This is a genomic window from Pseudomonas sp. 11/12A (assembly GCF_000800055.1).
Classification (GTDB): domain Bacteria; phylum Pseudomonadota; class Gammaproteobacteria; order Pseudomonadales; family Pseudomonadaceae; genus Aquipseudomonas; species Aquipseudomonas mohnii.
This window is the reverse complement of sequence record NZ_JUGV01000001.1, coordinates 5,941,450-5,999,120: the sequence shown is the minus strand read 5'-3', so window position 1 is coordinate 5,999,120 and position 57,671 is coordinate 5,941,450. Positions and strand designations below refer to the sequence as shown.

Genomic DNA, 57,671 nt, shown 5'->3' with positions numbered 1-57,671 from the left:
GATACCCCTCGCTCAAACCGTTGGCCGTGCTCAGGGTCACCCCGAAGCCTTTCTCCAGCTTCAGCCGCTCGGCCAGGCTGGCCGGGATCGACACGTCGGTCGCCCCGGTATCGAGCATGAAATCCACCGGCTGACCGTTGATATGGCCGCTGGCGACGAAATGCCCCTGGCCATTGCTGACCAGTTTCACTTCGATAAAACCTTCGCCCTGCTCCGAGCTCACCGCCACGTTCGGGTTTTGCTGGCGCTCTTCCCACTGGCCAAAAAACCGCGTCGCCAGAAACAGCGCGGCGCACCAGGCCAGCACCATCAACACCCGGCCGGCGCGCTTGCCCGGTGGTTGCTGACTCATGGCTTGGCACTCCAGCCACCTTCAGGCGCGGCAAAGCGCCAGACGATCGGCCGTAACTCGCCATCGGCGCGGGCACCGAAATTGTTGTCGACACCCATCCACGCGCCGTCAGCGTCCACGATCAATGCCTCTTCGAGGCCATAGTTCTGTGGATAGCGACGGCTTTCCTGCAACAACTCGTCAGCATAAGACCAGCAGCGCTCCACTTTGGCCGTTTGCGGGTCCCGGCGACAGATCTGATAGGCATTGCGCTCCAGGGTGAACAGCTTGCCGTTGAACAATGACAGATCGGAAAAATCCCGTGAAACCGCCTTGACCTTGGGAAACTGCGGCGGCTGCATTTCCATGCCCGATTCGCTCAACAGCACACAGCCACCGTCGCAATCCCACACGGTCTGCTTGCGCTTGATCAGTACCAATCCGCGGCTTTGGCGCTCGGCGGCGAGCCACAACTGGTCCCCCGTCGAATTGATCGCTAACCCTTCGAACAATGCATTGAATTTCAACAGCATGCCGCTGGCCCGCGCTTCGCGCACCATCATCGGCGAGATTTTCAGCCAGGACGCTGGCCCCGTTGGCGGCACTTGCAGGACGGCCGCATGGCCTTCGCTGACGATGTAGCGATTGCCGGCGCTGTCGCAGGTGATGCCTTCGAAATCCAGATCACCGCCACGCACGAACGAAGCCGCCCAGGTCCGTGAACGCAATCCCCAGGGCAAACCGCTGTCAGGCACCGGCGGAACGCCGATGCCCACTGCTTGCGCGTGCCAGACGCCAGCCTGGGTATCGAGCCGGTAGATCTGATCGTCGTCGCGATCGGAGACCGCCCACAAGTCCTTGCCGCACAGGGCCAGCCCGGACAGGTTGCCCCCGCGCATGCCTTCGATGGCATGCTCGGACACCAGACGCAACGACGGTGCCGGCTCGGCAGACACCGTGATCGAGGTCAGCAGCAATGCACACGCCAGGGCAAAGCCCAGACGCATCAGCCCAGAACCTCGGCCAGGTTGCCTTTGGATTCCAGCCAGGTCTTGCGGTCGCCGGCGCGTTTTTTGGCGAGCAGCATGTCCATCATTTCCGACGTCGCTTCGAAATCATCCAGCGTCAGTTGCACCAAGCGCCGGGTGTTCGGATCCATGGTGGTTTCGCGCAGCTGCGGCGGGTTCATTTCACCCAGGCCTTTGAATCGGGTGACCTGCGGCTTGCCACGTTTCTTCTCCGCCACCAGGCGATCGAGAATGCCATCGCGCTCGGCTTCGTCCAGGGCGTAGTAAATCTCTTTGCCCAGGTCGATCCGGTACAGCGGCGGCATGGCGACATAGACGTGGCCGGCATCGACCAGCGCACGGAAGTGCTGGACGAACAATGCACAGAGCAGGGTCGCGATGTGCAGACCGTCGGAGTCGGCGTCGGCGAGGATGCAGATCTTGCCGTAGCGCAGCTGGCTCATGTCCGCCGCGCCAGGATCGACGCCGATGGCCACGGCAATGTTGTGCACTTCCTGGCTGGCGAGTACTTCGCTGCCGTCCACTTCCCAGGTGTTGAGGATCTTGCCGCGCAACGGCAGGATCGCCTGGAACTCTTTGTCCCGCGCCTGCTTGGCCGAACCGCCGGCGGAATCACCTTCCACCAGGAACAGCTCGGAACGCATCGGGTCCTGCCCGGCGCAGTCGGCGAGTTTGCCCGGCAGGGCCGGCCCCTGGGTGATGCGCTTGCGCTCGACTTTCTTGCTGGCCTTCAGGCGGCGGCCGGCGTTGTTGATCGCCAGTTCCGCCAGGAGCATGCCGGTTTCCGGGTTGGCGTTGAGCCACAGGCTGAACGCATCCTTGACCACTCCGGAAACGAACGCCGCTGCTTCACGGGACGACAGACGCTCCTTGGTCTGACCGGAGAATTGCGGCTCTTGCATCTTCATCGACAGCACGAACGCAATGCGTTCCCAGACGTCTTCCGGCGCCAGCTTTACGCCACGCGGCAACAGGCTGCGGAATTCGCAGAACTCGCGCATCGCGTCGAGCAGGCCCTGGCGCAGGCCGTTGACGTGGGTACCGCCCTGGGCGGTCGGGATCAGGTTGACGTAGCTTTCCTGCACCGCGTCGCCACCTTCCGGCAGCCACAGCAACGCCCAGTCCACGGCCTCTTTGTTACCGGCCAGGCTGCCGCAGAACGGCTCGTCCGGCAGGCGTTCGAACTCGCTGACCGCGTCGACCAGATAGGAGCGCAGGCCATCTTCGTAATGCCATTCGACTTTCTCGCCGCTGGCCTTGTCTTCAAAACTGACCAGCAGCCCCGGGCACAGCACGGCCTTGGCCTTGAGCACGTGCTTGAGGCGACTGATGGAAAATTTCGGTGAATCGAAGTATTTCGGGTCCGGGGCGAAGAACACGCTGGTGCCGGTGTTGCGCTTGCCAACGGTGCCGATCACTTCCAGCTCGGTTTTCTTGTAACCGTCGGCGAAGGTCATCTGGTATTCGTTGCCGTCACGCTTTACGCGGACCCGGACTTCGGTCGACAAGGCGTTGACCACCGAAATACCGACCCCGTGCAGACCGCCGGAGAACTGGTAGTTCTTGTTGGAAAACTTGCCGCCCGCATGGAGTTTGGTGAGGATCAGCTCGACGCCGGAAACGCCTTCTTCCGGGTGAATGTCCACTGGCATGCCGCGACCGTCATCACTGACTTCCAGCGAGTGATCGGCGTGCAGGATGACCTGCACCGATTTGGCATGCCCGGCCAAGGCTTCGTCGACGCTGTTGTCGATGACTTCCTGGGCGAGGTGGTTTGGCCGAGTGGTGTCGGTGTACATGCCGGGGCGCTTGCGCACCGGGTCGAGGCCCGAGAGGACTTCGATGGCGTCTGCGTTATAAGAGCTAGCGCTGGGAGTGGCCATAGGGTCTCGTCGTCAGTGATTCAATGAAAAAGGGGCAACGGTTCACAGTGCGCTGAAATCAATCGCCTGATACAAATCTGCGCCTATGCCGGCAAAACTCAGCATGGCTGGAAGTTGCTCGGCAAACCCTTGGTAACCATGGTCGCCGCCGGCCTGAATACGCAAGGCACAAGCCCGGTAATACTGCTGGGCGAGGCGATAGTCCAGCGTTTCGTCGCCGGTCTGCAACCACACCTGATAGCGCTGCGGGTCCTGCGGTGCCGGCACTTCCAGTTCGGCCAAGGCCGTCACATGGTCATGGGTCAGTTCCCAGGTCTCATCGGTATACAGGTTTTTCTGCGTCCCCAGAAACCCGTCGAACATCCGGTGCGGACTGACGGCAGGGTTGATCAACAGGGCTTTGAGGCCATGGCGTTCGGCCAAGTGAGTCGCATAGTAGCCGCCGAGTGAGCTGCCGACCAGCAGTGGCCGTCCGAGCGCCTCAATCGCTTGCTCCAGCTGACCGATGGCTTCGCGGGGATGGTGATGCAAGGCCGGCACGCGCAATCGATCGCTCAAGCCCAGACGCTCCATCACTTCGCTCAACTGAGTGGCCTTTTTCGACGCAGGCGCGCTGTTGAACCCGTGGATATAAAGGATCGAGCCGGACATTTGAACTCCCTGTGCGTCGGATAAAGAGGCGGAGTTTACAGGGTGTCGGGGGAATCGGGGATACCCGTGAAATCGGGTCGCCCGGGCGGACGCCTTCGCGAGCGAGCTCGCTTGCACAATGGATCTGCACCGTTCACGAAGCCCAGCTCGCGAAGGCCGCAATGCGATCTTGGGGAATGATTAATAGCCGTTGGAGCTGTAATCGATCTGGAAGTCGAAACCGCTGACGCGCTCCACTCCGGTTTCGAGCTGGCCATCCGGCAACAGCCGCAGCCAGCGATACCCCGGCGCTTGCTCCCCGACCATGAAATCATCGCTGCCCGGTTCGAACTGAATGCAGGTCGAAGGCGAAGCGATCAAACGCACATCATTACGCCATTGATCGACTTCCTGATGCACGTGCCCCCAAAGTACGGCGCGCACCTGTGGAAAACGGTCCAGCACAGCAAACAACGCCTCGGGATTACGCAGCCCGATCGGCTCCATCCAGGCACAATCGATCGACACTGGATGGTGGTGGAAGCACACCAGGTGATGACGCTCCGGCGTTTCACTCAACGAGCTCGCCAGCAGTTGCAACTGTTCGTCCTGCAAATACCCCGGCACCGAGCCCGGCACGGCCGAATCAAGCAGCGTGATCCGCCAATTGCCGATGTCGACCACCGATTCCAGCAACGCGCTCTGCACCGCCGCCTCGGCCATGATCAATGGCTCGTCGTGGTTACCGGGAATCCAGCGGGCTGGGGCACCGAGTTGCCCGGTCAGGTCGCGAAACCGCTGGTAAGACTCCAGCGTGCCGTCCTGCGACAGATCACCCGTGGCCAGGATCAGGTCGATCTGCGGCTGTTGCTGGCGTACCAGCTCGATGACTCTTTGCAGGCTGTCGCAGGTATTCATGCCCAGCAGCGTGCCATCCGCCTCGGCGAACAGATGGCTGTCGGAAATTTGCACCAGAAACGCCGGATCGGCGGCACTCAATGTGGATACGCTCGGCAAGGTGTTCTCCCAGGGCGTGATCACGGGAATGGATGAATGGCGCAATTATGCTGGGGGACGACCTAAAGGGGAAACCTGTGAACCTGACGCAGTTCACAACTGCGGCTCACAATTAACGTACGACTTCGTACTCGTGCCCCAACGCCAGGCAATGGCTCAACCATTCGCCCAGAAACATGTTCAGTTGGGCTTTTTCATCCGGCTGGTGCATCGAGGCGTTCGGGTAAGGATAGATGCCACGAAAGCGCCGCGCATGTTCGGCGCTGACCACTTCGGCCATGCAGGCGTCGTGGTAGACCTGTACTTCCAGTTGCGGCACCGGCAGCCACGGCAGGCTGTGTTCCTGGCGCACTTGCAGGGTCGTGGTGTACGGACAGACTTGCAGCACTTCCAGCGCCAGCACCCCGAGCATCTGATCGCCATGGGTCACGGCGATGCGCCGCGCGGCCGGCTCGCTGCGCATGTCCGGCAGCAGTCGCATCAGTCGCGCGTAGTTCGCCTCGCAGGACGCTTGCAGCCCCACCAGATCTACCCGATAGCGATCGCGCAGCTTGTTTACGACCATAACCCCCTCACTTCAACGCGATTCAAAGCCAGCCATTGCAAGGCAATGATGCTTGGTGCGTTGGCAATACGTCCGTCGCGTACGGCCTGCAGGGCATCTTCAAAGGCCCAGACCGAGACGCGGATATCTTCTGCTTCTTCCTCCAGCCCATGCAGGCCGCCGACCCCGGTTGTCTCGCAACGCCCCAGGTACAAATGCACGAATTCATTGCTGCCGCCCGGCGATGGAAAATATTGGGTGATCGGCCACAGCGCCCCGAAAACAAGCCCAGCTTCCTCCTGCCCTTCGCGGCGAGCAACTTCTTCCGGTACTTCTTCCTTGTCGATCAGACCAGCGACCAGTTCGATCAACCAGGGATTGTCGGTCTTGCCCATGGCGCCGACGCGGAACTGCTCGATCAGCACCACTTCATCGCGCTGCGGATCGTAAGGCAGCACGCACACTGCATCATGGCGCACGAACACTTCACGATTGATCTCGCGACTCATGCCACCGGCGAACAATTCGTGGCGCAAGTGCACGCGATCAAGCTTGTAGAAGCCCTGGTAGCACTGTTCGCGCCGAACGATATCAACGGCGGTCGGAGTGGCGGTGGCAAAATCAGTCATGACAATCCTCGTTACTGCTAATCCTGTACGAGGCTCCCACCTCGACTTCGCGCCATCCTAACGCGCCGGAGACCTTTGATGCAGCCCCTTTCCCGTCAGCGGGATAGACGGTGAGGGCGAAACCCACTCTAATTAGCTTAGTGGCGAACTGACTGCTTCGTTGACAGTCGAAGCGGGTAACTTTTCGCCTTTCCCAGTTTTATGAAGGACAACCATGTCGCTTTTTAAAATCGCCTCCGTGGCCGCCATCGCCCTGACCCTGGGTGCCTGCCAGAGTCTGTTCCAGCCCAACTATCGGGCGCCGCTGGAAACCACTCGCGACGCCTCCGAACAGCTCAAGCCTGGCTGCAAGGATCAGGATTGCCCGCTGGTGAATATTGATATCGTGCACTTCCCGGCCGAACCTACGCTTGACGGCATCATCGAAAAACGCCTGCTGCAAATGACCCGCACCTCGCCCGATGCCCCCGTGGCGCCGACACTGGCCGCGTATCGCGAACAGTTTTTGCGCACCGCCGGCCCGCGCAACAGCAGTTATTTGCAATCGAAAGTACGCGAGCAGCATGACGGCTTGGTGATTGTCGAACTGTCCAGCTACCTGGACAACGGCGGCGCCCATGGGATTCCGGGCCGCGGCTTCATCAACTACTCACGTCAACAACATAAGGTGCTGACGCTGTCGGACATGCTGGTGCCGGGACAGGAAGACGCGTTCTGGAAAGCCGCGCAGGTGGCGCACAACAGCTGGCTGATCAGCACCAAGCTCGACCAGGAACCGGAGTTCGTGAAGAGCTGGCCGTTCCAGAAAACCCAGAACGTGGCGCTGACTTATGGCGGGGTGATCCTCAAGTACGAAACCAGCAGCATCGCGCCTTACGCGCTGGGCCATGTCGAACTGAAGATCCCCTACCCTCGTCTTAACGGCATCATCAAGCCCGAGCTGTTTCCCGGCCGTAACTGAAGGCCCGGCCCAGAACGAGTTGCAGCAGCCCTGCCAGCACCAGCGCCGGCAGGGTTGCGCCGATGTCCGGATACAGATTGGCCAGCAGATGGTAGGTGCTGATCCCGCCCAGCCAGGCCAGCAGCGCCGGCCAGCGCAATGCGGCTGACGCGACCTGGCCACTGCGTTTGCGCAGGATGAAGTGGTCCACCAGCACCACCCCGAACAGCGGTGCAAACACTGAACCGATCAACAGCAGGAAGTTCTGGTACTGAGCCAAGGGTGCCAGCAAGGCGATCAAGGTGCAGACCACCCCGATGGCCAACGCCAGGTGCTCGACCTTCCAGCGCAACAGAATCCCGCTGGACACCGCCGCCGAGTGAATGTCGGCAAAGGCGTTCTCTGATTCATCCAGCAAAATCAGCAGCAACGGAATCCCCAGGCCTGCACCGGCCAGAGCCAGCAGCAAGGCATTGACTTCACCGCTCGGCGCGAACGCCAGGGTGTAGGCCACGCCCAGGCTCATCAGCCAGAAGTTGCCGATAAAGAAACCGATCGCGGTGCCACCGAATACGTTTTTCGCCCGCTTGCCGAAACGCGAGTAGTCGGCGATCAGCGGCAGCCACGACAGCGGCATGGCAATCGCGATGTCGAAGCCCACGGCGAACGGCATCGAGCCATCACCGGCCTGCGCCCACAAGCCCGCCAGATCAGCCTTGGCGAACAGGTTCCAGGTCAGCCAGGTGCACGCGGCCAACAGCAGCCAGATGCCCCATTTGCGCAGGATCTGGCGCACGAACGTCAACGGACCACTGACCGCCAGCAAGGTCGCCAAAGCGCCGAAGAACAGCGTCCACAGCATCGGATGGGACAGCAGGCTGCCTTCGCTGAAGGCCCGCGCGCCCAACAGGCTGGCGGCATCGCGCATGACGATGATTTCGAACGAGCCCCAACCGATCAGTTGCAGCAGGTTCAACACCGCCGGCAGGCTGGCGCCTTTGGCGCCGAGGCTGAGTTTGAGCGCGGCCATCGACGACAGGCCGGTATCGCTGCCGATCACGCCAACCGCGGCCAGCAGCAGAACACCGACCAGCGTGCCTAGAAAAATCGCCAGCAACGAGCCGGACAGCCCCAAACCTGGCGCCAACAGCGCACCGGTCTGCAGCACCATCAGGCCGATGCCGAGGGAGAACCACAGGGAAAACAGATCACGGCCGCCGAACACACGCCTGTCAGACGGCACCGCGAAATCGGGGGAGTAAGTGCTGGGTTGAATGCTCAAGGGTGTTATCTCAGAGGGACATTTGGTGTTGTGTTAACCGCTATCGCCAGCAGGCTGGCTCCCACAAGGGACTTGTGGCGTTCACAAATCCAGTGTGGGAGCCAGCCTGCTGGCGATGGGGCCTGTAGGCCCCACCCTTTCAGGTCAGGTCAAACTTTCTGGTACAGCTGACTGCCTTCTTTCTTGAAGCGCTCGGCCTGCTCGGCCATGCCTTGGGCGACGTCCACGTCCAATGCTTCGATCCGCTGGTTGGCCGCGTACTCGCGCACTTCCTGGGTGATTTTCATCGAGCAGAACTTTGGCCCGCACATCGAGCAGAAATGCGCGACCTTGGCCGAATCCTTCGGCAGGGTTTCATCGTGATACGAGCGAGCGGTGTCCGGATCGAGGCCGAGGTTGAACTGATCTTCCCAACGGAATTCGAAACGCGCCTTGCTCAAGGCATTGTCACGAATCTGCGCGCCTGGATGCCCCTTCGCAAGGTCGGCGGCATGAGCGGCGATCTTGTAGGTGATGATCCCGGTCTTCACGTCATCCTTGTTCGGCAGACCCAAATGCTCCTTCGGCGTCACGTAGCAGAGCATGGCGCAACCGAACCAGCCGATCATCGCCGCACCAATACCCGAGGTGATGTGGTCGTAGCCTGGCGCGATGTCGGTGGTCAGCGGGCCAAGCGTGTAGAACGGCGCCTCGTCGCAGCACTCGAGCTGCTTGTCCATGTTCTCTTTGATCAACTGCATCGGCACGTGGCCCGGGCCTTCGATCATGCATTGCACGTCGTGCTTCCAGGCGATCTTGGTCAGCTCACCGAGGGTCTCCAGCTCGCCGAACTGCGCTTCGTCGTTGGCGTCGGCAATCGAACCCGGACGCAGACCATCGCCCAGCGAGAAGCTGACGTCGTAGGCCTTCATGATTTCGCAGATTTCGTCGAAATGGGTGTAGAGGAAGTTTTCCTTGTGGTGCGCCAGGCACCACTTGGCCATGATCGAGCCGCCACGGGAAACAATGCCGGTCACCCGCTTGGCGGTCATCGGCACATAGCGCAACAGCACGCCGGCGTGGATGGTGAAGTAGTCGACGCCCTGCTCGGCCTGCTCGATCAGCGTGTCGCGGAACAGCTCCCAGGTCAGGTCTTCAGCGACCCCATTGACCTTCTCCAGTGCCTGGTAGATCGGCACGGTACCGATCGGCACCGGCGAGTTGCGGATGATCCACTCGCGGGTTTCATGGATGTGCTTGCCGGTGGACAGGTCCATGACCGTGTCCGAACCCCAGCGAATACCCCAAGTCAGTTTCGCCACTTCTTCTTCGATGGACGAACCCAGGGCGCTGTTGCCGATGTTGCCGTTGATCTTCACCAGGAAGTTACGGCCGATGATCATCGGTTCCAGTTCGGTGTGGTTGATGTTGGCGGGAATGATTGCGCGACCACGGGCGATTTCTTCGCGGACAAACTCCGGCGTGATTTCCTTCGGGATGCTGGCGCCGAAGCTGTGACCGGCGTGCTGCTGTTTCATCAGGCCGGCAGCGCGGGCCTCTTGCAGCTTCATGTTTTCGCGGATGGCGACGTATTCCATCTCGGCGGTGATGATGCCTTTGCGCGCGTAGTGCATCTGGCTGACGTTGGCCCCCGCCTTGGCGCGGCGCGGGTTGTTGACGTGAGCGAAGCGCAGCTTGGTCAGTTCCGGATCGGCCAGGCGCTCCTGGCCGAAGTGCGAGCTCAGGCCAGGCAAGCGCTCGGTATCACCCCGGTCGTCGATCCAGGCCGAGCGCACATCGCCCAAGCCCTTGCGCACGTCGATGATGACGTTGGGGTCGGTGTACGGGCCTGAAGTGTCATAGACAGTGACCGGGGCATTGATTTCGCCACCGAAATCGGTGGGGGTCACGTCCAGGCTGATTTCGCGCATCGGCACGCGAATGTCCGGGCGAGAGCCCTGCACATAAATTTTTTGCGAGCGGGTAAAAGGCTGAACCGACTGCTCGTCGACCTTGGCCGATTCGCTCAGGTGGGTGTCGTTTTTTGCTTTTGTCGTCATCACGGGCTCTCCAGACAGCATCCAGGCAGTGGATTTTTGTCGGAGCGAACCTGTAAACGAATGGACGCACGGGCGCTGGGAATTCCAGCAGTGCTGTGCTCAGTGCTCGAGGGGTGTTCGATTGTCGAACAACATCCCGGACGAAGCACAAGAGGACTCGCCGGGTGACGAGAAATCTTGTTCCCTACGCAGGCGCTAACCTGATCAGGTTCAACGGGATCCGAAATTATTCGATCTCAGCCTCATAGCAAGGCACCCCGACAAGAACCCGGCCAGTCTAGACACAACTGGCAAAGAACGCCAACTCTGCGGCAAATACCATGATGAATGGCGCAATTGCAGGATTGTTGGCGCCCCGATGCACCACTACACTCGCTACGCCGTCGCGCGCATTGACGTTGCACGTGTCGCGCCTTAGCCTTGGCGCTCAAATTACTTGTGTAATATTAATTTTAGGGAACGCCTATGCTGCGCAAACTCTCACTGGCCCTGGCCGTGTCTTGTGCGTCCAATGGAATGGCCTGGGCAGAAGCGCCCTTATCCAACAAAACCGATCTGGTCAGCGTCTATCAGGAAGCGGTGAACAACAACGCCGACCTCGCCGCCGCCATGGCCCAATACGGCGCCCAGAAGGAAGTCGTGCCCCAGGCCCGCGCCGGCCTGCTGCCTAATCTCTCGGGTGGCGCGCAAGTGTCCAGCGCGCGCACCTCGCTCGATCAGCCGTCGACCACCGCCAACCGCAATGCTCATTCATACCAGGCCACGCTGGCGCAGCCGTTGTTCCGTGCCGATCGCTGGTTCCAGTTCCAGGCCGCCAAGGACGTCAATGAGCAGGCCGCGCTGCAACTCTCGGCAACCGAGCAGAACCTGATCCTGCAAACCGCCAACAGTTACTTCAACGTACTGCGCAGCCAGGACAACCTGGCCTCGACCAAGGCCGAGGAAGCCGCGTTCAAACGCCAGCTCGATCAGTCCAATGAGCGCTTCGATGTCGGTCTCTCGGACAAGACCGACGTGCTCAACTCACAAGCCAGCTACGACACCGCACGCGCCAACCGTATCGTCGCGCAGCGCCAGGTGGATGATGCATTTGAAGCGCTGATCACCCTGACCAACCGTCAGTACAACTCGATCCAGGGCATCAGCCACAACCTGCCGATCCTGCCGCCAGCGCCGAACGATGCCAAGGCCTGGGTCGAAACGGCGGCCAAACAGAACCTCAATCTGTTGGCCAGCAACTACGCCGTCAGCGCTGCCGAGCAAACGCTCAAGCAGCGCAAGGCCGGCCACGCGCCGACCATTGACGCCGTGGCGAAATACGAAAAAGGCGATAACGACGCCCTGGGCTTCAGCAATCCGAACGGCTTTCCCCAACCGTACGGGGGCAACGTCGAGCAAACCTCGGTGGGCCTGCAGCTGAACATCCCGATCTACAGCGGCGGCCTGATCAACTCCCAGGTGCGCCAATCCTATGCACAACTGGATCAGATCGAGCAGCAACGCGAATCCCTGCGCCGGCAAATCGTCGAAAACACCCGCGACCTGCACCGCGCAGTGAATACCGACGTCGAACAGGTACAGGCGCGCAAGCAGTCGATCATTTCCAACCAGAGTGCGGTGGAAGCGACCGAAATCGGTTATCAGGTGGGTACACGAAACATCGTTGACGTGCTGGATGCGCAGCGCCAGCTGTACACCTCGGTGCGCAACTACAACAACACCCGCTACGACTACATCCTCGACAACCTGCGCCTCAAGCAACAGGCCGGCACGTTGAACCCCGGGGATTTGCAGGACCTGGCGCGGTGGCTCAAGCCTGACTACAACCCGGACAAGGACTTCCTGCCGCCGGATCTGGCCAAGGCGGCGGCTGACCAGTTGAATGCAAGACCGGGTCAGTAACAAATAAGTCCTGGCGAAAGACTTTTGTGGCGAGCGAGCCTGCTCCCTCGCCACAATGGGTCAGGAATGGATTCAAGCCCGCTCGATCAACCGCCCCAACCCATCCAGCAACCGCTGCAATGCGCCTTGATTGGTGCGCATCACCTTCAACCCCGCCTCCGCCATCCGCTGCGCATCCCTGGGCAATTCGAACAGACGCTGCACCGCCAGTGCCAACCCTTCGGCATCCTCCACTTCCTGCAACGCCCCGGCACTGCGCAACTGCGCGGCGATTTCGAGGAAGTTGAACAGATGTGGACCGCTCAACACTGGCTTGGCCAGCGCCGCCGGTTCCAGCAGGTTGTGCCCGCCATTGGGCACCAGGCTGCCACCGACGAAGGCACTGTCGGCCAAGGCATAGAGAAACAGCAATTCGCCCATGGTGTCGCCCAGCAACACTGACGTCGCAGCAGTGACCGGCTCGCCCGTGGAACGACGGACCGTGGCAAAGCCCTGCTGTCGGCTCAACTCGAACACCGCATTGAAACGCTCGGGATGGCGCGGCACCAGAATCAGCAAGGCATCGGGATGGCTCGCCAGCAACTGACGATGGGCCGCCAACACCACCTCGTCTTCGCCCTCGTGGGTACTGGCCGCGATCCACACCGGGCGTTCCTGCGCCTGCCATTGGGCACGCAGTTCGGCGGCTCGCTGCAACAGCTGCGGGTCGATGGTCAGGTCGAACTTGATTGAGCCAGTCACCTCAACGGTTGGCGCCCGGGCCCCCAAATTGCGGAAGCGCTGGGCCTCGGCTTCGGTCTGCACCGCGAACAGGCTCATTTCGGCGAGCATCGGCCCGGTCAGTTTGGCAAAGCGGCCATAGCCTTTCGCCGAGCGTTCGGACAGGCGCGCATTGGCCAACGCCACGGGAATCCCGCGCTTGGCGCATTCATGGATATGGTTGGGCCACAGTTCTGTCTCCATGATCACCGCCAACCTTGGCTGGACCCGATCAAGGAAGCGCCGGGCAGCGCACGGCAAGTCGTACGGCAAATAGCAGTGCTGGATGCGTGGCTCATTGGCAAACATCGCCTGGATGCGCTCCGAACCGGTCGGGGTCATGCAGGTGACGGTAATCGGCAGGTGGGGATAACGTTGCAGCAAAGCGCGAATCATCGGCGCAGCGGCAATGCTCTCGCCAACAGACACTGCGTGCACCCAAAGGCCACCCGGCTGCATCGCCGGCATCCCACAGGAGAAACGCTCGCCAATGCGCTTGGCATAGGCCGGCGCCTTGCGCGCCCGCAGCCACAGCCGAATCGCTACCAAAGGCAGCCCCAGATAAAACAGCGCGGTATACAGAGTTCTATTCATGGCGGCGGAGTTTATCGGGTTTTTCGCCGATCGCCTGCAAGTGCACGGCAAAACGTTCTGCCAGCCAGCGAGCCGCGGGGCCGAGGGGTTCATCGCGGCGCCAGACCAGTTCCACCACCAACGCCGGCGGGGTCCATTCGCTGCTCAACTCGACCATTTGCCCCTGATAGGTCGGGTACTGCACCACGTGGCGCGGCAGCCAGGCCCAGCCGAGGCCGCGCACCAGCCATTCCGCCATCACGTAAAAGCTGTCGGCCCGCCAGACTTGCGGGCTGGCCGGCTCGCTGCCGGGATAGAGGCTGGACTGGGTCGACATCAGCAGCTGGCGATGCCGGGCCAGCGCCTGGCGATCAACCTGAGCCTGCTTCGCCAGCGGGTGGTCGACGCCGCACACGGTGACCATTTCCACGCTGCCAAGCACTCGGCGCTCCAGCGCTTCGGGGATCTGGTCGTGAAAGAACAACAAACCCAGATCGGCACGACGCTCCACCAGTTTGCGCGCCACCTCGCCCTGGGCCGCACTGGTCAATTGCACTTCCAGGCTGGGAAAGCGCTCAGCCAGCGCTTCGAAGCTTTCGATGACCGGCTGATAAGGCATGGCCTCATCCTGAGCCAGGCGCAGACGCGCCTCCTGCCCACGCATCATCGCCAGCGCCCGGCCATTGAGGCGCTCACATTGACGCAGCACTTCCCGTGCTTCTTCCAGCAAGGCGTTGCCGGCTTCGGTGAGTTTTGGCTGTCGACCACTGCTGCGGTCGAACAGGCTGACGCCCAGGTCTTCCTCCAGCAGCGCGATCGAACTGCTGACCGCCGACTGCGCCTTGCGCTGGTTCCGTGCCACGGCGGAAAACGAACGTTGCTCCGCCACGCTGACGAACAAGCGCAGCTGCTCCAGGTTCCATTGCATACTCAGGCCCAAACCCATCTCAATAACAGATAGGTAATGACTTTACCGCATCTGACGAATCTCTAGAATGCCACCTCAGAAAGCAACACTTCATACGAGGATTGACCCATGACCGCTTACTACTACCTGGCCATCGCCATCTGCGCCGAAGTGATTGCCACTGTTTCGATGAAAGCGGTCAAAGGCTTCAGCACCCCACTGCCACTGCTGCTGGTGATCGTCGGTTACGGGATTGCCTTCTGGATGCTGACGCTGGTGGTGCGCAGCGTGCCGGTGGGCGTGGCTTACGCGGTCTGGGCCGGCATGGGGATCGTGATGGTCAGCGTCGCGGCGCTGTTCATCTACGGGCAGAAGCTGGACGTGCCGGCGATGCTGGGGATGGCGTTGATCGTGTTGGGCGTTGTTGTCATTCAGTTGTTCTCGAAAACTGCCGGGCATTAACTGCCGCCATAAGCTTCAAGTTATAAGCAACAAGAGGTCTTGCTTGCAGCTTATAGCTTGAAGCTTGAAACTTGCAGCTTCACTCAAACACTGAGGTCGCTGCATGCCATCCGTTATTTCCACCGACGTTCTGATTGTCGGCGCTGGTGTCGCCGGCCTCTGGCTGAATGCGCGCCTGCGCCGCCAGGGGTTTTCGACCGTGCTGGTGGAAAGCGCCAGTCTCGGTGGCGGGCAAAGCCTGAAGTCCCAGGGCATCATCCACGGCGGCGCCAAATACGCGCTGCATGGCGCCCTGACCGGGGCTTCGGAAGCCATCGCCGACATGCCGCGCCGCTGGCGTGAGGCCCTGGCAGGTGACGGCGAACTGGACCTGTCCGGCGTGCGCCTGCTGTCCGAAGCGCACTACCTGTGGTCTCCGGGCACGATCGCCGGCAACCTCACCAGTTTTTTCGCCAGTAAAGCCGTGCGTGGTCGTGTCGATCAGGTCAAGGGCGATCAACTCCCGCCCGCCCTTCAGGACAAACGCTTCAAGGGCAAAGTCTATCGCCTGGCGGAACTGGTGGTCGATGTGCCGAGCCTGATCCAGCGCCTGGCCGATCTGGCGGGTGACGGTTTGCTTGCCGGCCAGAAGATCGAGCCGCTGCTTGAAGGTGGCGTGCTGGTCGGTCTGAAGGTGGACGAGCGCGAGATCCGCGCCCAACGCATCGTCTTGAGCGCCGGCGGCGGAACGGCTGCGCTGCTCGAAGCGCTGGGCCTGAGCCAGCCTGCCATGCAGCGGCGGCCGTTGCACATGATCATCGCCAAGGGCCCAAGCCTAAAACCCCTGTACGCCCACTGCCTGGGCGGTGGTACCAAGCCGCGCATTACCGTCACCACGCACCCGGCCGCCGATGGCCAATGGGTCTGGTATCTGGGCGGCGATATCGCCGAAACCGAAGGCGTCAACCGTGAGCCTGCGGAGCAAATCGCCACTGCGCAGAAAGAACTCGCCCAGTTGCTGCCATGGATCGACCTGAGCACCGTGCAATGGGCCACCTTGCGCGTGGATCGCGCCGAGCCGCTGCAATCGGGCCTGACTCGCCCTGACAACGCGTTTCTCGCCGAGGAGGGCCGACTGCTGGTGGGCTGGCCAACCAAACTGGCGTTGGCGCCGGACTTCGCCGACCGGGTGATGGCGAGCCTTGCCCGCGATGGCATTCAACCAGGCCCGGCAGCGCCACTCCCCGAATTGCCAAAGCCGCCGATGGGCGTCACGGCGTGGGAGCAACTGCTGCCATGAGCCAACCCACCCTGCATGACCTGCATCGCCCCCTGGGCAGCACCGGCCTGCTGGTGTCGCCGCTGGGCCTGGGTACGGTGAAACTCGGCCGTGATCAAGGGGTGAAATACCCCAATGGCTTTCAGATCCCTGACGACGACGAAGCGCGCATGCTGCTCAAGCTGACCCGCGACCTGGGCATTAACCTGATCGACACCGCTCCGGCCTACGGTCGCAGCGAGGAGCGCCTCGGCCCTTTACTGCGCGGCCAGCGTCAGGACTGGGTGATTGTCAGCAAGGTCGGTGAAGAATTCGCCGACGGCCTGTCGCGGCATGACTTTAGCGCCGCGCACACCCGATTCTCGGTCGAACGCAGCCTGCAGCGTCTGGAAACGGATTTTATCGACCTGGTGCTGGTGCATTCCGATGGTAATGACCTGGCGATCCTCAACGACTGCGAAGTCTATGCGACCCTCGCCGAACTCAAGGCCGAGGGCAAGATTCGCGGGTTCGGCTTTTCCGGAAAAACCGTCGACGGCGGCTTGAAGGCCCTGGAGCAAGGTGATTGCGCGATGGTCACCTACAATCTGAACGAGCAAACCGAAAAGGCTGTCATTGACTATGCTGCTGCTCACGGCAAAGCCATTCTGGTCAAAAAAGCCCTCGCCAGCGGTCACGCATGCCTGAGCCCGGGCGTGGACCCGGTGCGCGCCAGTTTCGAATTGTTGTTTGAACATCCGGGTGTTGCCAGTGCTATTGTCGGGACCATCAATCCGCTGCACCTCGCCCACAACGTCGCGACCGTTGCCCAGGTCCTACGTAGCAACTGACGCCGCCCACGCGGCCTTAAGCAGGAGCCGACATGCCGCGTACGCTCATTAGAAAGAACCCGAGCAACTTCAAGACCCTGCCGTTATATGTCGAAGCGACTCCCGAAGGCCTGAGCTATCAGAGTGTCGGGAGGCCGCTGAATTTCTCCCAGATCCTGCAGCGTCGCCGTCCGGTGACGGTCGCCGACACGGAGCGGTTTTCACTTGAACTGGCCAATCTCGGCGTTTCGGTACGCCTGACGCTGCACTGGCAGAATCGCGATTACTGGGTGCTGGTGCGTCAACGTCGCCAGGACCGTGGCGACGTGGTGCTCAAGCTGATCTCCGGTTATGTCCCGGCCCACGAGCTGAACCTGCCGTTGCACACCGCCATCCAGGAGATTGCCGAAGAGTGCCTGCTGGAAACCCCGGAAGGCTGGCTCGGCGGCCGCTTCAACGACACCTGGTTGCCGGCGCCCTACTCGTCGGCCCTGCACTACCGCGAGGCCTTGCCGTTTCGCCTGACGCCGCTGTCCGGCTCGGCTCGGCCGGTGCGTTGCGCCAATCTGCAGTTGATCGAACGACCGCGCGCCTACGTGCATCTGCCGACAGCGTCGCTGCAATTGATCTACGACTTGCGCCTGGACGTGCCCAAGGAAGCCAAATCCTTGAGTTTGTTTCATGTTGATGAACGGCTGGAAGGCGATCAACTGGTCGCCCGACTCGATCGCAAGCGTCCCGATTTGTACCTGATGCCCTTGCAGGACGGCCGCCCCATGGCTGAGCTCTACACCTTGAAAAAGGATCAGTTGCACCCGGCCAGCACGCGCGGACTGTACTTGGCTGAAAGCTTTGCCCGACAGGAAGGCTGGCTGGTGAGGGATGAGCGGATCCGCTGGAAGGATTGGGTGAGCCAGCAAGGCTTGACGCCACCGGGGAAGGATTCCGGACTGGCCCGCTTGCGGGGGAAGGCAAAGCTGCTGCTGAAGAAGATCGTGCCGCGTACCCTGTAGGAGCGAGCCTGCTCGCGATGGAGGCCAACGATGACGCGGAAAACCTGGCGCCCCGCCGTGCTCCCAGGTTTTTCGCGAGCAAACTCGCTCCTACAAAAGCTGCGTTATTCGGACTTGCGAATCTTCTCGACAATCGCGGTAGTGGAACTGTTTTCCACCAGCCCCAACACTTTCACGGTGCCGCCGTAAGCCGCCACGATATCCGCGCCGACCACTTGGTCAATCCCGTAGTCCCCACCCTTGACCAGCACATCAGGTTTGACCTCGCGCAGCAGGTTTTCCGGCGTGCCTTCCGGGAAACTGATCACCCAGTCAACAGCCCCCAGCCCCGCCAGTACCGCCATGCGTCGGTCAACACTGTTGATCGGACGACCAGGCCCCTTCAGGCGACTCACCGATGCGTCGTCGTTGACCGCGACGATCAGGCGATCACCCTGGGCCCGTGCCTGTTCCAGATACGTCACATGACCGGCATGCAGGATGTCGAAGCAGCCGTTGGTGAACACGATTTTCTCGTTGTGCGCACGGGCGTCGTCAACGGCGAGCAACAACTGCTCGAGACCAAGCACACCACGCTCGGAACCTTCTTCACGCTGAATGGCGCGGCGCAGTTCCGGTGCGCTAATGGCCGCCGTACCCAGCTTGCCGACCACGATGCCCGCGGCCAGGTTGGCCAGGGCTACCGCATGGGGTAACTCCTCACCGGCAGCAATGGCCGCCGCCAGGGTGGAAATCACTGTGTCGCCGGCACCGGTCACGTCAAACACTTCACGGGCACGGGCCGGCAGGTGCAACGCCGGATGATCCGGACGCAGCAGGGTCATGCCATGCTCGCCACGGGTCACCAGCAAGGCGCCGAGCTCGAGATCGTGCATCAGCTTCGCGCCCTTGCTCACCAGCTCGTGCTCATCGGCGCAGCCACCGACGATGGTTTCGAACTCGCTGAGGTTCGGCGTGATCAGGCTCGCACCCCGGTAAATCGAGAAATCCTTGCCCTTGGGATCAGCCAGCACCGGAATGCCACGGGCACGGGCCGCCTGGATCAGCACCTGATGATTTTTCAGCGCGCCTTTGCCGTAGTCGGACAGCACCAGCACCTTGATGCCTTCGAGCAATTCGTCGACTTGCACCGCCAGCGCCATGGCGTCGGTGGAGAACGGCTCTTCGAAATCGATACGCAGCAATTGCTGGTGACGACTCATGACCCGCAGTTTGACGATGGTCGGCTGGTGCGCGATACGCTGGAACAGCGCCCGCACACCTGCGCCCTTGAGGCTATTGACCAGGCTGTCGGCGGCTTCATCGTCGCCTGTCACGCCAACCAGCGAGGCCGGCGCGCCGAGCGCGGCAATGTTCAACGCAACGTTGGCGGCACCGCCCGGGCGGTCCTCAATGTTCTCGACCTTAACGACCGGTACGGGTGCCTCAGGGGAAATCCGTGAGGTACCACCATGCCAGTAACGGTCGAGCATGACATCGCCGACCACCAAGACAGGGGCTTGATCGAATCGCGGCATGGACAACTTCATGGAGCAACCCACATACAAAATGAACAGGGGCGCGATATTAACACAGGGTGGGCATGGGCTTGTGCGGCGGCTGCAACCGGATCATTCAGCAGGTTTTTTTGCTCATTTTTTGAGCAGGACATCGGGCAAGCGCCTGCAGGCGTCCGTTTCCAGCGGCTCGCTCACAAACACCCCGATAACGTCCCACGCGGCAAATCGCCGACGCGCAGATTGCTGCCATTGCCACCGGGCGCATTGCACGCCCGGTGTGTACAAGGGTGAACCATGCTCACTCTGCTATCGGTCTCAAGCGATGTCTTGCGTCGGGGCATCCAGGCCCATGGCATTCAGACGCGAGTAGTAGCCATTTTGCGCCAGCAGTTGAGCGTGGGTGCCACGCTCGACGATTTTCCCCTGATCCATGACCAGGATCAGGTCAGCCTTCTCGATGGTCGACAGCCGGTGAGCAATCACCAGAGTGGTGCGGCCTTTCATGACCTGATCCAGCGCAGCCTGAATGTGGCGTTCGGATTCGGTATCAAGTGCCGACGTGGCCTCGTCGAGAATCAGCAAGGGTGCATTCTTCAACAGTGCCCGCGCAATCGCCAGGCGCTGCCGCTGACCACCGGACAGCAATACGCCGTTTTCGCCAACCTGGGTATCAAGCCCCTCAGGCAACTGCTTGATGAAATCCATCGCGTAGGCGTCTCTCGCGGCTTTCTCGATATCTTCACGAGGCGCGCCGGCCAGATCGCCATAGGCAATGTTGTTGGCCACGGTGTCGCTGAACAGCGTTACATGCTGAGTCACCTGGGCGATGTGCTTGCGCAGGTTCAGCAGTTTGTATTCTTCCACCTCAACGCCATCGATGAGGATCTGGCCCTTGTCGTGGTGATAGAAGCGCGGGATCAGGTTGGCCAGCGTCGACTTGCCACTGCCGGATCGCCCCACCAGCGCGACCATTTGCCCTGGCTCTACCGAGAAGCTGATGTCGTCGAGCACCTGACGCTCGGTATCGGGATAAGTAAAGCTGAGGTTACGCACCTCCAGACGACCACTGACAACATCACGCTCGATGGTGCCGGTATCGACTTCAGGCTCGACATCCAATTGCTCGAAGATGCTCTCGGCACCTGCTACCCCCTTCTGGATAGTCGAGCTGACCTCGGACAATTGACGGATGGGCTTGGGCAAAAGGCCAGCCAGCGTGATATAGGCAACCATGTCACCAGCGGACGCGTCACCACGCAGGTACAGCACCAGGAACATCAGCGCCGCCATGGCGGTATAGATCACCAGTTGCAGTAATGGCGTGTAGATGGCACCGGTACGGGTCATACGCAACTGCTTGTCGGTGTTGCCCTGACTGGCTTCGAAGAAACGCTTTTCTTCGTAAACCTCGCCACCGAAACTGCGAACCACGCGATAGCCCTGGATGGTTTCCGAGGCCACATGCGTCACATCGCCCATCGCCAACTGGATCTTCTTGCTCTGTTTGCGAAATTTCTTGCTCGCCGTACGCACCATCACGGCGATGAGCGGCAGGATGGCGACCATCACCAGCGTCAGGCGCCAGTTCATGAACAGCAGCGAGGCAAACAGGAAGATCACCGTCATGCCTTCACGAATTACGACCTTGATCGCATCTGTCGCCGCCCCCGTGACCATGGTCACGTTGAAGGTGATACGTGAAATCAGATGACCCGAGTTATGCTTGTCGAAGTATCGGTTCGGCAGCACCAACAGGTTGTTGAACAACTGGACTCGCAGGTCATGGACCAGCCCAAGGGAGACCTTGGCCAGGAAGTAGTTGCCCAGATAGGACCCCAGCCCCTGCCACGCTGCGATCAGAATGATCAGCAAGGGCACTGCCTGCAGCAGCTGCAAGTCGCGCAGGTACGGCACGGTCGGGAACAGCACTGCTTGCGGATTGGACAGGCCATCGACGAAGTACTTCAGGATGTAGCCCAGCATTGGCTGCGTCGAAGCGAAAATCAGGAATCCGACAATGCTGATCAGGAACATACTGATGTACGGCCGGACATAGCCGAGCAGGCGGAAGTAGATTTTCAAGCTCGATGGGCTTGCGGAGAGACTGGAGTCGGTCATATCACGCGAATGTCGATAAAAAGGACGCAGACTTTAGCACAGCTTCTTCAGGGTTCTGGCAATCGCGTAAAGACTGGTATTGTGACGCCCCCAAACCTATATCCAGCCCGCCCAGCCTTAACATGGTCGTTCAACTCAGGAATGAATCACTCAGCATGCAATTAAACGGCCTGAACAATACTTCCAATCGTGTCTTCGATTTCATTTGCCTGTGGATTTTGCCGCTCGGTTATTTGTTGCTGCTTTGCGCGCTGTTTTTTCTTCCAGGGCGCAGTCTGCTCCACAAACTTTTTTATGGCCTGTTCAGCATTCCAGCGCTGCTAGCACTGTGCTTGCGCCCGCGGGCGGGCAAAGAACTGCTCAACGAGCCAATCTTCGTCGCAGTACTGCTGTTCGTGGCTTGGGCGCTGCTCAGCCTGTTCTGGGGTCCAAGCGAGCAAAATATCGGTGGTGAGTTCAAACCACCCTTGCACACATTGCTGCTGTTCGCCGGGTGCTACCTGCTGGTGCGTTTTCGCAGCGAAATTATCCAGCCGTTGCTGTTTTGCGCAGCAACGGTGGCGTTGATCGCATCGATCTACAACCTGTACATGTTTGCCCGCGTCTACGAACCGGGCATGCGCCTGATTGGTGTTGGCGCCTTCGACAATCCGCTGCTCAGCTCCCATTTATTCGGTTTTTTCTGCACCTACTGGCTGAGTTTGAGCATGACTTGCAAGCGTCACCAGATACTCTGGCTGAGCATTCCCGCAATGGCGGTCATGTTCGCCGCAGTGATGGCTACCGGCTCAAGGACACCACTGGTCGCACTGACACTGGCCGCGCTCTGGCTAAGCTTCATTTGCTGGAATCGGCGATCCGTTGCCTTGCTTGGCGCACTCTTCGTCACGGGTGCCACCGTTGCCGTGATGTTTTCGCGAATGATCAATGAACGGGGTGACTCCTACCGTTTCGAGATATGGCAGATGGCTCTGCAAAAAATTGCCAATCACCCGTGGATCGGACATGGCTTCAACGCCGACCTGACCCTCGACCCCGGCATCGGATTCAACCTGATGGAGCCCCATAGTTTTGCACTTGGCGTGCTCTATTACGTCGGTATTGTCGGCTTGTTACCCTGGCTGTTCTTCCAGGCTCAAGGCCTTCTGTGTAGCTGGCGCTACCGCCTGCAACCGCTGTTTATCATCGCTTCAACCTGGCTGGTATTTGGCATCGGAGCAGGCCTGACTGAAGGCGGAGGGATTATTTCCCGGCCAAAAGAGCACTGGTTCCTGTTGTGGATTCCCCTGGCACTGATTGCCGCATTGAGCATCAACCTGCGGGCCAGACGCTTACTGGCCATGCCGATCAAAACAGTGACCGCGAGCGCCCTGCAACAGCTCACTGCCAATGCGCAAATCGTCGAAGAAGATGGTTTGGGGCCGAAGGTCCTGCGCCTGATCGACGGCAGTTTCCTCAAGCTGTTTCGACGCCGCCGGTGGTATACATCGGGCAGTTTCAACCCGTATTCCCAACGTTTCGCCATCAACAGTGTGCAACTGCGCACGATGGGTATTCCGACCCCCCCCATCCTTGACCTGTACCGGCTCGAAGACGGCAGTACCGCCGTGCACTACTCGCCCTTGCCAGGGCACACTTTGCGCCAAGTCCTGCAAGGCATTACCGCCCCCTCGGTACGTCAGACGCTAGTGGAACGTTTCGGCAAATTCATGGCGCAACTGCATGAGCAAGGTGTCTACTTCCGCTCTCTCCACTTGGGCAACGTGCTGGTACTGGAAGATGGTGAGTTCGGCCTGATCGATCTGGCGGATATGCGCATCTACCCTTCATCATTGAGTCCGTCACTGCGTCAGCGTAATTTGCGTCATATGCAGCGTTATACCGTCGATAAGCGCTGGCTGTTCGAGGATCATTTCGAAGCGCTGCTCAATGGATACGCTGCGATGGCATCGAAAGCCGACGTGGATAACCTGCACAAACAAGTGCTGACCGGAAACTCCCCGGTCCGGGCTCACCCATGAATGAAATCAATCCGATTTACGCGATAGCAGCCTACCTGCTCGCCATCGTGACCGCTGCACTTGTGCTACGCGCCGTACCGAAAATCTCCGATCATCTGGAACATGCGGGTAACAGTCGCTTTGCCAGCATTGATGGACTGCGCGGATATCTCGCGTTCGGCGTGTTTATCCACCATTCAATCATTACCTGGATATTCCTGAGCACGGGCAAGATCGATTTACCGCCGAGCAACTTCTACTCGCAACTTGGCCAGGGCAGCGTTGCGCTGTTTTTCATGATCACCGGATTTCTGTTCTGGGACCGGTTGCTCACCCAAGGGCGGCAACATGACTGGCTGGCCTTTGCGGTATCGAGACTCTTTCGCCTCTACCCGCTTTACCTGCCACTGATGGCGTTGGTCTTTGTGACGGTGTTCTATCTGCAGAACTGGGAACTCAAGGACTCTGGCACCCAGTTCATTGGACAGATCCTGTCCTGGTTGACCTTCGACCGACCGGACGTCAATCAATACCACCAAACCGGGATGCTGATCTCCAATGTCACCTGGACCCTGGCTTACGAAGTGTTCTTCTACATGGCCCTGCCACTGGCTGGACTGATTTTTATCTATCGTGGCGGTTGGCTACAGACGGTGCTGTGCCTGATCGGCATTTATGCCCTGTATCAACTGGTTGGCTGGGAGCACTCACTGAAGAAACATTTCCTGGCTGGCTTTCTCGGTGGCATTGCAGCGGCGTACTGGATTCGCCGCCCGCATTTGCTGGCCTGGGGCAAGACCCCTCTGGCCGGTGCAATTGCCTTGCTGGCGCTAGCCATTGCATTTACGGCATTCGACCGCGCCTTCAGTCTGGAATCGTTGTTGCTGATTTCGTTGTTTTTCGTGATCGTAGCTTCTGGAAACCCTCTGTTTGGAGCCCTTAGACCACGCAGCATCCGCTGGCTCGGAGAGATCAGCTATAGCACTTACTTGCTGCATGGCTTCTTGATCTGGGTGCTGATGCAGCGACTGCCGCTGATGTTGCACCTGGACGCCCGCGAAATCCGGGTTTTCCTGCCACTGCTCGCCCTGGGTAGCTGCTTGCTGATTTTGATCAGCAGCATGACCTACCTGTATATCGAGAAACCAGGCATCAACGCGGGCAAGAAAACCCTGCACTGGCTACGTCAAAACAGGAATACTCAAAAAAGACTTTCGGAAACATCCGCCCCACTTGGTTGAACGACCGCACGGGCTGGCGGGCGCAAGCAAGGAAACCTTCGATACCATCACTGCAGAGCGGTTGAAACCAATCCTGGCTCAATCTTTTTCCAGCGGTGAGAAGAACAGGCGGCCCAGGCCACGCCAGGTCTTCTTGTTCCAGGCCTTGAACGGGATCTGTGCCAGCAGCTCGCGGGCCAGCTTGCGATCACGGTTGGCGGTTTTCAGGAACATGGAGCTCAGGAACTTGTAGCGCACCTCGTCGTACAACGGATGGTCGCTAAAGAGCGCGTAGGATCGAAGAATGTTGTCGATCATGAAGCGATGATTTTTGTAGGAGTTGGTGGCGTGCTTGCGATAGCGCGCCATCACCACGTTCAAACCATCGATGAAGTAACCGGCGCGGGTCACCTTCAACTCGATCAGCAAATCCTCCAGGCGAATGTTCGGGTCAAACCCGCCCACTTTGTCCAGCGCTTCGCGGCGGATCATCAGGGTCGGTGCAGGAGGATAGGGTTTGCGCTCCAGGAACATGTCGTCGAAGTCCAGGCGACGGAACGGCACATCGCGACGCTGACGCTTCTCCGGGTACAGGTTGCCGTCAGCGTCGATCAGCTCGATGTTGCCGGCGCAAATCCCGACTTCAGGCTTGCCGTCCATGTACTCGACCTGGATGGCAATGCGGTCCGGCAGCATGATGTCATCGGAACCGAACGGCACGATCAGGCTGCCGCTGGAACGGGCAATCGCGCCGTTCAGGGTGTTGGTCAGCCCCTGATTCTTCTGGACCCGGAAATCGAACCCGTGTTGGGCCTGCAAAGCGTTGATTCGCTCGACACTGTCATCGCTGGAACCATCATCGACCACCAGCAGTTCGATATTCTGATAGGTCTGATTGAGGACACTGAGAATGCTCTGCTCGATATAACGACCGTGGTTATACGAGGCGATGATGACCGTTACGAGAGGTTGAGCGTTGCTCATGGTTGTTCCTTGCGGGCCTGGCTCAAACCAGAGTCGATCAGGTTCAGGTATTCCTGGCGGAACACCTCGATGTCATGTTGTTCCTGAAGATAACGATAAGCTTGCTCGCCCTTGGCCTTGAGCTCTTCGTCCGACAGACCCAGGTAGTTGTCCAAGGCCGCGACCAGGCTCGGCACATCGGCAGGCGTGATGGGCAGACCACCTGCGCCCTGGATCAATGGCAGCATGGCTGGCACGTTCGAAGCAATCACCGGCAGATGGCCGCTCATGCCTTCGAGCAGCGCCAGACCCAGGCCTTCGGCCAGGGATGGCATGGTCCAGATGTCAAACGCGCGAACGTATTGCAAGGCGTTCTCCCTGAAACCGAGCAAATGCGCACGACCGCTCAAGCCCAGGCGCTCGATCTCGGCAGCCAGACGCGACTCTTCCCGTCCGGCGCCGATAATCGCTAATTGAGTGGCTGGATACTTATCCTTGATAGCAGCGAACGCCTGCAACAGATACGTGTGCCCCTTGATCGGCACCAAGCGCCCCAGCGCACCGATCAACCGCACCGACGGATCGATGCCCAACAACTCGCGGGCACGCTCACGGCTGTGCTGCAAGCCTTCGGCCTGTTCGATGTCGATGGCATTGGTGATGGCATAGGTATTCTGATCAGTGAAGCCGCAGTCACAATCCAGCAGGTATTGCTTGACCGCTGGCGACACGCCGACAAAACGCCAGTGCCGATCGATCAGACGCTGAGTCTGGCGGCGCCGATAAAACCGGTCGTACTCGCCGAACCCATGGGAAATACCAATACACAGTGGCACTTTCAACCAACGATTGAGTGTCAGCATCATGTTCACTGGCTTGAAACGGTTGCAGATCACCACATCGAATTTCTCTTTGCGGCAGAACTGATACAGACGCCACATGGCACGCAGGCGCATGCCCTTGAGTGCCTTGTCGGAAAACTCGAAATACACTGAACGGTCGGCACGGCTCACCGCCTCGCCAGGTCCAGGCTTGCCTCGCAAAAACGCTGCGGTGACTTCATAGCGATCGCTGGGCAAGGCCTTGACGATCTGCTCCGCGAGATCAGCAAAATCATGGGCCTTGACGTTGTAGTCAGGCTGCAACTGCAGAACCTTTGACCGTTGACTCATAACTCTCCCCGATGAAAACCAGTCGCGTCGATAACCCAGGCGGGTTCAGCAGCGAGGCGCTTGACCTCGGCCGGTTCAGGTTCTGGCAACCGTGGCCACTCGTTGCGCTTCCAGCAGACAAAGTGGAAATACGGAAACCGGCGATCGCCATCGCGATCATTACTCACACTGCCATCGCGCCAATACCATTTGTGCGGAAAATTCTCCGTGCCGTCATGCCACTTTATGCAACCACCCGGGGTGCTGAATGCCTCGGTGAATTCGCTGGTGCGACGCCACGGGTTGAACTTGCCCACCAGCTTGAACAAAGGCTCGGGAAAGTTCTTGCGCCATAGAAAGATTCGGCTGAATGCGCCCTCATCCAGTGCGTGATGTTTCTGGTCGGTGAAGCGTGTTTTCCAGTCCTTGATCTGGCGGAACAACTCGCGCTTGCGGGTGGTATTCCTGATCAGGCAGAGGTGCCCCGCGACTCGTCGCTCGTGGGTGGAAAACAGATCATAAGAAGCGAGGCGATCCGCAGTGAAGTAACTGCGCAGGTCACCATACACCAGATCAATATCGCCGAAGCCCCAGAAATCGTAGCCTTGCAGGCGGTCGGCGTGAATAAGCCCGAACGCCGGCCGAATGTCGCACAACTTGTAAGCTTCCTTCGGCGCAAAGTCGATGTCCAGCCGCTCCGACACCATCCCGCAGTAGTCGCTGAACGTCATGCTCTCGACGGTGACGTTAGGCGGCAAATTCTCGGGAACCCCGCAGTCACTGAAAAACAACCAGTCGATGTCGGGATTGCGGCGGCAGCTCTCCAGAAAAAACGGCATCCAGAACGGCCAACGACCGAAATAAGGCATCAGAAACAAAATTCGCGGGGATGGATTGATCACAAAAAATTCACCTGTAAATGCTCAAAACGCCGCCATACTAGGCGGCGCGGTGCTTCAGTTCTGCTTCACAGATGTTTCAAAACGCTTCAGAAGCCAGAACAACTCCTGACGCCTGACTGCCTTGCGAAAGAAATCATTTTCTCCATAGAGGGGGGGCACTCTACTGGCCAGCAACCACTGTATCAATCGCCGCACCCGTCGCTTGAACGGCATCGGTGGCTGCAAGTCGTGCATCATGCCCAGTGCCATGGCCTTATCGCGTTGCAACGCTAAAGAAACAGGCAGGCAATAAGGCTGCATCGGCATCGACGAATCGAAGGCTGGCGGCAACGCGATACCTTGGCCGGCATCACCCATTGGCCAACGATCATTGTCATGCAGGTGGTTGGCGTAACCGAGCACGGTGGTCGGCTGCCACGTCAGCCCTCGCAGCGCCTCAAGTACCGCTTCCTGAGCACAGATGTGATCCGGGTGTGGATCGAGGGTCGGGTGTGGCAATACGAGGACTTCGGGGCGGGCTCGCAACAACAGCTCGCGCAGGTCGGCCAACAGATTGTTCCAGGTCGGCGAACCGTCTATGTCCCCCGGCAGAGCAAAGGGATTGAGGTGGCGGAACAATCGCGTGTCATTTAGATCCGCCTCCCGCGAACCCACTGGCTGGGCAGGCGAGGCTTGCATGGCTGCCAATTGCAGACAGAAGTAGCCCAGTTGCACGCAATGGGCTTCGGGAACCCCGGCCCAGCGCGGTACGGCAATACTGTCCCAGGCTCGCAAACGCCCTTTCAAACGCGCAGCCTCGACCTTGTTCAGACCGACCTGCTGATAGTGTTCGGCTTCTATCTCACCGGCGGTGAGCGTGACGATCCAGGCCTCGTCGGCTTGACTGTACAAGCCATAGGCCGCCAGCTCGGCATCATCGGCATGGGGCGCAATCACCATCACCCGCTGACGGCGAAAATCCGGATGCTCGAAAGCCCAAAGCACAGGCTCACCGAGCAGCCGGCAGAAACGCCCGCGCAAACGCAACTCTCCACGCGACAGCACCTGCGCCTGACCACTCAAGTTGAGATAGCGCAGACCATTGACCCCACGCTCGAACGTTTGTCGGTCAGGGTTATCGCCACCTGACAACTCGACCACCGGATCGATAAAGCGCCCCAGCCAGGTACTTTCAACCCGCAGCGCCAGCACCAGTGTCGCGTCGTCGACCAACATGACACCGTCATCGAGCCGTAAATGCTCACCGCTCAAATGAACCTTGGGTTGTGGCGTGTACGGCGGGAAGCTGTATTGGTAATCGTCTTTGGGCGAATAGAAAAGATGGTCGGCAAACCAGGCCTCGTGGGCAATCCAGCCCAGAACCGCGAGCACCAGTGGCAACCACCAGGCCACCACGACGCCACTGGCGATCAACAGCGCCAGCGCCATGAGCAGGCTGATACGCTTGTTGCGTCGATGGCGCTTGAGCAGTTGCTGTTTTCGGCTCACGGGCTGACTCATACGGTGAAGACCGGCACGGGGTTGCACCAGCGATCCTTGTATTCCCGGTCGGCGCGACCGAAGGAAAAGCGCAAGGGTTTATCCAGCGCCCGGGCATGCTCCCAGGCACTTTGGGTATTGAGAAAACTCAGCACGCTGCCGGGGCTGAATTCTCGGGTTTCGGGGTCGACGCCACCATTGATGTACTCGACGCTGATCCACTGCGGCGTCTCGACGCGGTAAACCAGCTGTATCGCAATCGGCGCATCATTGAGGAAAATCACCGAACCGATCAACAGCTCACGCAACAACTCGATGACCTCGGCCATGCGTTCCGCGCCCGTCGCCGGAAAGCCCCAGCGGCGCTGAAACAGGTCACAGTAGATCGCCGCCAGCTCAACACTGGAAAACTCGGAAACCGCTCGCACCACCCCGCCCGCTTCTTCCAGCAACCTGAGTTCACGGCGCTGGTTGTAGCGAAACTTCTTCGACAGCTCTTCGGGGGTACGGGCCATGGCCAACTGCTCGGCCTGCAGCCTGATACCGGTGAAACGGTTTTCGTTCAGGGCCGACAAATAACGAGCGCGATGACGCAGGGGCACCTGGGCATCTTCTGCGGCCGGAAGAATGATCTCGGCATTGCCGAGATCGAACAGGCCCTTTTTACCCTTGCGTTTGAGCACGTCCTTGGACAGGGCGAGGTCACGACCCCAGGTCGGAATCGCCGCCTTGACTTCGCCACTTTGCTCCCAGGCCAGGTAACGAACCGGAATGTCGGCCAACTGAGCCAGCCGTTCGACCACCAATGGATGAGTGGCGACACTGCCGCCATAACGCTGCCAGGCCTGGGCATAGGTCGAAGCATCAGCTACCGACCAGCCACGTTCGCGCCAGCCTTGAAATCGGTTGAGCATCAGCCCCTCGGCGCCATTTCGATAACGTGTGGCAAATGCCAGAAAGCATCGCCTACCGCGCGGTCGGAGAAGCGCTCATGCAGGCGATCAAGCATCAGCTCGGCACACCGGTGACGTTGCTGTTCGTTCATTGCCGCCAGATGTTGCAGCCCTTGGGCCAGGTGTTCAGCATCGCCCAGCGGGAACAGAATGCCCACACCCTCGACCACTTCCTTCGCCCCGCCACACGCCGTGGCGAGCAACGGTACACCGGCGGCCATGGCTTCGAGCAGCACCATGCCGAACGGCTCGTGATCGGAGCTGAGGGCAAACACATCGAAGGCGCGGAAATAACGGCGCGCCTCGGGTACCTGGCCGAGAAACAGGACACGGTCGCCAACTCCCAGCTCGCGGGCCTGGGCCTTGAGGTCTTCCTCGAGACGACCTTTGCCGAGGATCACCAGTTGACTGTTGGCCGGCAAACCCGGCAACGCCGTGGCAAAACCTTCCAGCAAAGTGGCCTGATCCTTGTCCGGGTGCAGCCGCCCGACGTTGCCGACAATCCAGGCATCCGGCGACAGGCCCAGGATTTCCCGCGCTTCACGGGCCGACACCTGGCTGGCCTGCAAGGCCGGCACATCAATGCGGTTGTAGAGCGTCTGAATCCGCGCCGCCGGCCACTTGGGCAAGCATTCACGCATGTCATCGCGAACCGCATCGGACACCCCGAGCAGGCTCAAACGCTTGCGAAAAATGTGTGCGAAGAGTTTACGGCTGCGGCGCTTGTAATCGCCAAACGCGTGATGCACGCCAATCACGGGCAGCGAAGTGCCAAGCAAGGCGATATAGATTGGTTTGAAACGATGGGCAATGCAGAAACTGAAATTACGCGAAGCGGCGATCTTGCGCAGATCGCCGATGGCACCCAGCTTCAGGCCACGAATGGCCCTGGAGCTGTATTCCATGAACAACACTTCATCGCAGGCACAAGCCGCGGCGACTTCGGCGTCGGCAACCCCGGTCAGAAACACCGTGGTCACACGATAACCGGTCCCCGCGAACAGGCTGGCGTACTGCCGGGCGCAGTCCAGAAACGGGCCGTCATAGCCGTGACAGAACTGCAGCACATGGCGTTCAGCCGAGCGTGTCATAAGCGTTGGCGCCCTCTTTGACCACCAGAATGTCTTCCATGATCAAGTACTGTAGATCGGAACCGAAGAACATGTTCAAGGCATCTGTCGGCGAGCAAATCATCGGTTCGCCGCGACGGTTGAGCGAGGTGTTCAGCGACACGCCGTTACCGGTCAACACTTCCAGCGCCTTCATCATGTCGTAATAGCGCGGGTTGTATTCGCGCTTGAGCACCTGGGCACGGGAAGTGCCGTCTTCATGGACGACTTCCGGCACGCGGGTTTTCCACTCTTCAGCCACTTCGAAAGTGAAGGTCATGAACGGTGCAGGGTGATCGATCTTGATCATTTGCGGCGCCACGGTGTCGAGCATCGACGGGCAGAAAGGCCTCCAGCGCTCGCGGAACTTGATCTGGTGGTTGATGCGATCCGCCACACCAGGCACGCTCGGGCAACCGATGATCGAACGACCGCCCAACGCACGCGGACCGAACTCCATGCGCCCCTGGAACCACGCCACCGGGTTGCCATCGACCATGATTTTGGCGATCTGCTCCGGCATGTTGTCGAGCTTGCGCCATTTCGGCTTGTTCTCGTGACGGGCGCACGCGGCGATCACATCTTCGTTGCTGTACGACGGGCCGAGGTAGACGTGCTCCATCTTCTCGACCGGCACGCCACGGGCGTGGGACACATAGGCTGCGGCGCCGACCGCGGTGCCGGCGTCGCCGGACGCAGGCTGCACGAACAGCTCCTTGATATCGTCGCGAGCGATGATTTTCTGGTTCAGCTTGACGTTCAGCGCGCAGCCGCCAGCGAAGGCCAGTTTGCCGGTCTGCTTGAGCACGTCACCCAGGTAGTAGTCGATCATCTGCAGCGAGATTTTTTCGAACAGCGCTTGCATGCTCGCGGCGTAGTGGATGTAAGGCTCGTCGGCGATATCGCCTTCGCGCTTCGGACCCAGCCACTCGATCAGCTTCGGCGAGAAGTAGAAACCCTTGCCCTTCTCTTTATAGCGGCGCAGACCGATGACGTTGGCGTAGTCGGTGTTGATCACCAGTTCGCCGTTTTCGAACGAGGCCAGGCGCGAGAAATCATACTTGCTGGCATCGCCATACGGCGCCATGCCCATGACCTTGAACTCACCGTCCAGCATCTCGAAACCGAGGAACTCGGTGATCGCGCCGTACAGGCCGCCGAGGGAGTCAGGATCGAAGAATTCCTTGATCTTGTGGATCTTGCCGTTTTCACCGTAACCGAAGAAGGTCGTGGCGTATTCGCCCTTGCCATCGATCCCCAGAATAGCGGTTTTCTCTTTGAAGCCAGAGCAATGGTAAGCGCTGGAAGCGTGGGCCAAGTGGTGCTCGACCGGCTCGATCTTGATTTTCTTCGGATCGAAGCCCAACTGCTCAAGGCACCAGACGATCTTGTTGCGATAGCGCTTGTAGCGACGGTTGCCCATCAGGATCGCGTCGAGGGCGCGGTCCGGGGCGTACCAGTAACGCTTGGCGTAATGCCAGCGCGCCTTGCCGAACAGGCTGATGGGCGCGAACGGAATCGCCACCACGTCAACGTCGGAAGGCTTGATGCCGGCTTGTTCCAGGCAGAACTTCGCCGATTCGTAAGGCATGCGGTTCTTTGCATGTTTATCGCGCACAAAGCGCTCTTCTTCGGCAGCCGCGACTAGCTTGCCGTCGATATACAGGGCTGCGGAAGGATCATGGCTAAGGGCGCCGGACAGGCCAAGAATCGTCAATGCCACAGGGGTCTAGCCTCTTAAGTCTGCATGCAGGCGCAACGCGCCTCAAAAAATAATGCGCCCTCGCAAGCGGCGAGAGACAGCTAAAGGGCGGGATTATAGCTTAAAAGCAGCGGCAAGCACTCACAGCGGTGACCGCATCACTGATTATCCGCGTGCAGGCCGCCAGTAAATGCGGACATTGCCCTCCATGCCCTGCCGGTAAATCGTGTACGGCAACACAACGGTGTCCAGTACTCCCGACAGGGCAAGGTCCAGCAGAACGAATGGAACGAGGATACCCGTGGGATCGGGCGGCGCATTCAATACACAAAAATCGTAGGCCAACCCGCTGTAGACCCGAGGAATGGACTGGCAATAGGTTTTTTGCCTTCGAAGCCCCCGAGCCGCGTCTGCATCCTCCTGCAGCACCGTTGTGACGGTTCCGCAACCCACCAGCGTCAGTGCGATGGCACCCAATGCAACCGCCATTTTCATTGTCAAAGTCTGCCCTCCGAGAACGTCAGGCAAACTAGCACCGTGGTCATTCAGGCCACAGTTCATGGCTTCTCAAGATCGCGTAGGACAATTCCCAGGGACTTGTCCCGATTTATTGCTGGCTGTTCGGGCCTCCTCGACTGGCTTACGAAGGCGATTCAGTCAGCACTGACGAAGTCTTTGGGCAAACGCTCATCGATGACTCGATACAGGGCGCTGCTTTGCGGCCAGTTACGCATGAACCTCGCCCGATCCCGCGCATACGCCGGCGCGAAGCTGCCGAGCGAGCCGTGCTGACACATCGAATCCAGGTCGATCAGCGCCCAGCGATCCTGTTGCCAGAACAGGTTGTGCCCCTTGAAATCGCCATGACTGATGCGCGCTCCAATCAATTCGGCAAACAGGTGATCCAGCGCCAACAGCTCGGGCTCTGGAGCGTCGCCATTTTCAACGTAAGGCGCAAAACGCTCGATGATATCCGGCCCCGGCAGATACTCGGTGACCAGATAGGCACGGCTGCGCAGCCAGAAAAAACGCTTCTCCAGCAACGCCAGGGGTTTGGGCGTAGCGATGCCAAGGAACGCCAGGCGATTGCCTTCGCGCCAGGAATGCCAGGCACGACTCGGGCGCCAGAAGCGTTTGAGCCAATGGGCGAAACCCTTGATGTTATAGCGCTTGATGACCAGTGTACGACCGCCCGCCTCGACCTTGCCGACACTCGCCGCGCCGCCAGTCTTGTACAGATGGCCCTGATCGAGCAAGGCATCGGCCTGCGCCAGAACCGGCAGCATCGCCGCCTCTTCTTCGCGACGAATGGCCTGCAAACCGAATGCGCCACGCCGGACACTGAACAGCGTGCAATCGCGACCGACCTTGATCAGGAAGTCTTTGAGGCGCCAGCTGCGGACCTTGTCGATCTGTTTCTGCAAGGCCTCCATGGGCAAGGCATGCTCGCCGTTGCTCAACAGGTAATAGACCAGCAACTCCTCGATGTACGGCTCCATCGACTTGGGCAACTGGGCAAAAAACACCCCGAGGTTTTCCAGGACTTTCTGGCGCGACAATGGCTGGCCAGGCGTTTCGCTGCGGATCCCGGCGCCATCGATCAAATAGAGGCGATTGCCCTGGCGCAAGAGGTTGTCCAGGTGCAAGTCTTCCTGCCAAAGGCCCTTGCGGTGCATTTGCCCGATCGCGCCCAAGGCTTCTGCGAGGACGGCTGATTGCTCATCGGCCAGCATTGGCAGGTGTTCAACCCGCTTCCAGGCATCATCGAGGCTTTCGGCGCCCTCAAGAAAATCGAACAGCAGCCAACCGCCCTCGCCATCCTTGAGGCCATCGGCCAACAACAGTGGCGTGGTCAGCCCTTGTTCGGCGAGTAGACGAACGCCAGCCAGCTCTCGCTGAAAATGCCGCGCCGCCTTGCTGCCCACCAACAGCTTGGCCAATACCGGGCGTCCGCGCCAGATACCGGCGCCCACATAACGCTGCCCCGGTAAAACCCGTAACAGGCTCAGCAACTGCAAATCGGCCGGCCCGGCGGCATCGGCCAACGAGAGGCTAAGCGGCAGGCTCGGGCTACGGCCAGCGTTTTTCAGCTCGGACAAACGCATCAGCGTTGCTCCTTGTGGTCGCGGCGCGCGGTCAGTCGCGCTGCCCAGCTATCGACCAGCGAACTGTCCTGCGCTTGATCCAGGTACGCGGCCAACAGCTCGCGTACTTGCGCGGTACTCCACACAGACGCCCGACGCAGCAACGGCTCCAGATCCTTGACCCGGTCACGCTGACCAAACAGCAACGGCCGGGTCTTTTCCAGGTCGATCAACTGGGCTTGATAGCCGTCACCGGTGGCCCGCAGAAATATGTGTTTGGGATAAAAACAGCCGTGCACCTGGCGCCGGCTGTGCACAAGCCGCGCCAATTGCCCGCAGGCCCGCAATATGGCCGACTGCTGCGCCTCGCTCAGGTCCGACCAGCGCTGCAACAGCGAATCCAGGTCATCCCAGCCATCCAGGGCACGTGTCAGCAGAATGGCCCGGACTTCGCCATTGACTCTGCGCTGACCGAAAAACGCCGCTTCCAACGCCGGAATACCGAGCTTTTCGTAGCGGCTGATGTTGCGGAATTCGCGGGCGAAACTGGGCTCGCCAAAAGGCGCATGCAAAGTGCGCATCAGGTAGTTGCTCTGGCGCTTGAGGTAAAAACCATGACCTTCCAGGTTCAGTCGAAACACGCTGCTCCAGCCGCCAGGAACAGAGTTGGGCTCGTCCACGGCATCCAGCTGCCGGGTCCAGAGGGCGTCGAAAGTGCCGAGACCGTGGCGCTCAAGCAGCTCACGGTCTTCAGCCGCCAGGAAATCAGTCATTCACGCCCCTCGAAAAATCTCACCACGTGCCGGATCCGTTTTTTGTCGGCCGCATTGAGCCGGGTCCGTTGGCGGTATTGCAAGTAAAAGCGCAGGCGCTGGGTAGCCGACAAGTGATACTTGGCGACCTTGTCGAGACACGCCAGATCCTTGGTAATGCGGTACTTGAGCCAGAAACCGCGCCAAAAATCACCGTTGGGGCAATCGATCAGGAACAGCCTGGCCTGATCGTCGATCAGCAGGTTGCGCCATTTCAAATCGTTATGGGTAAAGCGGTGATCGTGCATGGTCCGGGTATAGCCGGCCAACTGGCGGCTGACCGTGTCGACCCACGCACGGTCTGCCAGTTTCAGGTCGTGCCGGTCGGCCAGCGCCGACAAGTCTTCGGTATGCGGCAACTCGCGGGTGATCATCGCCCCCCGATCGTAAGCCGCGCCGCGCCGCTCCAGGCCCCACGCTACGACCTCGGCGGTGGGAATGCCCCATTTGGCGAAGCGCTTGAGGTTCTGCCATTCCATTTTCACCCTCGGCTTGCCGAGGTAGCGGCGCAGGCCTTTGCCTGCCCCGACATAACGTTTGACGTAATAGTTGACGCCATTGCGCTGTACGCGGATGACCTCGGACAGCGGATCACGTGTCAGGCGTTCACCCTCAAGCGCAAACACTGCCTCCAGACTGCCGAAGTCGTCTGCCAGATCGCTGTATGCCGGTTCCAGTGTCCAGCCCGACATCAGAGCGCATCCCCATATCGCTGCTTACGGTCGTAGAGTTTGTTGGCCTTGCCTTCGAGCCAGGCCAGCAGCGACGCTTCTTCGGCGAGGATCTGGCGCAGTGGCTGCTGGAAGTAACCCTTGAGGAAACGCAACTTGTCGCGCCGGGTCAATCCGATATCCAGCGCTGAAAAATACAGCGCCGCCAGATCCTTGTTGCGCCAGCGCCGGGTGATCGCCGGGCGGGTCTGGGCGCGGTGCAGGTCGATCACCGAGAGCTTGAAGTCGTCTGCGGTGACCGGTTTGTCGGTGTGCAGCAGGAAGTGGCAGATGTAGCAATCGCGATGGTTGACCCCGGCGCGGTGCATCATGCCGGTCATGCGCGCCACTTCGGCGATCAGCGCACGCTTGAGTTTTGGCTCCGGCGGTTGTCTGACCCAATCGATGCTGAAATCTTCGAGGCTGACGGTCGGTGCCAGCTCTTCGGTGACGATGAACGAATGCTGATCCGCCGGGTTGCTGCCCTTTTCGCCGTAAGCCACGGCGGTCATGGTCGGCACGCCGACTTCCTGCAGGCGCTGGATGGCTTTCCACTCCTGGCCCGCGCCGAGTACCGGTAACTTGGCGGTGAGCAGGTTCTTGAAGATCTCACCCCAGCCGATGCCACGATGAATCTTCACGAAAAACCCGTTGCCGTCCACTTCAGTGCGCAGGGTGCGGCGAGCTTCGAGCTCGCGGTACACCTCGCCCTGAAGCCCCTCGACTTCCGCGAACGGGTCGCGTCCAGCCCAAAGGCTCTTGAACGGTTCAGCCAGCATCAACTTCATTCAGCGTGCTCCGCCAGAATCACATCGGCCGCGTGCTGCGGCATGCTATAGAGGTCGGCCGTCTCGGCGAAGGCCACACCGTTGCGGCTCCAGGCCGCCCGTGCTTGAGCGTCGTTCAACATGCCCGTCAGATACTGCGTCAATTGCGCCTGCTCGAACGGTTCGTCCAGCACCAGGCCGGCATCGGCCTCGGCAATGTAATGGGCGTAACCGCACACCGCACTCACCAGCACCGGCAACCCGGCCACCAGCGCTTCAAGCAGCACAGTGCCGGTGTTTTCGTTGTAGGCCGGGTGGATCAACACATCGGCCCCCAGCAGGAAACGCGGAATATCGCTGCGACCCTTGAGGAACGTCACGTTATCGCCGAGCCCCAACGTGGCGCTCTGCATCTGGAATAACTTGGGGTCGTCCTGACCAATTACAAACAGCCGGGTGCGTTTCTTCAGATCAGCGGGCAACGCGGCCAAGGCCTTGAGGCTGCGATCCACGCCTTTGGTCTTGAAACCGGAACCGATCTGGACCAACAGCAGCTCATCGTCCTTCAAGTTGAACTCGGCGCGGAAGCCGGCGCGGATTTCGTCCGCATCCGCCGGGCGGCGACGGTCCTGGGCAATGCCTGGCGGCAGCAGGTGGAAGCGCTCCAGCGGCGTGTCGTAGTGCTTGATGAACAACGGTTGCTGCACTTCGGAAATCATCAGGATTTCAGTCTTGGCATCCCTGGCGAACACCGCGCGCTCGTACTCGGCGAAGTGGCGATAGCGACCCCAGCGACGGTACAGCGAGTTGCGCAGGTTTTGCGCTTTGTCTTCGAAGCAACCGTCGGCGGCGTAATAGACGTCCAGGCCCGGCATTTTGTTGAAGCCGATCAAGCGGTCGACCGGACGCTTGGCCAGGTCCGCCTCCATCCACTCGCTGAGTTTTTCGTTGCGCCGGTGGTTGAAGAACGCCTTGACCGGCGCGACCAGCACTTCAAAGCCCGGCGGCACGTCCCCCTCCCAGATCAACGTGTAGACGCGAATCTGGTGGCCGCGCTTTTGGCACTCCAGGGCAATGCGCATGAAGTCACGCTGCAAGCCGCCAAAGGGGAAATATTTGTACAGGACAAATGCCAATTGCATCAGCGCAGCTCCTCAGCCAGTAACAACGTGCTCAGTCGGCTCGCGACACGCTCAGGATTCAGACGCGTGAAGCACAGCGGCCACTCGCGTTTCAGGTCGAACCGACGGGCATCTTCGGCCGTCGGTTGATAGGTGCATTTCTTTTGCAGGCACGGCGCGCAAGGGAAGTCGCTGGCCAGGTGAATCTGCGACTTGCCATAGGCCCCGGTCAGGCCCGGATTGGTCGGGCCGAACAGTGACAGCGTCGGCACATCCAGTGCAGCGGCCAGATGACCCAGGCCGGTGTCCACTGCCACGCAGCCTTGCGCGCCGGCCAATACTTTGCCAACACCGGCCAGATTCAGCTTGGGCAGCACTTCGACGTGCTTCATGTCTTTGGCGATGCGCTCGGCGCGGGCCTTCTCGACGGCATTGCCCCAAGGCAACTTCACCCCGACGCCCAGATACCCGACACGCTCGGCCAGCTCGCGCCAGTAGGCTTCGGGCCAGTGCTTGGTGTCCCAGGTGGTGCCGTGCAGAAACAGCACGTAAGGATTCTTGCGTGGCAATTCCACCAGGCGCTCGACGCTCAGACCGTAATCGCCCAAGCCCTTGGGCAGGTCATAGCCGAGGGCGATGGCGAATAACTGACGGACCCGCTCCACCGCGTGCTGGCCACGGGCAACCGCCAGGCGCCGATCATAGAAACGCGCAGCGATCGGCTCGCGTGCCGAGCTTTTATCGAGGCCGGCCACCGGCGCCTTGACGTAACGGGTCAGCCAGGCGCTTTTCAGCAGGCCCTGGGCATCGATGACCAGATCGTATTTAGTCGCACGAACGCTTTGCTTGAAGCGCTTCCACTCCCCGCTCTTGATGGTTTGCCAGATGTTCTTGCGCCAGCGACGGATCGCCACCGGGATCACCTTGCCCACCGCCGGGTGCCAGGTCGGGATCTCGGCAAAACCCTCTTCCACCACCCAGTCGAACTTGATGCCGGGAATCGCCCGCGCAGCATCGGTCAATGCCGGTAACGCATGAATCACGTCGCCCAGCGATGAAGTCTTGATCAGCAGTACCCGCAAGCTATTGGACCTCGACCACAGTGCCCTGCAAACGCTGCAAGGCTTCGTTCACCGCTTGCGGCATGAGCTGGCGCAGGCAGTTGTAATGACCGAAGCGGCAGGTGCGGTCGAAGCAGGGACTGCATTCGATGCCCAGGCGCACGATCTCGACATGCTCGGCCAGCGGCGGCGTGAAACCCGGCGACGTCGAACCGTAGACCGCCACCAGGGGACGATTCAGGGCGGCGGCGACGTGCATCAGGCCGGAGTCGTTGGATACGACCGAATCGGCGCAGGACAGCAGATCGATCGCCTCGGCCAGCGAAGTGCCACCACTGAGGTTCACCGATTCTTCGCGCAAACCGGGAATCAGGCGCGAACGAATGTCCTCGCCCACGGCGTGATCGTTTTTCGAACCGAACAGCCAGACTTGCCAGCCCTCGCGGATCTTCGCTTCGGCGACCTTGGCGTAGTGCTCGGACGGCCAGCGCTTGGACTCGCCGAACTCGGCGCCCGGGCACAGCGCCAGCACCGGACGATCGAGGGCCAGACCGAACTTGGCCAGTGCCGCTTCGCGGGTCACCGGGTCGATCCGCAGGCTCGGCCGTGGGTAAGGCTTGGGCAATTCAACACCCGGCTCGTACGCCAGGGCCATGAAGCGCTCGATCATCAGCGGGTAACGTTCCTTGTCCAGCGTGCGCACGTCATTGAGCAGGCCGTAACGGAACTCACCGCGCCAACCGGTGCGCTTGGGAATGCCGGCAAAGAACGGCACCAGCGCCGACTTCAGGGAATTGGGCAACAGGATCGCCTGGTCGTACTGGTCGGCCAGGGATTTTCCGATACGCCGACGCGTCGCCAGCTCCAGCGCGCCGTGACCGAGCGGAAAGCTCAAGGCCTGGCGGACTTCGGGCATGCGCTCAAGAATCGGCCGACTCCACTCGGGGGCCAGCACGTCGATTTCGCATTGCGGGTGGCGTTGTTTGAGACACTGAAACAGTGTCTGCGCCATCACCATGTCACCGACCCAACTGGGCCCAACGATCAGAATTTTCATGTGGTTTCCAAAAACGATCCGGGGAGGCTTATGCCTCCCCGCCTCGAAAATTCTACAGAACAACGCAAATCTACTGTAGGAGCGAGCCTGCTCGCGATGGTCGTTAACGATAACGTGGCAAGTCTGGCACCCCGCGGCGCTCTCAAGTTCATCGCGAGCAGGCTCGCTCCTACAGGGGATATTGGCGTATCAAATATCCCGATTCAGCTTAGCCCCAACTCATGCCAGATTCGCATGACCTGTCGCCGTTCGTCCGCGAACTGGTCGCCGGGAATCACCCCCGGGTCCTTCTGCAAGGCCTGCCGGTGGGCGGCGGAGCGGTAAGCTTTATAGGCTTCTCGCAACAGGCTGGCATCTTCGGCGGGCATCAGGCCTTCGTGCTCCAGCTCTTCCAGAATGCGGATATTGTCCGTCCAGCGCAGCAATGGCGGATGTGTTTCGGACCACGCCAGGGCCGCGTATTGCACCATAAATTCAATATCGACGATACCTCCGGCGTCCTGCTTGAGATCGAACGGCGCCGTGGCCTCGAAGGCATTTGCCGCGGTGCCGGCGGCAGTGCTCTTGCTGCCGAGGTTGTCGCGCATCTTGGCGCGCATCTCGCTGACCTCCTGGCGCAAGGTCGGCAAATCACGCGTCTTGCCCAGAATAGCCGCGCGAACCTGTTCGAACGCCCGACCAACATCCTCACTGCCCACGAGCACCCGAGCCCGCACCAATGCCTGATGCTCCCAGGTCCATGCTTCGTTTTCCTGATAGCGGGCAAAAGCCCCCAGCGAACTCACCAGCAACCCCGCCGCACCGGACGGTCGCAGACGCATATCCACTTCATAGAGCTGGCCGGAGTTGGTCTGGGCCGTCAGCAAGTGAATGATCCGCTGCCCCAGGCGGGTAAAGAATTGCGCACCGTCGATAGGCTTCGGCCCGTCGGTTTCCGCTTGCGGATCGCCATCGTGGATGAACACGAGATCCAGGTCCGAACCATGCCCCAATTCCAGGCCGCCGACCTTTCCATAACCGACAATGATGAAGCCAGGATCGCACAGGGTACCGTCTGTGCGCAGCGGCGTACCGTACTTGGCCACGGTTTGACGCCAGGCCAGGGCGAGCACTTGCTCCAGAATCGCTTCGGCGAGCCAGGTCAGGTAATCACTGACTTTCATCAGCGGCAGGCTGCCGGCGATTTCCGACGCGGCCACCCGCAAGCGGTGCGCCAGTTTGAAATGGCGCAAGGCTTCCATTTGCTGTTCGAGGTCGTCTTCGGGAATCCGCGTCAGGCGCTCGCGCAATTCGGCGGCCAGTTCCGGCGCCAGGGGCGGTTTGAACAGTCGGCCTTCGTTAAGCAGTTCGTCGAGCAGCAACGGGAAGCGGGTGATCTGTTCGGCGATCCACGGGCTCGCCGCGCACAACGTCAGCAGGCGTCGCAAGGCGCCGGGGTTTTCGGTCAGCAGCACCAGATACGCCGAACGGCGAGCCACGGCTTCGACCAGTGGCAGCACCCGCTCCAGCACCAGGTCCGGGTTGGCGTGTTCCACGGCCTGAGCCAGCAAACGCGGGATAAACGCATCGAGGCGCTCACGTCCCAGACGCTGCATGGCGCGTAATTGCGGACTGCCGCGCAGGCCGGCCAAGGCCTTGAGCGCCTTGGGAGCGTCAGTGAAACCGCCCTCCTGCAACTGGCGACAGGCCGCCTCTTCATCCTGAGCTTCTTCCCAAAGCGGCAGCCACTCACCACCGACCACCACTTCACTTTCAGCATCGTCTTCGTCGGGATCGGCGATCACCTGGGCGAAGTGCCAGGCAATGCGGCCGCGCCAATACATCAGTTGCTCATGAAAAGCCGCCCAATCGGCGAAGCCCAACATAAAGGCAATGCGCGCCTGATCCTGTTCGCCGTCGGGCAGCATCTGCGTCTGGCGGTCAGCAATCGTCTGGATCGCATGTTCGGTGTATCGCAGGAATTCGTAGCCTTCGCGCAGCTCGCTGATCACCGCCGGCGGCAGATAACCCTGACCTTCCAGCGTGCTCAATACCTTTAATAGTGGACGCTGTTGCAGGCTCAAGTCGCGGCCGCCATGGATCAACTGGAAAGCCTGGGCGATGAACTCGACTTCCCGGATGCCACCGGAGCCCAGCTTGATGTTGTCGGCCATGCCCTTGCGCCGCACTTCCTGCTGGATCAGCTGCTTCATGGTGCGCAGCGCTTCGATGGCCGAAAAGTCCAGATAACGCCGGTAAACGAAGGGGCGCAGCATCTCTTGCAGTTGCGCGCCGGCCACTTGATCGCCAGCCACCACCCGCGACTTGATCATCGCGTAGCGTTCCCAGTCGCGGCCCTGGTCCTGGTAGTACTGCTCCAACGCGTTGAAGCTCAGGACCAGGGCGCCCGCCGAACCGTAAGGCCGCAGGCGCATGTCGACGCGGAACACAAAGCCGTCGACGGTCATCGGGTCCAGCGCCTTGATCAGGCGCTGGCCAAGACGGATGAAAAATTCCTGGTTATCCAGCGGACGTTTCACGCCAACGGTTTCGCCGCCTTCGGGGTAAGCGAAGATCAGGTCGATGTCCGACGACAGATTGAGTTCCACCGCACCGAGCTTGCCCATGCCGAGGACAACCATTTGCTGCGGCTGGCCACTGCGTCGACCGGTCGGCACGCCGAACTGCAGGCAATGGCGCGAGTACAGCCACTGATAGGCCTGGTCGATGCTGGCATCGGCCATGTCGGAAAGGTCGCGGCAGGTCTGCACCAGATCGGCCTGGCGGGTCAGGTCACGCCAGATAATCCGTACCTGATGACGCGCACGTTGACGGCGCAACGCGCGACCGAGCTGATCATCGGTCTCGGCGGCGCTCACCGCCGCGGCAATCTGCGCGCACAACTCGCCGGGAGCAAAGCAGCGATCCAGTTCGCCGGACCGCACCAGGTCCAGCAACATCAAAGGGTCACGAACACTCTGTTCAATCACGAAATCGCTGGCGGCGGTCACGCGGGCAAATTGCGCCCAGCGTTCAGGCGTCCAGGCGGACAGGCCATGGTCATCGTCCAAAGCACTGACGGCGGTACGAAACGACTGCTCGGCACGGGTGACAAACGGCAGCAGAATGGCGGGCAGTTCGGCGAGCGAAGGGAGGCTCATGGTCTATCCTTGATCGGCGTGTATTGGGCTGCATGTAGTGAATCTGGCAAACACACTACCTGAAGGACTGTCGAACAAAAGTTAGAAATAGCTGAAAATTCTTTTTTTTTGGCAGCCAGCATCAAGCTTTCACCTTTTTCGGTTGGCAAAAGACCAACCTTAACGATTATTCTCACAACGCAGCCGGGGGCCACAAGCCGCTTATCTGTAGTTTTACTACTCGTATATACATTAACAAGGCTGAAATGCCGGATGATTTGTAGTAAAACTACACGCCGCCGGAACAACCTATCGGCAATCCAAGAATTCATAACGTCTGCCCACAAGGCCAGTCGCTAACTCAGGCAACCGATTCTGGTAGCCTTTCCGCCCTGGAGCAAGCCATGCAAGACCTCGATCCCGTCGAAACCCAGGAATGGCTGGACGCCCTGGAATCGGTTCTCGACAAAGAAGGCGAAGACCGTGCTCACTATCTGATGACCCGTATGGGTGAACTCGCGACCCGCAGCGGTTCGCAGTTGCCTTACGCCATCACCACGCCTTACCGCAACACGATCCCCGTTACCCACGAAGCACGCATGCCTGGCGACCTGTTCATGGAACGCCGCATTCGCTCGCTGGTACGCTGGAACGCGATGGCCATGGTAATGCGTACGAACCTGAAAGATTCTGACCTCGGCGGTCACATCTCCAGCTTCGCTTCCAGCGCGACCCTGTATGACATCGGCTTCAACTACTTCTTCCAGGCCCCGACCGACGAGCACGGCGGCGACCTGATCTACTTCCAGGGCCACACTTCCCCAGGTGTTTACGCCCGTGCGTTCATGGAAGGCCGCATCACCGAAGACCAGATGAACAACTTCCGCCAGGAAGTCGACGGTCAGGGCCTGTCGTCCTACCCGCACCCGTGGCTGATGCCTGACTTCTGGCAGTTCCCGACCGTGTCCATGGGTCTGGGCCCGATCCAGGCGATCTACCAGGCACGTTTCATGAAGTACCTGGAAGCCCGTGGCTTCATTCCTGCCGGCAAGCAAAAAATCTGGTGCTTCCTGGGCGACGGCGAGTGCGACGAGCCGGAATCCCTGGGCGCGATCTCGCTGGCTGGCCGCGAGAAGCTCGACAACCTGATCTTCGTCATCAACTGCAACCTGCAGCGCCTCGACGGCCCGGTTCGCGGCAACGGCAAGATCATCCAGGAACTCGAAGGCGTGTTCCGCGGTGCTCAGTGGAACGTGACCAAAGTCATCTGGGGCCGTTTCTGGGACCCACTGCTGGCCAAGGACGTCGACGGCATCCTGCAACGTCGCATGGACGAAGTCATCGACGGCGAGTACCAGAACTACAAAGCCAAAGACGGCGCGTTCGTGCGTGAACACTTCTTCAACTCGCCAGAACTCAAGGCGATGGTTGCAGACCTGTCCGACGACGAGATCTGGAAGCTCAACCGTGGCGGCCACGACCCGTACAAGGTCTACGCGGCATACCACGAAGCGGTCAACCACAAAGAACAACCGACCGTCATCCTGGCCAAGACCATCAAGGGTTATGGCACCGGTGCCGGCGAAGCGAAAAACACCGCGCACAACACCAAGAAAGTCGATGTCGACAGCCTGAAGTTGTTCCGCGACCGCTTCGACATTCCGGTCAAGGACGAAGAGCTGGAAAACCTGCCGTTCTTCAGACCGGAGCCAAACAGCGCCGAAGCCCGCTACCTGAGCGAGCGCCGCACTGCACTGGGTGGTTTCGTACCACAGCGTCGCGCACAGAGCTTCAGCGTACCGACCCCGTCCCTCGATACCCTCAAGGCGATCCTCGACGGCTCGGGCGACCGTGAAATCTCCACCACCATGGCCTTCGTGCGCATCCTGGCGCAACTGGTCAAGGACAAGGAAATCGGCCCGCGCATCGTCCCGATCATCCCGGACGAAGCCCGTACCTTTGGTATGGAAGGCATGTTCCGTCAGTTGGGCATCTACTCCTCCGTCGGCCAGCTCTACGAGCCAGTCGATAAAGACCAGGTGATGTTCTACAAGGAAGACAAGAAGGGCCAGATCCTCGAAGAAGGCATCAACGAAGCGGGCGCCATGAGCTCCTTCATCGCTGCCGGTACTTCGTACTCCAACCACAACCAGCCAATGCTGCCGTTCTACATCTTCTATTCGATGTTCGGCTTCCAGCGCATCGGCGACCTGGCCTGGGCCGCTGGCGACAGCCGTACCCGTGGCTTCCTGATCGGCGGCACCGCCGGCCGCACCACGCTCAACGGCGAAGGCCTGCAACACGAAGACGGTCACAGCCACATCCTGGCGGCCACCATCCCGAACTGCCGCACCTTTGATCCAACCTACGGCTACGAGCTGGCGGTGATCATCCAGGACGGCATGAAGAAGATGACCGAAGAACAACAGGACATCTTCTACTACATCACCGTGATGAACGAATCCTACCAGCAGCCAGCCATGCCGGCCGGTGTCGAGGAAGGCATCGTCAAGGGCATGTACCTGCTCGAGGAAGACAACCGCGAAGCGGCGCACCACGTTCAGCTGATGGGCTCCGGCACCATCCTGCGTGAAGTCCGCGAAGCCGCGAAGATCCTGCGTGAAGAGTTCAACGTCGGCGCCGATGTGTGGAGCGTTACCAGCTTCAACGAACTGCGTCGCGACGGCCTGGCCGTTGAGCGCAGCAACCGTCTGCACCCTGGCCAGAAGCCTAAGCTGAGCTATGTGGAAGAGTGCCTGAACGGCCGCAAAGGTCCGGTCATCGCCTCTACCGACTACATGAAACTGTTCGCCGAGCAGATCCGTCAGTGGGTACCGTCCAAGGAATTCAAAGTCCTGGGCACCGACGGTTTCGGTCGCAGCGACAGCCGCAAGAAACTGCGTCATTTCTTCGAAGTCGACCGTCATTTCGTGGTGCTGGCAGCCCTGGAAGCCCTGGCTGACCGTGGTGACATCGAACCTAAAGTAGTGGCCGAGGCCATCGCCAAGTTCGGTATCAACCCGGAAAAACGCAACCCACTGGACTGCTGAGGAGAGATTCTGTGAGCGAACTCATTCGCGTACCTGACATCGGCAGCGGTGAAGGTGAAGTAATTGAACTGTTTGTGAAGGTCGGCGACCGTATCGAAGCCGATCAGAGCATCCTGACGCTGGAATCGGACAAGGCGAGCATGGAAGTCCCTGCTCCCAAGGCCGGCATCATCAAGAGCCTGAAAGTGAAGCTGGGCGATCGCCTGAAAGAAGGCGACGAGTTGCTGGAGCTGGAAGTCGAAGGTGCCGCTGCGGCGGCCCCGGCGGCTGCCGCTGCGCCTGCTGCAAAAGCAGAAGCTGCTCCTGCCGCTGCTCCAGCGCCGGCCGCGCCTGCCGCTGCACCTGCTGCCGCTTCGGTTCAGCAAGTGCACGTGCCGGACATCGGTTCGTCGGGCAAGGCCCAGATCATCGAGATCCAGGTCAAGGTCGGCGACACCGTCGAGGCTGATCAGTCGCTGATCACCCTGGAGTCCGACAAGGCCAGCATGGAAATCCCGTCGCCTGCCGCTGGCGTGGTCAAGGCCATCAGCGTCAAGCTTAACGACGAAGTCGGCACTGGCGACCTGATTCTGGACCTGGAAGTGGCGGGTGCTGCGGCGCCGGCGGCTGCCGCTCCGGCCCAGGCTGCCGCTCCTGCCGCCGCTGCTCCTGCGCCTGCCGCTGCTGCTCCGGCCGCACCGGTGGCCGACAGCGTTCAGGACATCCACGTTCCGGACATCGGTTCGTCGGGCAAGGCCAAGATCATCGAAGTCCTGGTCAAGGCCGGCGACAGCGTTGAAGCCGACCAGTCGCTGATCACCCTGGAATCCGACAAGGCGAGCATGGAAATCCCGTCGCCTGCCGCTGGCGTGGTGGAAAGCGTTTCGATCAAGCTGGACGACGAAGTCGGTACCGGCGACCTGATCCTGAAGCTGAAAGTCAAAGGCGCCGCACCGGCTGCTGCTCCGGCACCTGCCGCCGCTGCTCCGAGCGCTCCAGCTCCAGCCGCCGCTGCTGCTCCTGCTCCTGCTGCGGCCGCACCGGTTGCTGCCCCGGCCGCGGCTCCAGCCAAGCCTGGCGCCAAGGTTCACGCCGGTCCGGCCGTGCGCCAACTGGCCCGCGAATTCGGTGTCGAGCTGAACGCCGTGGGCGCCAGCGGTCCGCACGGTCGCATCCTTAAGGAAGACGTGCAGGTTTACGTCAAAGCCATGATGCAGAAGGCCAAGGAAGCACCGGCCGCTGCTGCCGGCGCAACCGGTGGCGCGGGCATCCCGCCGATTCCGGTCGTGGACTTCAGCCGCTTCGGTGAAACCGAAGAAGTGCCGATGACCCGCCTGATGCAAATCGGCGCGTCGAGCCTGCATCGCAGCTGGCTGAACATCCCGCACGTGACTCAGTTCGATTCGGCGGATATCACTGAGCTGGAAGCGTTCCGTATCGCTCAAAAAGCCGTTGCAGAGAAGGCTGGCGTCAAGCTGACCATCCTGCCGCTGCTGCTCAAGTCCTGCGCCCACCTGCTCAAGGAACTGCCGGACTTCAACAGTTCGCTGGCTCCAAGCGGCAAGGCGATCATCCGCAAGAAGTACGTGAACATCGGCTTCGCGGTCGACACGCCAGAAGGCCTGCTGGTACCGGTCATCAAGAACGTCGACCAGAAGAGCCTGCTGCAGCTTGCGGCTGAAGCGGCTGCTCTGGCTGCCAAGGCCCGCGACAAGAAGCTTACCGCTGACGACATGCAAGGCGCCTGCTTCACCATTTCCAGCCTCGGCCACATTGGCGGCACCGGCTTCACGCCGATCGTCAACGCGCCGGAAGTGGCGATCCTCGGCGTTTCCAAGGCAACCATCCAGCCAGTCTGGGACGGCAAAGCCTTCCAGCCGAAACTGATGCTGCCACTGTCGCTGTCCTACGATCACCGCGTGATCAACGGCGCCGCTGCTGCACGCTTCACCAAGCGTCTGAGCGATCTGCTGGCGGACATCCGCACCATCCTGCTGTAACACCGGCCGGCCCTCCTTCACCGGAGGGCCTGTCGCGTTCCGTTTTCCGAGCGCCACGCTCGTACCTCAACCCCGCCAATTTGGCGGGGCTTTTTTTGCCCGAAATTTTTAACTGAAAAGAATGCCTTCCTACATTTGTGGCTGATATCGCCCACAACTCCAATCCATTTCGGCTCGATATTTTTCAGGGTTCAATAATTAGTCTTAGTTACACCGTTATTGCACCTACCCAAAAAATATCACCTGACCGAATGGCAGAACGCCGAATGGAATCGAATATGTTTCAACCAACAGTGGGCCCGATTATTGGCCATACGACAACTAACCACGTCCGAATATTCTTGCGCGGAGATAAACATAAGGGCGCCCTGGTATTTGCCGGCATTCGCTATCGACGACGGGGTGAAGAACGCTGGTCAAAAGGCACTTTCGCAAAACTCGACAGCCTGCGCGACATGTCCGGAGTCATTGCGCTCAACGATCTGGCTGCCGACACCGACCATGAATACCAGGCCGGCTGGTTCAGCCCGATGAACCCGGTGCACACCGTGGAGACGGTTCAGGAGCTGCCGCTGCAATGGCCGCGACAGATCCACCGCTTTCGCACCCGCTCCAGCCAGCAGACCCTGCCCAGAGCCTACATTGTGGGGTCTTGCCGCTATCTGCGCATCACCGCGGGCATTGCCGCCGCGCCTCATGTGGGCGACAGGATTTTTGCCTCGATATCCAATGTGGTCGAACAAGCCGAGCCGCCCGTCAGCGCCATGTTAATGACAGGTGATCAGATTTACGTCGATGATCTGAACTTCCTCGCCCCCGACCGGGAACTCGGGGAAATCCTTCACAAGTACCGCGTGGCATTCTCGCAACCGAACATCGCAAAGTTAATGTCCTGCCTGCCAACTTATATGATCCTCGATGATCATGAAATCGAGGACAACTGGCCAGCCAACAAGAACCAATCCGACGACCACTTATATGCCAATGCAACAAAGGCCTACGAGTTATATCAAGCCAGCCACAGCCCTGCGCACGAACTTTCTGCCAGCGGGAAAATAAATAGAAGGCTGGACAAATATTGGTATCTGTTCACAGAAGGCGATATCGAATGGTTTGTCACCGACAGCAGAACACGGCGCAATCTTTCGGCAGCCGACCGCCGCATTCTGGATGCCGAGCAGGAATACGCATTGTGCAAATGGCTGATCCACAGCCCGGCGCGGGTCAAATTCGTGGTCACCAGCGTGATGCTCTACCCTGACTGCAAGCGCTCGGACGATGACGCCTGGCAAGCCTTCCCCGAGCAACGGCTACGACTGCTGGAGACGATTCGTACTCACCGCATCAAGAATGTCGTCTTCGTTTCCGGTGACGTCCACGGCTCCCTGACCAGCCGCCTGACCCACAGTGAAGACCCTGACTTCGAACTCCACACCATCGTCTCCTCACCGCTGTGCAACAGCAAAATGCTGCCCTACGCCAAAGCCGAAACCTTCATCCTCGACCAACCCTTGGTCAGAACCGCTGCGGGGGACTATCGCCAGCAACTGACCGGCAAAGTGATCAGCCAGGACAACTTCGCGCACGTGATCGTCGATACGCAGCACATTCATGTGCGCTATCACGATCGGGATGGCAACCTTCTACAGGCAACCCGCATTTCGTTGCGTTAGGAGCAAAAGATCGCAGTCCGTGGCACTGCCAAGAGGTCCGCCATTTCCATATATAGCTGCCAAAAGGTTGCGCTCTGTTCTGCCAACACCTTTAATCCTGACGCCGATTGAAGAAATCTTCACTTCGAAGGACATATTCTTATAGCACTTGGCCTTCATGTCTCTTGTCAGTCGGTATCGCAATGATGCAACCTTGTGGCAGGCAACAGTAAAGGGGCGAAAGCCCGGCGCATTCAGCAAATTCGAAGCGAGTTTCCCTCCATGAAAAGCCAACCCGATGCCGCCAGCCGTATGGTGGCCGAGGTAGTGACGCAGTTGCCTGTGCCCTCGCGGCTCGGCATGCTGCGTTTCGAACGGCTGAATGAAGCAAGCTGGGCGCTGCTGTTTCTTGATCCCAATTGCGAACGCCAGTTCGGCCTGCCGGCCATGGAGCTCTGCGCTCTGGTCGGCTCGCCCTACGCCAGCCTGATGGAGCCGGAAGCGCGCTATCAATTGCATGATGCGATCCAGCACCAACTGAGCGATAACTCGCACTACCTGATCCGCTACACCCTGCACACCGCCTCCGGCTCGCTGAACCTGCTGGAAATGGGCGAACCCTACAAACAACATAATCGACACCTGCTGCGCGGTTACCTGCTGGTGATCGACGGCCTGTTCGAAGATGACCCCTTGCTGCCGGCACTGGATCTGGAAAACCAGAACTCGCGCCTGCAAATCGCCCTGGAACTCAACCAGCGCGCCCAGCAGGAACAACTGCAGCATCTGGAACGGGCGCGCGCCCAGCAGGACCTGATCCTGCTGCTGACCCGCCAGCGCTACAGCAGCAACAATTCCCTGCAAGAAGCCGCCGAGCTGATTACGCGCAGCGCCTGTGATATCTACGCAATCGACTGCGCCAGCCTGTGGAACCTGGAAGGCTCGATGCTGGTGCCCATCTCGGCCTATCACCGCACCAGCGGGGAATACCTGCTGCCGGCGCCCATCGACGCCAGCCATTTCCCCGACTACCTTGAAGCCTTGCAAACCGGCCGCGCCATCGATGCCCACAACGCCATTCGCGACCCGCGCACCCGGGACATGGCCGAAAGCCTGCTCCCGCGCAATGTCAACGCGATGCTCGACGCCAGCATTCGGGTCGATGGCCAAGTGGTCGGCGTACTGTGCCTGGAGCAATCCGGTGCGACCCGCCTCTGGCAGTCGGACGAAATCGCCTTTGCCGGCGAACTGGCCGATCAGTTCGCCCAGGTCATCAGCAATCACAACCGGCGCACCGCCACCAGCGCGCTGCACCTGTTCCAGCGGGCGGTCGAGCAAAGTGCCAACGCCTTTTTGCTGGTCAATTGCGATGGGGTGGTGGAGTACGTCAACCCCAGCTTCACCGCGATCACCCAGTACAGCACCGAAGAAGTCCATGGCCAGCGGCTGTCGGAACTGCCGGCCCTGGAAAACCTCAGCGAACTGTTGTTCGACGCGCCCTCGGCGCTGGCCAAGAGCAACAGCTGGCAAGGCGAATTCAAGAGCCGGCGCAAAAACCTCGAACCGTACTGGGGCCAGCTGTCGATTTCCAAGGTCTACGGCGACAATCGCGAGCTGACCCATTACATCGGCATCTACGAAGACATCACCCAGACCAAGCTCGCCCAGCAACGCATCGAGCGCCTGGCCTACACCGACAACCTGACCAACCTGGGCAATCGCCCGGCGTTCATCCGCAACCTCGACGAACGCTTCGCCCGCGATGCCGACACCCCGATCAGCCTGTTGCTGGTGGACATCGATAACTTCAAGCGGATCAACGACAGCCTCGGTCACCAGACCGGCGACAAACTGCTGATCAGCCTGGCCCGACGCCTGCGCAACAGCCTTATCCCGAGTGGCAGCCTGGCGCGTTTTGCCAGTAACGAATTCGCCGTGTTGCTGGACAACAGCGACCTGGCGACAAGCCAACAAGTGGCCAATCAACTGCTGGCAACCCTCGACAAACCCATGTTCGTCGACAACCAGTTGATCAGCGTGACCGGCTCCGTGGGCCTGGCCTGTGCGCCACTGCACGGACGCGACCCGCAGACCCTGATGCGTAACGCCGGCCTGGCGCTGCACAAGGCCAAGGCCAACGGCAAACACCAGGTGCAAGTGTTCACCGAAGCCCTGAACGCCGAGGCCAGCTACAAGCTGTTCGTTGAAAACAACCTGCGCCGCGCCCTGACCCAGAACGAACTCGATGTGTTCTACCAGCCCAAGCTGTGCCTGCGTAGCGGTCGCCTGCTGGGGATGGAAGCGCTGCTGCGCTGGAATCATCCGGAAAAAGGCATGATCCGTCCGGACCAGTTCATCAGCGTGGCCGAGGAAACCGGCCTGATCATTCCCATCGGCAAATGGATCGCGCGCCAGGCCTGTCGCAAGAGCAAAGAGCTGACCGCCGCGGGCATGGGCAATCTTCAGGTGGCGATCAACCTGTCGCCCAAACAGTTTTCCGACCCGGACCTGGTGGCCTCCATCGCCAACATCCTCAAGGAAGAGGCGCTGCCCGCCCACTTGCTGGAACTGGAACTGACCGAAGGCCTGTTGCTGGAGGCCACCGAAGACACCCACCTGCAACTCGACCAACTCAAGCGCCTGGGCCTGACCCTGGCCATGGACGACTTCGGCACCGGCTATTCGTCGCTCAGTTACTTGAAAAAATTCCCCATCGACATCATTAAGATCGATCGAAGCTTCATTCACGAAATCCCGGACAACCAGGACGACATGGAAATCACCTCCGCGGTGATCGCCATGGCCCATAACCTGAAACTCAAGGTCGTGGCTGAAGGCATCGAGACCGCCCAGCAACTGGCCTTCCTGCGTCGCCATCGCTGCGACGTTGGCCAGGGCTACCTGTTCGACAAACCGATCCCGGGCTCCGAGCTGATCGAAAAGCTCCAACGCTACCCGCGCGGCCCGACCGCCTGACAGCACACCTGGCCCCACAGGGTTAGTGCGTAAATGGACGGTATTGGGCACACTGGCGGTCTGATTATTGACATCTCAACCTGACTGAGAGGACTGATGATGGTTCTGCGCTCGGAAATTCTGGTGAACAAAAACGTGCTCCCTACTAAAGAACAAGCTCTGCCCGGCCGCGAAACCCCGATCAAGGTGCCGGACGAACACTTCGTCAACCACAACCCGCTGCTGGGTCCGTTCCCCGGCAACGTCGAGTTCGCCATCTTCGGCCTGGGCTGTTTCTGGGGCGCGGAGCGTCGGTTCTGGCAGCGTGAAGGCGTGTACAGCACCGCCGTGGGTTATGCCGGCGGTTTCACGCCGAACCCGACGTACGAAGAAGTCTGCTCGGGCCTGACCGGCCACAGCGAAGTCGTGCTCGTGGTCTACGAGCCGGAAAAAGTCAGCTACGAAGAGCTGCTGAAGATGTTCTGGGAACTGCACAACCCGACCCAGGGCATGCGCCAGGGCAACGACATCGGCACCCAATACCGTTCGGTGATCTACGCCATCAAACCAGAGCAACTGGAAGCGGCGAAGAAGAGCGCGCAGGTGTTCCAGGCCGAACTGACCAAGGCCGGCAAAGGCATCATCACCACCGAAATCGATGAAGCCCCGACCTTCTACTACGCCGAGGCGTATCACCAGCAATACCTAGCGAAAAACCCTGAAGGCTATTGCGGGATTGGCGGTACCGGCGTGACTTGCCCGATTTAATCGGCCAACAAACCTGTAGGAGCGAGCCTGCTCGCGAAAAACCCGGTTGCACCGCGAAGCATCCGGGTTTACGCGTTATCGTTCACAACCTTCGCGAGCAAGTTCGCTCCTACAGGTACAGAGTCAACTCTCGGCAATCAACCAATCCATGCGCCACCCGCCCTGGGTCTGCCCGAGCTTCTCGGACAACCACGGCAGCAACTCACGCAACTCTTCCTCCAGCCCCCACGGCGGATTGGCAATCGCCAGCCCGGAACCGTTCAGGCTGTTTGGCGTATCCAGCGGATGCACCAGCAACTCCACGCGCAGCAACTTCGGCGCGCCCGTACCGGCCAGGTCCTGATAGAAACGGCGCAACGCACGCTGGTCCTTCACCGGGTACCAGATCGCCGCCACGGTTTGCCGCATCCGGCCAATCGCCTCTTTCAAGGACGCCGCGCAGCGCTGCATCTCGTCGAGCTGTTCGAACGGCGGGTCGATCAACATCACCGCGCGCTTCTCCGGCACCGGCAGCATTGCTCGCGAAACATGCCAACCCTCGCCCAAGTGCACCTTGACCCGACGATCGCCGGCCATGTTGTCCTTGAGCAATACGCCGTCTTCCGGGTGCTTCTCATTGAGCAAAACACGATCCTGCGGACGGGTCAGACGCCGCGCCAACTCCGGCGAGCCCGGGTAATAGCGCAACTGGCCATCCGGGTTCATTTCGTGCAGCACCTGCATGTAATCGGCGGTCAGGAGCGGCAGGTCCGGCTGATCCCACAAACGCGCGATGCCCTCCAGGTACTCACCGGTACGACTGGCCTGATCGCCCTGGAGGTCATACAGACCAATGCCGGCGTGGGTGTCGAGATAGGCAAACGGCTGCTCCTTGCGCGACATCAGGGCGATGAGGCGGGTCAAGGTCAGGTGTTTGAACACATCGGCGTGATTGCCGGCATGGAAGGCGTGACGATAATTCATGGCTGCTCCTGCGAAGGCCGGGAAGTTTACCTTTTACCGGCCGGCAAGTCAGGGGTTGGCGACAGAGCGGCCCCCTACACTACAGCGGTGACCGAGCCCGCAACCGCCGCCCAACCACATCCAGCACATCGCAGCCATCGCGCAACGAAATGGCGCAGAGCAAGGCAAAGTCGCTGAGGATAAAGGACTCGCACTCGATCGAACCGCGCATGGACAGGTTTTCAAGCACCTGGGTGACGGCGCGAATGCGATGGTTAGCCGCGTCATACAAAACATCGAGCGGCGCGTGGGTGTCGACGAACAGTGTGGGCATATCGGTGCAGTTGCTGGTCAATGCCATGAAGCGATTGTCGGGATGGGGGATCGGCTTTTCGTAGGGTGGATCGGGATGAATGGCTTTCATTTTTTATCCTCTGGTAGAAGCGGGGCTACCATCGGCCTTCCTACAGGCTTGGGTGGCAGCCATACGCGGGGTAGGAATATCGAGACCAGAGAACTCGACCACGCCGAAGCGTGCCCGCGCACAGCCGCCGCAACAGATCTTACGGACGCACGTTAGTGGCCGCAATTCAGGTGTCGACGCCAAAGCGTTTCAACTGGTCTTGACGGGTTCCTACACCCCATCACTGAATGGTCAGTGACCGCCAAAGACTACCCATGAAACCGACGCGCCAACAGTTCACGAAAACCGTTACGTTTTGAAGGAAATGTCCGAAGACCTTGCCCGGAAATTTCGTGCGCCTGACGTTGCAGTGAACCCAGACCTGCAGCATGACCGACCTGAACTCAAGGTAGACCGGCCAGATCCCAACCCTCAAAAAAAACGGCCCGCCTCCAGTAGGAGACGGGCCGTATCGGTGGATAGAGCTGAGACTCAGCCCACGCTTATCACTTGTTCAAACGGAAATCTGCCTCGGCAGCAGCGAAGCGCGAAAGCATGCCGCTAGTCGGGTTACCCAGTTTGCTGACGATGTAGATCGCCAGGCTGGCGAAGATGAAACCAGGGATGATTTCGTACAGGCCCAGCAGTTCGAAGTGTTTCCACACGATCACTGTGATCGCGCCGACCAGGATACCGGCCAGTGCGCCGTTGCGGGTCATGTCTTTCCAGATCACCGAGATCAGCACGACCGGACCGAATGCAGCACCGAAACCGGCCCAGGCATAGCTCACCAGGCCCAGTACGCGGTTGCTCGGGTTGGCCGCCAGACCGATCGCGATCAGGGCAACCAGCAGCACCATGGCACGGCCGACCCAGACCAGTTCAACCTGGGAAGCGCTTTTACGCAGGAAGGTTTTGTAGAAGTCTTCGGTCAGGGCGCTGGAGCACACCAGCAGCTGGCAGCTCAGGGTGCTCATCACGGCCGCCAGGATCGCCGACAGCAGGACACCGGCCACCCATGGGTTGAACAGGATTTTCGCCAGTTCGATGAACACGCGCTCATGGTTTTCGGTGACGGCACCGGCCACTTCAGGGTGAGCCGAGAAGTAAGCGATACCGAAGAAACCTACCGCAACGGTGCCGCCCAGGCACAGGATCATCCAGGTCATGGAGATGCGACGGGCATTGGCAATCGATTTGACCGAATCCGCCGCCATGAAACGCGCGAGGATGTGCGGCTGGCCGAAGTAACCCAAGCCCCAGCCCATCAGCGAGATGATGCCGATGAAAGTCGTGCCCTTGAGCATGTCGAAGTTGCTTGGATCTTGCGCTTCGATGGCCAGGAACGTGGTATCGACGCCACCGGTAGCCAGCAGCACGATGATCGGCGTCAGCAACAAGGCGAAAATCATCAGGGTGGCTTGTACGGTGTCCGTCCAGCTCACTGCCAGGAAACCGCCCACGAAGGTGTAGGCAATCGTCGCCGCAGCACCGGCCCACAGCGCGGTCTCGTAGGACATGCCGAAGGTGCTTTCGAACAGACGGGCACCGGCCACAATGCCGGAAGCGCAGTAGATGGTGAAGAACACCAGGATCACGACCGCAGAGATGATCCGCAGCAGCCCGCTTTTATCTTCGAAACGGCTGGCGAAGTAGTCCGGCAGCGTCAGGGCATCGCCGTTGTGCTCGGTCTGCACGCGCAGACGGCCGGCGACGAACAGCCAGTTCAGGTAGGCACCGATGATCAGGCCGATGGCGATCCAGCTTTCGGACAGACCGGACATGTAGATGGCGCCCGGCAGGCCCATCAACAACCAGCCGCTCATGTCGGATGCGCCCGCGGACAGTGCCGTGACGACGCTGCCCAGGCTACGACCGCCGAGAATGTAGTCAGAAAGGTTGTTGGTGGAGCGATAGGCCATGAAGCCGATCAGCACCATGGCTGCGATGTAGATCACGAACGTGATCAGGGTTGGGTTGCTTACGCTCATTAAGTTACGCCCTGGCTTTGTTTTTATGTAGCGGCGGCTGGTGAACCGCTCGCAAACGATGACGTTTGACAGACGATCCGGGATCCCGCGCATTTATG

General features: G+C 60.1%; 45 protein-coding genes and 1 riboswitch (1 of these 46 running past the window's edge). Of the genes, 13 read left to right on the top strand and 32 right to left on the bottom strand.

Annotated features, from left to right (window positions below):
* The 7 genes from GQ39_RS27470 to GQ39_RS27440 form a co-directional block, all read right to left on the bottom strand.
* Positions 1–352 carry the 5' portion of a retropepsin-like aspartic protease family protein gene (locus tag GQ39_RS27470; protein WP_047536656.1) on the bottom strand. Its footprint begins 170 nt before the window's first position, so only the first 352 of its 522 coding nucleotides appear in the window; its start codon is at positions 350–352; its stop codon lies beyond the left edge, outside the window.
* Positions 349–1,338, bottom strand: a complete 990-nt coding sequence (locus GQ39_RS27465) for an esterase-like activity of phytase family protein (RefSeq protein ID WP_047536653.1) — start codon at positions 1,336–1,338, stop codon at positions 349–351. The genes GQ39_RS27470 and GQ39_RS27465 overlap by 4 nt, the downstream gene beginning before the upstream one ends.
* On the bottom strand, positions 1,338–3,242 hold the full coding sequence (gene parE / locus GQ39_RS27460; protein ID WP_047536650.1) for a DNA topoisomerase IV subunit B: 1,905 nt from the start codon (positions 3,240–3,242) through the stop codon (positions 1,338–1,340). The genes GQ39_RS27465 and parE overlap by 1 nt, the downstream gene beginning before the upstream one ends.
* 42 nt (positions 3,243–3,284) lie before the next feature.
* Positions 3,285–3,893 carry a YqiA/YcfP family alpha/beta fold hydrolase gene (locus GQ39_RS27455; RefSeq protein ID WP_047536647.1) on the bottom strand — a complete coding sequence of 203 codons (609 nt, stop codon included), beginning with the start codon at positions 3,891–3,893 and terminating at the stop codon, positions 3,285–3,287.
* A 180-nt stretch (positions 3,894–4,073) separates the two neighbouring features.
* Positions 4,074–4,889: a 3',5'-cyclic-AMP phosphodiesterase gene (cpdA, locus tag GQ39_RS27450; protein WP_047536644.1), complete on the bottom strand. Its 816-nt coding sequence runs from the start codon at positions 4,887–4,889 to the stop codon at positions 4,074–4,076.
* Positions 4,890–5,001: 112 nt separating this feature from the next.
* Complete coding sequence (locus GQ39_RS27445; RefSeq protein ID WP_008063540.1) at positions 5,002–5,454, bottom strand: DUF1249 domain-containing protein; 453 nt, start codon at positions 5,452–5,454, stop codon at positions 5,002–5,004.
* The gene (locus GQ39_RS27440; protein WP_047536639.1) at positions 5,445–6,062 is read right to left on the bottom strand and encodes an NUDIX domain-containing protein; all 618 of its coding nucleotides are present in this window, start codon (positions 6,060–6,062) and stop codon (positions 5,445–5,447) included. The genes GQ39_RS27445 and GQ39_RS27440 overlap by 10 nt, the downstream gene beginning before the upstream one ends.
* A gap of 214 nt (positions 6,063–6,276) precedes the next feature.
* Between GQ39_RS27440 and GQ39_RS27435 the strand changes: the two genes are divergently transcribed.
* Complete coding sequence (locus tag GQ39_RS27435) at positions 6,277–7,023, top strand: RsiV family protein (protein WP_047536636.1); 747 nt, start codon at positions 6,277–6,279, stop codon at positions 7,021–7,023.
* Here GQ39_RS27435 and cytX read toward each other — a convergent pair.
* Together cytX and thiC are read right to left on the bottom strand one after the other, a co-directional pair.
* Positions 6,992–8,284 (bottom strand): putative hydroxymethylpyrimidine transporter CytX, encoded by a 1,293-nt coding sequence (gene cytX, locus GQ39_RS27430; protein WP_047536633.1) that lies wholly within the window; start codon positions 8,282–8,284, stop codon positions 6,992–6,994. The two genes, GQ39_RS27435 and cytX, sit on opposite strands and share 32 nt — an antisense overlap.
* Before the next feature lie 149 nt (positions 8,285–8,433).
* Positions 8,434–10,323 (bottom strand): phosphomethylpyrimidine synthase ThiC, encoded by a 1,890-nt coding sequence (thiC, locus tag GQ39_RS27425; protein ID WP_047536631.1) that lies wholly within the window; start codon positions 10,321–10,323, stop codon positions 8,434–8,436.
* A gap of 164 nt (positions 10,324–10,487) precedes the next feature.
* Positions 10,488–10,593: riboswitch (TPP riboswitch) on the bottom strand.
* 195 nt (positions 10,594–10,788) lie between these two features.
* Between thiC and GQ39_RS27420 the strand changes: the two genes are divergently transcribed.
* Complete coding sequence (locus GQ39_RS27420; RefSeq protein WP_047536629.1) at positions 10,789–12,225, top strand: TolC family outer membrane protein; 1,437 nt, start codon at positions 10,789–10,791, stop codon at positions 12,223–12,225.
* Between the two features lie 72 nt (positions 12,226–12,297).
* Here the strand turns inward: GQ39_RS27420 and waaA are convergent, their stop codons facing one another.
* Positions 12,298–13,578 (bottom strand): lipid IV(A) 3-deoxy-D-manno-octulosonic acid transferase, encoded by a 1,281-nt coding sequence (gene waaA, locus GQ39_RS27415; RefSeq protein ID WP_047536627.1) that lies wholly within the window; start codon positions 13,576–13,578, stop codon positions 12,298–12,300.
* Positions 13,571–14,485 carry a LysR family transcriptional regulator gene (locus tag GQ39_RS27410; RefSeq protein ID WP_047539213.1) on the bottom strand — a complete coding sequence of 305 codons (915 nt, stop codon included), beginning with the start codon at positions 14,483–14,485 and terminating at the stop codon, positions 13,571–13,573. The genes waaA and GQ39_RS27410 overlap by 8 nt, the downstream gene beginning before the upstream one ends.
* A gap of 108 nt (positions 14,486–14,593) precedes the next feature.
* On the opposite strand from GQ39_RS27410, the gene GQ39_RS27405 reads away from it, so the two are divergent.
* The 4 genes from GQ39_RS27405 to GQ39_RS27390 all read left to right on the top strand — a co-directional run bounded on the left by GQ39_RS27405 (position 14,594) and on the right by GQ39_RS27390 (position 18,006).
* A complete protein-coding gene (locus GQ39_RS27405; RefSeq protein WP_008004867.1) occupies positions 14,594–14,926 on the top strand; it encodes a DMT family transporter in 333 nt (110 codons plus the stop codon).
* Positions 14,927–15,029: 103 nt separating this feature from the next.
* On the top strand, positions 15,030–16,205 hold the full coding sequence (locus tag GQ39_RS27400) for an NAD(P)/FAD-dependent oxidoreductase (protein ID WP_047536624.1): 1,176 nt from the start codon (positions 15,030–15,032) through the stop codon (positions 16,203–16,205).
* On the top strand, positions 16,202–17,014 hold the full coding sequence (locus GQ39_RS27395) for an aldo/keto reductase (RefSeq protein ID WP_047536622.1): 813 nt from the start codon (positions 16,202–16,204) through the stop codon (positions 17,012–17,014). The genes GQ39_RS27400 and GQ39_RS27395 overlap by 4 nt, the downstream gene beginning before the upstream one ends.
* A 32-nt stretch (positions 17,015–17,046) precedes the next feature.
* The gene (locus GQ39_RS27390) at positions 17,047–18,006 is read left to right on the top strand and encodes a hypothetical protein (RefSeq protein ID WP_047536620.1); all 960 of its coding nucleotides are present in this window, start codon (positions 17,047–17,049) and stop codon (positions 18,004–18,006) included.
* A 104-nt stretch (positions 18,007–18,110) separates the two neighbouring features.
* Here the strand turns inward: GQ39_RS27390 and hldE are convergent, their stop codons facing one another.
* Together hldE and msbA are read right to left on the bottom strand one after the other, a co-directional pair.
* Positions 18,111–19,535: a bifunctional D-glycero-beta-D-manno-heptose-7-phosphate kinase/D-glycero-beta-D-manno-heptose 1-phosphate adenylyltransferase HldE gene (gene hldE / locus GQ39_RS27385; RefSeq protein WP_047536618.1), complete on the bottom strand. Its 1,425-nt coding sequence runs from the start codon at positions 19,533–19,535 to the stop codon at positions 18,111–18,113.
* A 285-nt stretch (positions 19,536–19,820) separates the two neighbouring features.
* Entirely contained in the window at positions 19,821–21,623 is a 1,803-nt protein-coding gene (gene msbA / locus GQ39_RS27380) for a lipid A export permease/ATP-binding protein MsbA (RefSeq protein WP_047536617.1), read from the bottom strand.
* Positions 21,624–21,778: 155 nt separating this feature from the next.
* On the opposite strand from msbA, the gene GQ39_RS27375 reads away from it, so the two are divergent.
* The gene (locus GQ39_RS27375) at positions 21,779–23,644 is read left to right on the top strand and encodes a bifunctional O-antigen ligase/aminoglycoside phosphotransferase family protein (protein ID WP_047536616.1); all 1,866 of its coding nucleotides are present in this window, start codon (positions 21,779–21,781) and stop codon (positions 23,642–23,644) included.
* Positions 23,641–24,864 carry an acyltransferase family protein gene (locus tag GQ39_RS27370; RefSeq protein ID WP_047536615.1) on the top strand — a complete coding sequence of 408 codons (1,224 nt, stop codon included), beginning with the start codon at positions 23,641–23,643 and terminating at the stop codon, positions 24,862–24,864. Before GQ39_RS27375 ends, GQ39_RS27370 begins: the two co-directional genes overlap by 4 nt.
* A 78-nt stretch (positions 24,865–24,942) precedes the next feature.
* Here GQ39_RS27370 and GQ39_RS27365 read toward each other — a convergent pair whose 3' ends face one another.
* From GQ39_RS27365 to glnE, 16 genes are all read right to left on the bottom strand, one after another.
* Positions 24,943–25,827, bottom strand: coding sequence for a glycosyltransferase (locus GQ39_RS27365; protein ID WP_047536614.1), 885 nt, complete (start codon positions 25,825–25,827; stop codon positions 24,943–24,945).
* A complete protein-coding gene (locus tag GQ39_RS27360; protein ID WP_047536612.1) occupies positions 25,824–26,978 on the bottom strand; it encodes a glycosyltransferase family 4 protein in 1,155 nt (384 codons plus the stop codon). Before GQ39_RS27360 ends, GQ39_RS27365 begins: the two co-directional genes overlap by 4 nt.
* Positions 26,975–27,859, bottom strand: a complete 885-nt coding sequence (locus GQ39_RS27355) for a DUF6625 family protein (protein ID WP_047536610.1) — start codon at positions 27,857–27,859, stop codon at positions 26,975–26,977. The genes GQ39_RS27360 and GQ39_RS27355 overlap by 4 nt, the downstream gene beginning before the upstream one ends.
* Before the next feature lie 54 nt (positions 27,860–27,913).
* Positions 27,914–29,347, bottom strand: coding sequence for a PIG-L deacetylase family protein (locus GQ39_RS27350; RefSeq protein ID WP_047539211.1), 1,434 nt, complete (start codon positions 29,345–29,347; stop codon positions 27,914–27,916).
* Between the two features lie 8 nt (positions 29,348–29,355).
* The gene (locus GQ39_RS27345; RefSeq protein WP_047536608.1) at positions 29,356–30,252 is read right to left on the bottom strand and encodes an antimicrobial resistance protein Mig-14; all 897 of its coding nucleotides are present in this window, start codon (positions 30,250–30,252) and stop codon (positions 29,356–29,358) included.
* Positions 30,252–31,382 carry a glycosyltransferase gene (locus tag GQ39_RS27340; RefSeq protein WP_047536606.1) on the bottom strand — a complete coding sequence of 377 codons (1,131 nt, stop codon included), beginning with the start codon at positions 31,380–31,382 and terminating at the stop codon, positions 30,252–30,254. The genes GQ39_RS27345 and GQ39_RS27340 overlap by 1 nt, the downstream gene beginning before the upstream one ends.
* Positions 31,366–33,123, bottom strand: coding sequence for a carbamoyltransferase family protein (locus GQ39_RS27335; RefSeq protein WP_047536605.1), 1,758 nt, complete (start codon positions 33,121–33,123; stop codon positions 31,366–31,368). The genes GQ39_RS27340 and GQ39_RS27335 overlap by 17 nt, the downstream gene beginning before the upstream one ends.
* A 144-nt stretch (positions 33,124–33,267) precedes the next feature.
* A complete protein-coding gene (locus tag GQ39_RS27330; protein ID WP_081998024.1) occupies positions 33,268–33,603 on the bottom strand; it encodes a YceK/YidQ family lipoprotein in 336 nt (111 codons plus the stop codon).
* 152 nt (positions 33,604–33,755) lie between these two features.
* Complete coding sequence (locus tag GQ39_RS27325) at positions 33,756–35,207, bottom strand: lipopolysaccharide kinase InaA family protein (RefSeq protein WP_047536601.1); 1,452 nt, start codon at positions 35,205–35,207, stop codon at positions 33,756–33,758.
* The gene (locus GQ39_RS27320) at positions 35,207–35,959 is read right to left on the bottom strand and encodes a lipopolysaccharide kinase InaA family protein (RefSeq protein ID WP_047536599.1); all 753 of its coding nucleotides are present in this window, start codon (positions 35,957–35,959) and stop codon (positions 35,207–35,209) included. The genes GQ39_RS27325 and GQ39_RS27320 overlap by 1 nt, the downstream gene beginning before the upstream one ends.
* Entirely contained in the window at positions 35,956–36,690 is a 735-nt protein-coding gene (locus tag GQ39_RS27315) for a lipopolysaccharide kinase InaA family protein (RefSeq protein WP_047536597.1), read from the bottom strand. Before GQ39_RS27315 ends, GQ39_RS27320 begins: the two co-directional genes overlap by 4 nt.
* The gene (gene rfaP, locus GQ39_RS27310; protein ID WP_047536595.1) at positions 36,690–37,496 is read right to left on the bottom strand and encodes a lipopolysaccharide core heptose(I) kinase RfaP; all 807 of its coding nucleotides are present in this window, start codon (positions 37,494–37,496) and stop codon (positions 36,690–36,692) included. Before rfaP ends, GQ39_RS27315 begins: the two co-directional genes overlap by 1 nt.
* A complete protein-coding gene (locus GQ39_RS27305; RefSeq protein ID WP_047536593.1) occupies positions 37,493–38,617 on the bottom strand; it encodes a glycosyltransferase family 4 protein in 1,125 nt (374 codons plus the stop codon). Before GQ39_RS27305 ends, rfaP begins: the two co-directional genes overlap by 4 nt.
* Positions 38,617–39,678 (bottom strand): lipopolysaccharide heptosyltransferase I, encoded by a 1,062-nt coding sequence (gene waaC / locus GQ39_RS27300; protein ID WP_047536591.1) that lies wholly within the window; start codon positions 39,676–39,678, stop codon positions 38,617–38,619. Before waaC ends, GQ39_RS27305 begins: the two co-directional genes overlap by 1 nt.
* A 1-nt stretch (position 39,679) precedes the next feature.
* Positions 39,680–40,714, bottom strand: coding sequence for a lipopolysaccharide heptosyltransferase II (gene waaF / locus GQ39_RS27295; protein ID WP_047536589.1), 1,035 nt, complete (start codon positions 40,712–40,714; stop codon positions 39,680–39,682).
* A 203-nt stretch (positions 40,715–40,917) separates the two neighbouring features.
* Positions 40,918–43,854, bottom strand: coding sequence for a bifunctional [glutamate--ammonia ligase]-adenylyl-L-tyrosine phosphorylase/[glutamate--ammonia-ligase] adenylyltransferase (gene glnE, locus GQ39_RS27290; RefSeq protein WP_047536587.1), 2,937 nt, complete (start codon positions 43,852–43,854; stop codon positions 40,918–40,920).
* A 383-nt stretch (positions 43,855–44,237) separates the two neighbouring features.
* Between glnE and aceE the strand changes: the two genes are divergently transcribed.
* The 5 genes from aceE (at position 44,238) to msrA (ending at position 54,237) form a co-directional block, all read left to right on the top strand.
* A complete protein-coding gene (gene aceE / locus GQ39_RS27285; protein ID WP_047536585.1) occupies positions 44,238–46,883 on the top strand; it encodes a pyruvate dehydrogenase (acetyl-transferring), homodimeric type in 2,646 nt (881 codons plus the stop codon).
* 11 nt (positions 46,884–46,894) lie between these two features.
* On the top strand, positions 46,895–48,862 hold the full coding sequence (aceF, locus tag GQ39_RS27280) for a dihydrolipoyllysine-residue acetyltransferase (protein WP_047536583.1): 1,968 nt from the start codon (positions 46,895–46,897) through the stop codon (positions 48,860–48,862).
* Between the two features lie 278 nt (positions 48,863–49,140).
* Positions 49,141–50,535, top strand: a complete 1,395-nt coding sequence (locus GQ39_RS27275) for an alkaline phosphatase D family protein (RefSeq protein ID WP_047536582.1) — start codon at positions 49,141–49,143, stop codon at positions 50,533–50,535.
* Between the two features lie 261 nt (positions 50,536–50,796).
* A complete protein-coding gene (locus GQ39_RS27270; protein ID WP_047539209.1) occupies positions 50,797–53,490 on the top strand; it encodes a putative bifunctional diguanylate cyclase/phosphodiesterase in 2,694 nt (897 codons plus the stop codon).
* 99 nt (positions 53,491–53,589) lie between these two features.
* Positions 53,590–54,237, top strand: coding sequence for a peptide-methionine (S)-S-oxide reductase MsrA (gene msrA / locus GQ39_RS27265; protein WP_047539206.1), 648 nt, complete (start codon positions 53,590–53,592; stop codon positions 54,235–54,237).
* 123 nt (positions 54,238–54,360) lie between these two features.
* Here msrA and GQ39_RS27260 read toward each other — a convergent pair whose 3' ends face one another.
* From GQ39_RS27260 to putP, 3 genes are all read right to left on the bottom strand, one after another.
* Entirely contained in the window at positions 54,361–55,200 is an 840-nt protein-coding gene (locus GQ39_RS27260) for a 23S rRNA (adenine(2030)-N(6))-methyltransferase RlmJ (RefSeq protein WP_047536580.1), read from the bottom strand.
* 79 nt (positions 55,201–55,279) lie between these two features.
* Positions 55,280–55,603, bottom strand: a complete 324-nt coding sequence (locus GQ39_RS27255; protein ID WP_047536578.1) for a hypothetical protein — start codon at positions 55,601–55,603, stop codon at positions 55,280–55,282.
* Between the two features lie 485 nt (positions 55,604–56,088).
* A complete protein-coding gene (gene putP / locus GQ39_RS27250) occupies positions 56,089–57,573 on the bottom strand; it encodes a sodium/proline symporter PutP (protein WP_047536576.1) in 1,485 nt (494 codons plus the stop codon).
* Positions 57,574–57,671 lie beyond the last annotated feature (98 nt).

Excerpts from the sequence above, each read along its gene's own strand:
- GQ39_RS27465 (WP_047536653.1), bottom strand. The coding sequence starts at position 1,338 with ATGCGTCTGGGCTTTGCCCTGGCGTGTGCATTGCTGCTGACCTCGATC.
- parE (WP_047536650.1), bottom strand. The coding sequence starts at position 3,242 with ATGGCCACTCCCAGCGCTAGCTCTTATAACGCAGACGCCATCGAAGTC.
- GQ39_RS27455 (WP_047536647.1), bottom strand. The coding sequence starts at position 3,893 with ATGTCCGGCTCGATCCTTTATATCCACGGGTTCAACAGCGCGCCTGCG.
- GQ39_RS27445 (WP_008063540.1), bottom strand. The coding sequence starts at position 5,454 with ATGGTCGTAAACAAGCTGCGCGATCGCTATCGGGTAGATCTGGTGGGG.
- GQ39_RS27440 (WP_047536639.1), bottom strand. The coding sequence starts at position 6,062 with ATGACTGATTTTGCCACCGCCACTCCGACCGCCGTTGATATCGTTCGG.
- GQ39_RS27435 (WP_047536636.1), top strand. The coding sequence starts at position 6,277 with ATGTCGCTTTTTAAAATCGCCTCCGTGGCCGCCATCGCCCTGACCCTG.
- thiC (WP_047536631.1), bottom strand. The coding sequence starts at position 10,323 with ATGACGACAAAAGCAAAAAACGACACCCACCTGAGCGAATCGGCCAAG.
- GQ39_RS27420 (WP_047536629.1), top strand. The coding sequence starts at position 10,789 with ATGCTGCGCAAACTCTCACTGGCCCTGGCCGTGTCTTGTGCGTCCAAT.
- waaA (WP_047536627.1), bottom strand. The coding sequence starts at position 13,578 with ATGAATAGAACTCTGTATACCGCGCTGTTTTATCTGGGGCTGCCTTTG.
- GQ39_RS27410 (WP_047539213.1), bottom strand. The coding sequence starts at position 14,485 with ATGCAATGGAACCTGGAGCAGCTGCGCTTGTTCGTCAGCGTGGCGGAG.
- GQ39_RS27405 (WP_008004867.1), top strand. The coding sequence starts at position 14,594 with ATGACCGCTTACTACTACCTGGCCATCGCCATCTGCGCCGAAGTGATT.
- GQ39_RS27400 (WP_047536624.1), top strand. The coding sequence starts at position 15,030 with ATGCCATCCGTTATTTCCACCGACGTTCTGATTGTCGGCGCTGGTGTC.
- GQ39_RS27395 (WP_047536622.1), top strand. The coding sequence starts at position 16,202 with ATGAGCCAACCCACCCTGCATGACCTGCATCGCCCCCTGGGCAGCACC.
- GQ39_RS27390 (WP_047536620.1), top strand. The coding sequence starts at position 17,047 with ATGCCGCGTACGCTCATTAGAAAGAACCCGAGCAACTTCAAGACCCTG.
- hldE (WP_047536618.1), bottom strand. The coding sequence starts at position 19,535 with ATGAAGTTGTCCATGCCGCGATTCGATCAAGCCCCTGTCTTGGTGGTC.
- msbA (WP_047536617.1), bottom strand. The coding sequence starts at position 21,623 with ATGACCGACTCCAGTCTCTCCGCAAGCCCATCGAGCTTGAAAATCTAC.
- GQ39_RS27375 (WP_047536616.1), top strand. The coding sequence starts at position 21,779 with ATGCAATTAAACGGCCTGAACAATACTTCCAATCGTGTCTTCGATTTC.
- GQ39_RS27370 (WP_047536615.1), top strand. The coding sequence starts at position 23,641 with ATGAATGAAATCAATCCGATTTACGCGATAGCAGCCTACCTGCTCGCC.
- GQ39_RS27365 (WP_047536614.1), bottom strand. The coding sequence starts at position 25,827 with ATGAGCAACGCTCAACCTCTCGTAACGGTCATCATCGCCTCGTATAAC.
- GQ39_RS27360 (WP_047536612.1), bottom strand. The coding sequence starts at position 26,978 with ATGAGTCAACGGTCAAAGGTTCTGCAGTTGCAGCCTGACTACAACGTC.
- GQ39_RS27345 (WP_047536608.1), bottom strand. The coding sequence starts at position 30,252 with ATGCTCAACCGATTTCAAGGCTGGCGCGAACGTGGCTGGTCGGTAGCT.
- GQ39_RS27340 (WP_047536606.1), bottom strand. The coding sequence starts at position 31,382 with ATGACACGCTCGGCTGAACGCCATGTGCTGCAGTTCTGTCACGGCTAT.
- GQ39_RS27325 (WP_047536601.1), bottom strand. The coding sequence starts at position 35,207 with ATGCGTTTGTCCGAGCTGAAAAACGCTGGCCGTAGCCCGAGCCTGCCG.
- GQ39_RS27320 (WP_047536599.1), bottom strand. The coding sequence starts at position 35,959 with ATGACTGATTTCCTGGCGGCTGAAGACCGTGAGCTGCTTGAGCGCCAC.
- GQ39_RS27315 (WP_047536597.1), bottom strand. The coding sequence starts at position 36,690 with ATGTCGGGCTGGACACTGGAACCGGCATACAGCGATCTGGCAGACGAC.
- rfaP (WP_047536595.1), bottom strand. The coding sequence starts at position 37,496 with ATGAAGTTGATGCTGGCTGAACCGTTCAAGAGCCTTTGGGCTGGACGC.
- GQ39_RS27305 (WP_047536593.1), bottom strand. The coding sequence starts at position 38,617 with ATGCAATTGGCATTTGTCCTGTACAAATATTTCCCCTTTGGCGGCTTG.
- waaF (WP_047536589.1), bottom strand. The coding sequence starts at position 40,714 with ATGAAAATTCTGATCGTTGGGCCCAGTTGGGTCGGTGACATGGTGATG.
- glnE (WP_047536587.1), bottom strand. The coding sequence starts at position 43,854 with ATGAGCCTCCCTTCGCTCGCCGAACTGCCCGCCATTCTGCTGCCGTTT.
- aceE (WP_047536585.1), top strand. The coding sequence starts at position 44,238 with ATGCAAGACCTCGATCCCGTCGAAACCCAGGAATGGCTGGACGCCCTG.
- GQ39_RS27275 (WP_047536582.1), top strand. The coding sequence starts at position 49,141 with ATGTTTCAACCAACAGTGGGCCCGATTATTGGCCATACGACAACTAAC.
- GQ39_RS27270 (WP_047539209.1), top strand. The coding sequence starts at position 50,797 with ATGAAAAGCCAACCCGATGCCGCCAGCCGTATGGTGGCCGAGGTAGTG.
- msrA (WP_047539206.1), top strand. The coding sequence starts at position 53,590 with ATGGTTCTGCGCTCGGAAATTCTGGTGAACAAAAACGTGCTCCCTACT.
- GQ39_RS27260 (WP_047536580.1), bottom strand. The coding sequence starts at position 55,200 with ATGAATTATCGTCACGCCTTCCATGCCGGCAATCACGCCGATGTGTTC.
- GQ39_RS27255 (WP_047536578.1), bottom strand. The coding sequence starts at position 55,603 with ATGAAAGCCATTCATCCCGATCCACCCTACGAAAAGCCGATCCCCCAT.
- putP (WP_047536576.1), bottom strand. The coding sequence starts at position 57,573 with ATGAGCGTAAGCAACCCAACCCTGATCACGTTCGTGATCTACATCGCA.